At 41.6% G+C, this 55523-nt stretch carries 42 protein-coding genes and 1 riboswitch (1 of these 43 running past the window's edge); of the genes, 26 read left to right on the top strand and 16 right to left on the bottom strand.

Translation table 11 applies throughout. The features are described from left to right. Positions 1-7 precede the first annotated feature (7 nt). The 6 genes from ACHFIY_RS02375 to ACHFIY_RS02350 all read right to left on the bottom strand — a co-directional run bounded on the left by ACHFIY_RS02375 (position 8) and on the right by ACHFIY_RS02350 (position 8422). Positions 8-277: a hypothetical protein gene (locus tag ACHFIY_RS02375; protein ID WP_410844446.1), complete on the bottom strand. Its 270-nt coding sequence runs from the start codon at positions 275-277 to the stop codon at positions 8-10. A gap of 188 nt (positions 278-465) precedes the next feature. After that, the gene (locus ACHFIY_RS02370; protein ID WP_410844445.1) at positions 466-2817 is read right to left on the bottom strand and encodes a glycoside hydrolase family 31 protein; all 2352 of its coding nucleotides are present in this window, start codon (positions 2815-2817) and stop codon (positions 466-468) included. A 197-nt stretch (positions 2818-3014) separates the two neighbouring features. Next, positions 3015-4568, bottom strand: a complete 1554-nt coding sequence (locus ACHFIY_RS02365; RefSeq protein WP_410844444.1) for a DUF6770 family protein — start codon at positions 4566-4568, stop codon at positions 3015-3017. A gap of 7 nt (positions 4569-4575) precedes the next feature. Then, entirely contained in the window at positions 4576-5901 is a 1326-nt protein-coding gene (locus ACHFIY_RS02360) for a M48 family metallopeptidase (RefSeq protein WP_410844443.1), read from the bottom strand. A gap of 375 nt (positions 5902-6276) precedes the next feature. Further along, positions 6277-7923, bottom strand: coding sequence for an NAD(P)/FAD-dependent oxidoreductase (locus tag ACHFIY_RS02355; RefSeq protein WP_410844442.1), 1647 nt, complete (start codon positions 7921-7923; stop codon positions 6277-6279). Between the two features lie 115 nt (positions 7924-8038). Beyond that, on the bottom strand, positions 8039-8422 hold the full coding sequence (locus ACHFIY_RS02350; protein WP_410844441.1) for a DUF3127 domain-containing protein: 384 nt from the start codon (positions 8420-8422) through the stop codon (positions 8039-8041). 305 nt (positions 8423-8727) lie between these two features. On the opposite strand from ACHFIY_RS02350, the gene ACHFIY_RS02345 reads away from it, so the two are divergent. The 3 genes from ACHFIY_RS02345 to dnaA all read left to right on the top strand — a co-directional run bounded on the left by ACHFIY_RS02345 (position 8728) and on the right by dnaA (position 12019). Then, a complete protein-coding gene (locus ACHFIY_RS02345; protein WP_410844440.1) occupies positions 8728-9513 on the top strand; it encodes a 5'-nucleotidase C-terminal domain-containing protein in 786 nt (261 codons plus the stop codon). Then, the gene (locus ACHFIY_RS02340; protein ID WP_410844439.1) at positions 9500-10438 is read left to right on the top strand and encodes a bifunctional metallophosphatase/5'-nucleotidase; all 939 of its coding nucleotides are present in this window, start codon (positions 9500-9502) and stop codon (positions 10436-10438) included. The genes ACHFIY_RS02345 and ACHFIY_RS02340 overlap by 14 nt, the downstream gene beginning before the upstream one ends. A 141-nt stretch (positions 10439-10579) precedes the next feature. Further along, the gene (dnaA, locus tag ACHFIY_RS02335) at positions 10580-12019 is read left to right on the top strand and encodes a chromosomal replication initiator protein DnaA (RefSeq protein ID WP_410844438.1); all 1440 of its coding nucleotides are present in this window, start codon (positions 10580-10582) and stop codon (positions 12017-12019) included. A 74-nt stretch (positions 12020-12093) separates the two neighbouring features. On the opposite strand, the gene ACHFIY_RS02330 is transcribed toward dnaA, so the two are convergent. Then, positions 12094-13413 carry a cryptochrome/photolyase family protein gene (locus ACHFIY_RS02330; protein WP_410844437.1) on the bottom strand — a complete coding sequence of 440 codons (1320 nt, stop codon included), beginning with the start codon at positions 13411-13413 and terminating at the stop codon, positions 12094-12096. A 1138-nt stretch (positions 13414-14551) separates the two neighbouring features. On the opposite strand from ACHFIY_RS02330, the gene ACHFIY_RS02325 reads away from it, so the two are divergent. Together ACHFIY_RS02325 and ACHFIY_RS02320 are read left to right on the top strand one after the other, a co-directional pair. Next, complete coding sequence (locus tag ACHFIY_RS02325) at positions 14552-15322, top strand: Bax inhibitor-1/YccA family protein (protein WP_410844436.1); 771 nt, start codon at positions 14552-14554, stop codon at positions 15320-15322. 178 nt (positions 15323-15500) lie between these two features. Next, a complete protein-coding gene (locus ACHFIY_RS02320; RefSeq protein ID WP_410844435.1) occupies positions 15501-17507 on the top strand; it encodes an alpha-ketoacid dehydrogenase subunit alpha/beta in 2007 nt (668 codons plus the stop codon). 230 nt (positions 17508-17737) lie between these two features. On the opposite strand, the gene ACHFIY_RS02315 is transcribed toward ACHFIY_RS02320, so the two are convergent. After that, positions 17738-19138, bottom strand: coding sequence for an Ig-like domain-containing domain (locus ACHFIY_RS02315; protein ID WP_410844434.1), 1401 nt, complete (start codon positions 19136-19138; stop codon positions 17738-17740). 727 nt (positions 19139-19865) lie between these two features. Between ACHFIY_RS02315 and recN the strand changes: the two genes are divergently transcribed. The 3 genes from recN (at position 19866) to ACHFIY_RS02300 (ending at position 22924) form a co-directional block, all read left to right on the top strand. Beyond that, positions 19866-21521: a DNA repair protein RecN gene (gene recN / locus ACHFIY_RS02310; protein ID WP_410844433.1), complete on the top strand. Its 1656-nt coding sequence runs from the start codon at positions 19866-19868 to the stop codon at positions 21519-21521. 130 nt (positions 21522-21651) lie between these two features. Next, entirely contained in the window at positions 21652-22491 is an 840-nt protein-coding gene (locus ACHFIY_RS02305) for a polysaccharide deacetylase family protein (protein ID WP_410844432.1), read from the top strand. Between the two features lie 199 nt (positions 22492-22690). Beyond that, positions 22691-22924: a (4Fe-4S)-binding protein gene (locus ACHFIY_RS02300; protein ID WP_410844431.1), complete on the top strand. Its 234-nt coding sequence runs from the start codon at positions 22691-22693 to the stop codon at positions 22922-22924. Positions 22925-23637: 713 nt separating this feature from the next. On the opposite strand, the gene ACHFIY_RS02295 is transcribed toward ACHFIY_RS02300, so the two are convergent. Next, positions 23638-24462, bottom strand: a complete 825-nt coding sequence (locus ACHFIY_RS02295; RefSeq protein ID WP_410844430.1) for a segregation and condensation protein A — start codon at positions 24460-24462, stop codon at positions 23638-23640. Between the two features lie 367 nt (positions 24463-24829). Between ACHFIY_RS02295 and ACHFIY_RS02290 the strand changes: the two genes are divergently transcribed. Then, entirely contained in the window at positions 24830-26023 is a 1194-nt protein-coding gene (locus ACHFIY_RS02290; RefSeq protein WP_410844429.1) for a carbamoyl phosphate synthase preATP-grasp domain-containing protein, read from the top strand. A gap of 163 nt (positions 26024-26186) precedes the next feature. On the opposite strand, the gene ACHFIY_RS02285 is transcribed toward ACHFIY_RS02290, so the two are convergent. Then, complete coding sequence (locus ACHFIY_RS02285) at positions 26187-26603, bottom strand: DUF4783 domain-containing protein (protein ID WP_410844428.1); 417 nt, start codon at positions 26601-26603, stop codon at positions 26187-26189. Between the two features lie 431 nt (positions 26604-27034). Between ACHFIY_RS02285 and gpmI the strand changes: the two genes are divergently transcribed. The 11 genes from gpmI (at position 27035) to rsgA (ending at position 38224) form a co-directional block, all read left to right on the top strand. After that, positions 27035-28552 carry a 2,3-bisphosphoglycerate-independent phosphoglycerate mutase gene (gene gpmI, locus ACHFIY_RS02280; protein WP_410844427.1) on the top strand — a complete coding sequence of 506 codons (1518 nt, stop codon included), beginning with the start codon at positions 27035-27037 and terminating at the stop codon, positions 28550-28552. Positions 28553-28851: 299 nt separating this feature from the next. Continuing rightward, positions 28852-29616, top strand: coding sequence for a hypothetical protein (locus tag ACHFIY_RS02275; protein WP_410844426.1), 765 nt, complete (start codon positions 28852-28854; stop codon positions 29614-29616). A 250-nt stretch (positions 29617-29866) separates the two neighbouring features. After that, the gene (locus tag ACHFIY_RS02270; RefSeq protein ID WP_410844425.1) at positions 29867-30994 is read left to right on the top strand and encodes a hypothetical protein; all 1128 of its coding nucleotides are present in this window, start codon (positions 29867-29869) and stop codon (positions 30992-30994) included. A 196-nt stretch (positions 30995-31190) separates the two neighbouring features. Further along, positions 31191-31433 (top strand): hypothetical protein, encoded by a 243-nt coding sequence (locus ACHFIY_RS02265; RefSeq protein WP_410844424.1) that lies wholly within the window; start codon positions 31191-31193, stop codon positions 31431-31433. 115 nt (positions 31434-31548) lie between these two features. After that, entirely contained in the window at positions 31549-32598 is a 1050-nt protein-coding gene (rfaD, locus tag ACHFIY_RS02260) for an ADP-glyceromanno-heptose 6-epimerase (protein WP_410844423.1), read from the top strand. 496 nt (positions 32599-33094) lie between these two features. Continuing rightward, positions 33095-33418 (top strand): addiction module protein, encoded by a 324-nt coding sequence (locus ACHFIY_RS02255; RefSeq protein ID WP_410844422.1) that lies wholly within the window; start codon positions 33095-33097, stop codon positions 33416-33418. 59 nt (positions 33419-33477) lie between these two features. Next, a complete protein-coding gene (gene proC, locus ACHFIY_RS02250) occupies positions 33478-34278 on the top strand; it encodes a pyrroline-5-carboxylate reductase (RefSeq protein WP_410844421.1) in 801 nt (266 codons plus the stop codon). A 57-nt stretch (positions 34279-34335) separates the two neighbouring features. Beyond that, positions 34336-34782, top strand: a complete 447-nt coding sequence (gene dut, locus ACHFIY_RS02245; protein WP_410844420.1) for a dUTP diphosphatase — start codon at positions 34336-34338, stop codon at positions 34780-34782. Between the two features lie 159 nt (positions 34783-34941). Beyond that, complete coding sequence (gene lolB1 / locus ACHFIY_RS02240; RefSeq protein ID WP_410844419.1) at positions 34942-35760, top strand: lipoprotein insertase outer membrane protein LolB1; 819 nt, start codon at positions 34942-34944, stop codon at positions 35758-35760. 59 nt (positions 35761-35819) lie between these two features. Next, complete coding sequence (locus tag ACHFIY_RS02235) at positions 35820-37241, top strand: murein hydrolase activator EnvC family protein (protein ID WP_410844418.1); 1422 nt, start codon at positions 35820-35822, stop codon at positions 37239-37241. Positions 37242-37294: 53 nt separating this feature from the next. Continuing rightward, the gene (gene rsgA / locus ACHFIY_RS02230; RefSeq protein WP_410844417.1) at positions 37295-38224 is read left to right on the top strand and encodes a ribosome small subunit-dependent GTPase A; all 930 of its coding nucleotides are present in this window, start codon (positions 37295-37297) and stop codon (positions 38222-38224) included. On the opposite strand, the gene ACHFIY_RS02225 is transcribed toward rsgA, so the two are convergent. Continuing rightward, positions 38221-39396 carry a thiolase family protein gene (locus tag ACHFIY_RS02225; protein ID WP_410844416.1) on the bottom strand — a complete coding sequence of 392 codons (1176 nt, stop codon included), beginning with the start codon at positions 39394-39396 and terminating at the stop codon, positions 38221-38223. The genes rsgA and ACHFIY_RS02225 overlap by 4 nt on opposite strands. 264 nt (positions 39397-39660) lie before the next feature. Beyond that, on the bottom strand, positions 39661-40386 hold the full coding sequence (gene kdsB, locus ACHFIY_RS02220; protein WP_410844415.1) for a 3-deoxy-manno-octulosonate cytidylyltransferase: 726 nt from the start codon (positions 40384-40386) through the stop codon (positions 39661-39663). Positions 40387-40890: 504 nt separating this feature from the next. Here kdsB and ACHFIY_RS02215 point away from each other — a divergent pair. The 3 genes from ACHFIY_RS02215 (at position 40891) to metH (ending at position 45478) form a co-directional block, all read left to right on the top strand. After that, entirely contained in the window at positions 40891-41940 is a 1050-nt protein-coding gene (locus tag ACHFIY_RS02215) for a homocysteine S-methyltransferase family protein (RefSeq protein ID WP_410844414.1), read from the top strand. Positions 41941-42102: 162 nt separating this feature from the next. Then, complete coding sequence (locus tag ACHFIY_RS02210) at positions 42103-42483, top strand: GxxExxY protein (RefSeq protein WP_410844413.1); 381 nt, start codon at positions 42103-42105, stop codon at positions 42481-42483. 220 nt (positions 42484-42703) lie between these two features. Next, complete coding sequence (gene metH / locus ACHFIY_RS02205) at positions 42704-45478, top strand: methionine synthase (RefSeq protein ID WP_410844412.1); 2775 nt, start codon at positions 42704-42706, stop codon at positions 45476-45478. A gap of 198 nt (positions 45479-45676) precedes the next feature. Here the strand turns inward: metH and ACHFIY_RS02200 are convergent, their stop codons facing one another. Next, on the bottom strand, positions 45677-47200 hold the full coding sequence (locus ACHFIY_RS02200; protein WP_410844411.1) for a PSP1 domain-containing protein: 1524 nt from the start codon (positions 47198-47200) through the stop codon (positions 45677-45679). A 2062-nt stretch (positions 47201-49262) separates the two neighbouring features. Between ACHFIY_RS02200 and ACHFIY_RS02195 the strand changes: the two genes are divergently transcribed. The 3 genes from ACHFIY_RS02195 (at position 49263) to ACHFIY_RS02185 (ending at position 52051) form a co-directional block, all read left to right on the top strand. Beyond that, complete coding sequence (locus ACHFIY_RS02195; protein ID WP_410844410.1) at positions 49263-49883, top strand: TylF/MycF/NovP-related O-methyltransferase; 621 nt, start codon at positions 49263-49265, stop codon at positions 49881-49883. Positions 49884-49915: 32 nt separating this feature from the next. Beyond that, positions 49916-51124: a DNRLRE domain-containing protein gene (locus ACHFIY_RS02190; protein ID WP_410844409.1), complete on the top strand. Its 1209-nt coding sequence runs from the start codon at positions 49916-49918 to the stop codon at positions 51122-51124. A 150-nt stretch (positions 51125-51274) separates the two neighbouring features. Continuing rightward, the gene (locus ACHFIY_RS02185; RefSeq protein WP_410844408.1) at positions 51275-52051 is read left to right on the top strand and encodes an enoyl-CoA hydratase/isomerase family protein; all 777 of its coding nucleotides are present in this window, start codon (positions 51275-51277) and stop codon (positions 52049-52051) included. A gap of 218 nt (positions 52052-52269) precedes the next feature. On the opposite strand, the gene ACHFIY_RS02180 is transcribed toward ACHFIY_RS02185, so the two are convergent. The 3 genes from ACHFIY_RS02180 to ACHFIY_RS02170 all read right to left on the bottom strand — a co-directional run. Continuing rightward, on the bottom strand, positions 52270-53298 hold the full coding sequence (locus tag ACHFIY_RS02180) for a homoserine O-acetyltransferase family protein (protein WP_410844407.1): 1029 nt from the start codon (positions 53296-53298) through the stop codon (positions 52270-52272). Between the two features lie 277 nt (positions 53299-53575). Next, positions 53576-54871, bottom strand: a complete 1296-nt coding sequence (locus ACHFIY_RS02175) for an O-acetylhomoserine aminocarboxypropyltransferase/cysteine synthase family protein (protein WP_410844406.1) — start codon at positions 54869-54871, stop codon at positions 53576-53578. Between the two features lie 278 nt (positions 54872-55149). Further along, positions 55150-55267, bottom strand: a riboswitch (SAM riboswitch). Positions 55268-55473: 206 nt separating this feature from the next. Continuing rightward, on the bottom strand, positions 55474-55523 hold the end of the coding sequence (locus ACHFIY_RS02170) for a M13 family metallopeptidase (protein ID WP_410844405.1). Its footprint extends 1978 nt past the window's final position; only the last 50 of its 2028 coding nucleotides appear in the window; the start codon falls outside the window, past its right edge; its stop codon occupies positions 55474-55476.

Here is a 55523-nt window from a genome sequence, read left to right as displayed (position 1 = left end):
TCTGCAATTATCTTTTCTTCCATGCTTTATCCCTTAATGATTGCTTGGTATAATTATGTTCGCCAAATACATTAAAAAGTTTAGTTACATCTGCTTTTAAATTTGCAGCTTGATAAGGTATACCGTTTATAAGGGTTATTGTTGCTGGCCTGCTAACTTCTGAACTGGCTTCTTCCTTCTTATGTTTTGTTTCAACTGTAAACCCCATAAACTTGCCCATCTCTTTCAATAGTTTAATAGCACCTGCATTTTCATAATGTATTACCGCCGTTTCCATACTATATGTTTGTGTAAATTTAAAGAAATGTTTTAAAAAAAGATTATTACTAATCATATTGGCTATGCCTTTTTTGGCACAAAGGCGTAAAAAAGCTATGAAAGACAAGTTAAAACGCATTAATAACTAACGACTCTTCTTTTTTCCTTCGTGCTACTTTGTGCCTTTGAGTCTTTATGACAAAAAAATTACTTCCCCAAATCCATCACCATCTCTCCATCATTCAAGCCATACTCTTTGGCAGTGTTACTTTCAAAGCCATGCAGCACCAGTTTTACCTTGGCAAACTTGCTTGCATAGTTGCCTTCTTTTGCTTTTAGGGTTATGGTATTCGCAGTAGGGTTGTAGGCAATTGCACGGCGGTAATAGCTGTCAGTCTCGTATTGATAGGTTTCGCCATCGTCTTCATAATAAGTATAAGTATTGGGCTGGCTGCCTTTGTAAATATGCAGGTACAAAATACCGTCCCCTTTTTCCTTTGTGTTCTGCACCGTGCTTTGCATGGGTATAATGCTGCTGCCTTTCACAAACACTGGCGCATCTTCCAGCGGGCATTCTACAAAATAGCTACTGCCACCTGCATATAGCTTGTCGCTGCTAAGCCTGTACCAGTTTTCTTTGCTGGGTAAATACACATCTGCAACCGTTTGGGTGCTGGTTACCGGGCATACCAGCAAGCCATCGCCAAACATAAACTGGTTCTCGTACTTGGCGTTATAAACATAGTCGTCGTAAGTATAGTCTATCGGCAACATGCGGTTGATGGGCATACCGCTTTGGCTAGATTGGTAAAATGCACTATACAAATGCGGCAACAATTGGTAGCGTTTTTCCAGTATCGCCCTTATTTTTTCTGTGTTGTACTCACCAAATAGCCATGGCTCTCGGTAGTTGTAGCCATAGGCGGTATGGTTGCGGAAAAGCGGGCTGTATAGAGAAAGGCTGAGCCAGCGTAAAAACAATTCAGGCGTTGGGTTGCCCATAAAGCCGCCAATATCCATGCCTGTAAAGGGTATGCCGCTTACGCCCATGCTGTTTAGCAAGCGGAAACCTAGCAGCATGTGTTCGTCTGTGCTTACATTGTCGCCCGTCCATTGGGCGGAATACTTCTGCACGCCGGAATAGGAAGCCCTTGTTAGTACAAATGGCCGTTGACCACCTAGGCCTTTTCTGGTGCCTTCGTAAGTGGCTTTTGCCATCAGCAGCCCATAGGCATTTTTTACGCCGTAGAGTGTTTGCCTGTCTTTGCCTTCGCCAAACTCTATCAAATTAGGGAACTCCCTGCCCCATGCGGCTGGCTCGTTCATATCGTTCCAAAAGCCCCGAACCCCACGGTTTATATAGGCTTCTTTAAAATTGTTGCCCCACCATTCCCGTGTTGAGATTTTGGTAAAATCGGGGAAATGGCAACGCCCGGGCCATACATGGCCTATATAAGGCTTGCCACCCGGATACTTGGCAAAATGGTTGCCAGTCAGCCCATCCTCATACACAGTATAGCCTTTTTCTACCTTTATGCCTGGGTCTATGATGGTTACCATGTCAAAACCCATTTGCTTCATTTGCCCCAACATCCCTTTTACATCGGGGTATTTGTTGCTCCAGGTAAATACCTTGTAATCGTCCATGTAGTTGATGTCGCTTACTATCACATCGGCTGGTAGCTTCTTTTCCCTGAATGTCTTGGCAATGGTAAGCAGTTGCTCTTGGTTATCGTACCCCCAACGGCTTTGTTGGAAGCCAAGGCTCCACAATGGCGGCATAGGGGTGCGGCCAGTAAGCGTGGTGTAGTCTTTAATGATGGAGGCAACCGAGCTGCCACCAAATACATAATAGTTCATTTCGCCATCGTCTGCCCCAAAATGGAACAGCTCTTCATCGGCACCGCCGCCAAAATTGAAGTACGACTTATGGCTATTGTCGAAAAACACCCCATATACCACACGGTCATGCGTGCCGATAAAGAAAGGGATAGTGGCATACAAGGGGTCGGCATTGTTGGCATAGGCCGGGGCATCGGTGTTCCAGTTCTGGTAAAAATTGCCCCTGCGGTTGATGCCGCCTGTTTTTTCGCCCAGGCCAATAAATTTTTCATCGCTGTTCAACTGCTTGTAGCAACTTACTTGGTTGCCAAACCAGCTAATGCCCAGTGTTGACTCATCTGCACAAAGCAGTTGGTTATTGTTGTTGTATATGCTTATGCGGAAGGGGTGCGTGTGTACCCTTACCATCAGCGAATCTGTTTTATAGATATTATCGTTGCCCGCACCTTTTATGGCTTGCAAAACACCCGTAGGTTTTAAATTGTCGATAGCAAAAGAGCGGTCGTCTGTAAAAGCTGTTTTGCTTACCCTGATGCGGATGGTGGTGGCATTGTATGCCAATATGCGGGCGTAGGCATTGGATAGCTTAAACTCTACGCCTCCGTCAATGGTGGTTTCTTTTACTACGTTTCCGGCTTGCTCGCTTAGTCGGTTCATTTGGCAGGGTGCTTTTTGTATGATGAATATGGCAATGGCAAAAAAAAGGAATCGTTTCATAAAATGGCATTTAAACAATAGATTGTTCATTTGAAGATACAAATCTATTGTTTTTGGATAATAGTGTGTACAAAATACACATTAAAGTTATTTGAAGGAATTAGGAAGGGGATTCGTTTCTTTAAAAGAAACGCAATAAAAAAGCATCCTACATTAATAATAGTAGGATGCTTTTAAGTATTCTAGTATAAGGAAGGTTAGCCTATCTTTTCTAACCTTAAATCTATTTTTTTCTCTTTTTTGTAATATTCCCAGATCATCACATAGCCCGGTTTTGCAGGGAATACCTTCATTTTTGTTGCTTTTGAACTAAGCGTAATTTTGTCGTCAACAAATTTAGATCCATTGTATCGCATGATATTAAAAGTTTCTCCCTTGTAGTCATCGCTATGTTCATAATCATCATAACATATTGAAAATGTATTCACATCTTTATCAGATAGGGTAAAATCGTAATCAAAAGCCCCATATGCATTGATTACTTGAGCTAAGGCGTGCTGACTGCCAAAGTCGGCATAGTCTGTGTGGAAGTTGCTATGGTGTTTTTCTTTGATGGTTGCCCCATTTATTTTAAAGTCTGGGCCAAACTCTAAAACAACCATGTCGGTTATTTTAATTTTTGTATTGCCGCCTGCCCTTACCCTGCCACTGGCAGCCATTAGTACATTTAAACCTATCCCGAATGCGTCTGCTACTCTTTTATACCCCTCGCCCACTACATAAAAATTACCGTTGCTAGCTTGTATTATATTGTGGAAGAATAAATAACCAATATCGTCAATCTTGCCTTTATCATTTAAGGGAAGGTATTTGCTAATATCTTTTGCCCATGTATTATAGGTTTTGCTGGTTATTTTGCCATCATTTGAAAGCGTGTAAATTCCCACCCCCAAACTAAAGTCTTTTGTAATATTTGCTGTTTTGTCGTAATAAGGCCCAATAAGCATTATTTCTCCAGTCTTTTGCACTTTTGTGCAATATTCTGGTAGGAACGTATAGTTGTCCCGGCCTTCTTCTATCTCAAATACTTTCTTTTTGGTTTCAAAATTTACCCCTACTACAAAAATGGTTGCATTGGAGGATGTTAATTTCTGCCTTTTGGTAACTTCCAGTATCACAACGCTGTCTGTGCTAGATAAAAAAGTGGCATGTTCATATTTTTCTTCACCTGTTTCTGGGGTATATACCCATTGCTTCTTGGCGGCAGAGCTATTATACTCTACTTCGTATGTAGTTACTTTTCCATCTTTAACTGGCAATATCGTAATAAAACCTTTGTTATCCACGCTAAAAACTTGTTCGTTTATATTGTCTTCTGAATTGGTTTGATAAGATTTCAAAAACTCTTCCGATTTTTTATCCAGCATTTTTGTATAGGCAAACCTTAGTTTTCCATCCAACCCATAAATCCTGGTTTCCATCTCTTTCGTCTTAGGGTTGTTGAATAAAAAACTAAGCGCATCGCCATTAAAAGCAGCTTCCAAAAGTTGAATGTCTTTGGAGTCCTCCATTTGAATTTCTTTCACCTTGTTCAGGTTTTGATCCAAAATTTGAAGGGTATACTCATTTGTTTTACGATCTATTTTATCGCTTTGATAAAACAAAAAGTAACCTTTTATCTGGTTTTTTTCAATAATTGTACCCTGGTTGCGCAAAAAAGCTTTGTTTACTTTGTCGAAAGATAAGTTTTGCGCATAAGAACTTGTACCCATAAGTAGCAGCGCGGCCATGCATAAATGTTTCAATTTCATGTTGTTTTTAATTAAAATTTTGTTTACTCGTTGTCAATGTGTATTGAAAATCTTTGTCGGTAGAAAATTGTTGTTGGTATTGCTTTAAAAAATGATAGCTAATGCCAGCTATTTCGTCGGTATATAAGTTGGTAATAAACTGTAATAATGAATTATAGTCTGCACTGTACCCTGGCGATGGCATTTCTATACACTTGCCTATCTGGTGTTTTTTCTGTGATGCGTATATGGCATTTAGTATATTGCCTGTATAAGTTACCAATATATTGTTTGGATGCTGTGCTTTTAGGGTTTGTAGTGTAAAATATAAAGCTGGGGAATAATGCTTGGCACTGTAAAAGTATTCAATTGTTTCGTAAGGCATCCATCTTTGCAATTGGTGGAAAAGGGAGTCGTTTACAGGGTTCTGGGCACGAGTGCTATTGTTATTTTTAGCCACAGCACCCGCCAATGCTTTAATACGGACTTTGCAATCGGGGTGTGTTTTTAATGAGTCTTCCATTGCTTTGTCTACTTCTAGCGCAGCATGGCCACCTAACAAGCCATCTTCTTTGCTTAACCATTTTTTCTGGAAAGGATAAGCAGGACTATTAAATGTTTCCGCAAGAAACTGGGCAGTGTTGCTATTTTCACCATCAATCGTGTCTAAAATAGCCAATGCTGTGATAGCCCCGTTAACATCAAAGTTAGTATTGGCCATAAAAACCACTGCCATGGAATCTGCTTCCTGCTCATGGTCGCGGGAGTGTCGCTTATTGTCGAATGTAAAGCCTTTGGATAAATTTTCCAAGGCCTGCCTTTGTTTAAATTCCTGTTTTTGTATATTCCGCAGTTGCTTCTGTACTTCATCGGAGTATAATGTAGTTATGTAGTGGTTTATCCTTTTTTCGCCATGGTTAAAATAAATATGCGATAGCTCGTGGCAGATAACAAAAGCAACCTGGCTTTCATTATCTAATTTATAAAACAAGCCAGCGTTAAAAACAAAAACACCGTTCCCTGCACTGTAAGCATTGGGTGCTGATGATTTTGAAAAAAAACAGTCAACAGCCATATTTTGCAAGGCAGGGTTTGCCTTTACAATTTTATCAGTTAAAGAACGCAGGTAATTGCATGCTTTTGTGTTGTTAATCAATTCGCCTTTGTCAAAAAGTTCTTTTATGTTCTTGAAACCTTGGGTATAAATATCTGCAATGTATTTCCGATTAGGGCCCGTAAGCGCATCGTTTTCTTGCTCGTAACGATGCTTAATTGTAGGCAGTTTATTGCCAAGGTTTATAGTATCACCCTTTTCAAATAAATTAAATTGAGCATTCGGTTGCTGAAATGCCATTGAGCATAGGATCATTATAATAGTAGTTGTACATGTTTTATAACATGTACAACTCATGTCATTTAAAAAGTTAGCCATATTGTAAAAAGCAGTTAATGAAATTTGGTGTTTGTGCGAATATATATGATTCCTGAATTACTTGCTAAACTTGGATATTTTTTGAAGGATTGATGTTTTTTTAATCCTAAAGTCTTTACATAATAGTAGCCACGGGTGCAACTGGCGGAAACAACATCTCCTTCTACATATTATGCTGTCCCCAAAAGGATATAGTCTCCTTCTTCATGTTTAATACGTCTACAAGCCGTTAGGCCATTTGTTTTACTTAAACTTATACTATTTAAATATGTGTGTACAATAGATTTAGCGAGGAGCTTAAAACTGAGAAAAACGTTTAGCCACCATCACCGCCACCCTTTCGCCATCCATGGCGGCACTTACAATGCCGCCGGCATAGCCTGCTCCTTCGCCACAAGGGTATAGGTTTTTTATTTGTGGGTGCTGCAAGGTGTCGTTGTCCCTTGGTATGCGTACAGGTGAGGATGTGCGGCTTTCTGTAGCCACCACCACGGCATCGTTGGTATAATAGCCCTTCATTTTTTTGCCAAACGCCTTAAAGCCTTCCTGCAGGGTTTGGTGTATAAATGAGGGCAATATAGCGCCCATGTCAATAGATTTCAAGCCTGGGTGGTAGCTGCATTCGGGCAAGTTCGTGGATACTTTGCTATTGCAAAAATCTACCATCCGCTGTGCCGGGGCTTTAAAGTTGCCCCCGCCCGCTTGGAAGCACTGCTGCTCAATGGCTTGTTGGAAACGGAGCATTAGCAAGGGGTAGTTTTCGTTGACCGTTGACCGATTACCAATTACCGTTGACCGTGAACCATCAACTGTCAACGGTGAACCAAAATACTTTATAGCATCCTCCACCCCTACGCTTACCACCATGCCGCTATTTGCGTATGGGTTGTTGCGCTTGCTGGGGCTCCAGCCATTTACCACCAGTTCGTTGGGGCTAGTGGCCGCCGGGGCAATAATGCCTCCAGGGCACATGCAAAAGCTGAATACACCCCTGCCTTTCACTTGTTCTACCAAGCTATAAGCAGCAGGTGGCAAATGCTCGTCTCTTGACAAGCCTGTGGTTATGGGGCAGTTGTATTGTATGGAGTCAATCAGGGCTTGTGGGTGTTCTATCCGCACGCCCAGTGCAAAAGATTTTGCTTCTAATAATATATCATGTGCATGGAGCATTTCAAAAATATCCCTTGCCGAGTGGCCTGTGGCCAGTATCGTGGCATCTGCCCTTAGTTCCGTGCCATCATGGGTTTTTACCCCTTTGATGGTATTGTTCAAGATAATAAACCCCGTTACTTTTTGTTCAAACAAAAACTGCCCGCCGTGGCCAATAATGGCTTCCCGCATGGCGGTGATGATATGCGGCAATTTGTTAGTGCCAATATGTGGGTGCGCCTCATATAAGATTTGCTCTTCTGCACCAAACTGTACAAACAAGTTCAGGATACGATTAATGTCGCCCCGTTTATTACTGCGGGTATATAGCTTGCCATCGCTGTACGTGCCTGCCCCACCCTCGCCAAAGCAGTAATTGCTTTCGGGGTTAATGATGCCGCTTTTGTTCAGTAATGCCAAATCCCTACGCCTTGCCCTCACTTCTTTGCCACGTTCTACTATAATGGGTTTAATGCCTAGTTCTATCAATTGCAAAGCAGCAAAAAGCCCGGCAGGTCCCGCCCCTACGATAATGACGGTTTTGGTGGCATGGTTTACATCTTTGAAATGAATATGGTTAACGTTTCGTTCTGTAAATGGCTCGTCAATAAAAACCCGCAGCGTCAGGTTCACCCATATTTGCTGGCGGCTACGGGCATCGATGGATTGTTTCAGCTTGTGGAAGCCCGTAACAGATGCCTCGCTTTTGCCCATAGCCTCAGCAATACATTGCTTTATAATAGTATTGCTCGAAGCCTCGGCGGGCTTTAGCTTTAAAGTGAGTTGTTGTAGCATAAGAAAAAGGCGTAAGGCATATGGTATAAGGCATGAGTAAAAAAGGACTTAATTGCTTCTAATTTATCCATTATGCCTTCCTACTTACGCCTTATACCTTACGCCTGATAACTATTTAAAACGGTAAATCGTCCACGGCTTCTGCTGGTGGCGGCATGGTGTTATAATTGTTGTTGTCGGGCGGCATATTATTGTCTTGTTGGCCTAGTTTTACGGTTTCTATGCGCCACGCATCCAAGTTGGTAATATAATTTTCCTTGCCATCTTTCACCCACTTCGTGCCTTTAATGTTGAAGGTTACTTTCAGTTCATCGCCAAGGGCAAACCTGTCTAGCAAAGCTGTTTTGTCTTGCACGCACTGGAACTTTGCATAGTTGGTAATAATCCTTCCACCAATGTCTTCGCTTTTTTCTATTACAAATTCCCTTGTTTTAAAGGTTTCTGTCCGTTGCACGGCAGGGTACTTGGCAGTCAACTTGCCTGTTATTTCGTAGCTCATGTTTTATTTTTATTGCTGGCGGTAAAAATAGTGCTTGTATTTTTCTGTTTTAAACAAAAGTTATTATTCTCCGCTAATGTGGTAGCATCAATTCCTATAGGGCAGCGTTTGCAACGCCCTGCTATTGCACATAGTTTTTTGCATGGCAGATGGGGTTACAATATGGTTTAGTGCTTTATTTAGGTCTGTATGGTTGTTGAGGGCAAGGGGCAAGCCAAACCTTTATGGTAACTTTCTTACTGTGTGGCAATGTACTTATATATGAAATTTTTATTTTTCTGTTTTTTTAAAAAAATATTTTTACAATGTTGCAAAATATGTACCTTCCATCCTTAACTCTAAACTGCTTCATGCGTACCACTGCTCTTACCCTTTTGCTGTTAGTTTGTTTTGCCCCGCCAGTGGCAAAATCGCAAGCTATGTCGGTTGCTTATAGCGGTTACCACATACATGGCGGCACAAAAAAAGACAGTAGCATGGTAGCGATGCTGGCAAAATACAAGGACAGTGTTGGCAAGGCTATGAATACGATTGTTGGTTTTTCGGTACACGGTTTGTATAAGAAGCAACCGGAAAGCGTTCTCGGCAATTTTATGGCAGACGCCGTTAAAACAATAGGCGAGCAGGTTTTTAAGCAGCCTATCGATGCGGCATTTATAAACTACGGAGGTGTGCGTGGCTATATACCAAAAGGCGATATTACTATTGGGCAAATGTTTGAACTAATGCCATTTGACAATATACTGGTGCTGCAAAAAATAAAAGGTGATTCCTTATTATCGTTCTTGGATCATGTTGCCGATAAAAATGGTTGGCCTATAAGCGGCATAACTATGAACATACGGGAAAAGAAAGCCGTAGATATTTTGGTAGGGGGCAAGCCTTTGAGTTTAGATAGCAGCTATACAATAGCAAATGCAGATTATATAGTGAATGGAGGGGATGACACGAATATGTTGAAAATTTTCCCCAAGATAAGCAACGGTTACCTAGTAAGGGATGCGTTAATCTCGTATGTAAAGTTGTTGACCGACTTGGGAAGGCCTATTGACGCAAAAATTGAAAAAAGGATAACCTATGCCGACAATTGATAGGAGGGGGTTTTTATGGCAATCGGGAATGGCTGGAGGGGCGTTGATGGCATCCTCGCTAGTAGGCAGTGATGTATTTGCGGCCGAGGCGGCTGAAAAAACCACGCTTACCATACTGCATACAAACGATGTGCACAGCAGGCTAGAGCCCTTCCCAATGGATGGTGGTAAAAACGCAGGGATGGGCGGGGTGGCAGCAAGGGCAGCCATTATTGAACAAATAAGGGCAGAGGCGGAGCATGTGCTGCTGCTAGATGCAGGGGATATTTTTCAAGGCACGCCTTACTTTAATATATATAAAGGCGAACCTGAAATAAAGGCCATGAGCATGATGGGGTACGATGCCTGCACCATTGGCAACCACGATTTTGATGCAGGCCTAGAAAATTTTGCATTGCAACTAAAACATGCAACATTCCCCGTATTGGTTTGTAACTACGATTTTGCCAATACGCCAATGGAAAATAAATCGACACCATTTAAGATTTTTGAAAAAGGTGGCATTAAAATAGGTGTTTTTGGGGTAGGGATAGAATTAAAGGGCTTGGTTCCCGAACAATTGTATGGCAATACGGTTTATAAAGACCCCATTGCTTGCGCCAACACTACCATCGATTTTTTGAAAAGGCATGGGTGCGACTTGATTATCTGTCTTTCACATTTGGGCGACAAGTACGACGACAATAAAGTAAGCGATGAGGTACTGGCAAAAGAAACAGAGGGCATCGACTTGATTATTGGGGGGCATACCCACCGCTTTTTTCCTATGCCGCTAAAGTACACCAACAAAATTGGCGGCGATACTTTGGTAAACCAAGTAGGGTGGGCGGGGTTGCAACTGGGCAGATTGGACTATAGTTTCACGAAAAAAAATAAAAAAAATTTCCTGAAAGCCAATACTGTATTGATAGAGGGGAAAACATGAGAATAAAAAATTTTTTTTTCACCATAAACATCACATATTCGCACTCCTGTATAACTTTTTTTGCTCGGAACGGAATGATGACTATGGAAAGCCAAACGGAAGGAAAAAACATTTGTTAATAAAAAAATTAATTAATTATCTATGGCTACTACTGTTTCTAAGTTGGCAGACGATGTGTGGGGCAACTGCTTAAAAATTATAAAGGACATAGTAGAATGGCAACATTTTAAGACTTGGTTCGAGCCTATTACGCCCGTGGAGTTAAAGGGCAATGTGCTGATGATTCAAGTGCCTAGCCAATTCTTTTATGAGTATTTGGAGGAGCATTATGTAAACCTGCTTGCCAAAACCCTGAAAAGGGAACTAGGCAAAGAGGCAAGGCTAGAGTACAGGATAATGGTGGACAGCGGTAATGGCCGCAGTGGCAGCATGGATGTGCCAACTAGCGGCAACAAAACGTTTAGTCACAACGAAATGAACTTTCCGTTGGTGATAGACAACCCAGTAAAAAACCCATTTGTAATTCCCGGGTTGAAAAAAATGCAGATAGACCCGCAGCTAAACCAGAACTACACTTTCGACAGTTATGTGGAAGGCGATAGTAACCGTGTGGCACGAAGGGCAGGTAAAACCGTGGCAGAAAAGCCAGGGGGAAATTCCTTTAACCCATTGGTGGTGTATGGCAGCGTAGGCCTTGGTAAAACGCATTTGGCACAAGCTATTGGCAACGATGTAAAAAGGCTGCACCCTGGCAAAGTGGTATTGTATGTGAGCAGTGAAAAGTTCATCAACCAATTCCAAGACCATAGCCGCAATAATGCAATAAACGATTTCATCCATTTTTATCAATTGATAGATGTATTGATTATTGATGATGTGCAGTTTTTTGCCCGTGCCGAAAAAAGCCAAGATGCCTTCTTTGCCATTTTCAATCATTTACACCAAACAGGAAAGCAACTGGTACTTACCAGCGACAAATCCCCCAAGGATTTGGATGGCTTGCAAGAACGCTTGCTTAGCCGTTTCAGGTGGGGCTTGAGTGCCGATATACAACTGCCAGATTACGAGACAAGGATACAGATCCTGGAACGCAAAATGAAGAACGATGGGTTGGACATGAGCAAGGAAGTGGTGAAATATGTAGCTTACAACATCAATACAAACATAAGGGAACTGGAAGGTGCATTGATTTCTTTGCTGGCGCAATCGTCGCTGAATAGGAAAGAGATAGACTTGGAATTGGCCAAGAAAGTATTGCGCAACTTTGTGAAAACAAGCAGTAAGGAAATAACCATCGATGCCATACAAAAAATGGTGTGCGAATACTTTGGCGTGAACTACGATAAACTATTACAAAAAACCCGCAAGCGCGAAATAGTACAGGCAAGGCAAATAACCATGTACTTGGCAAAAGCGTTTACCAAAAACTCTTTAAAAACCATTGGCGAGCATTTTGGCGGCAGGGACCACACCACGGTGATACACTCCTGCCAAACAGTAAAAGACTTGATGGATACCGACTCTGTTTTCCGTGAAAACGTGATGGAAATAACGCAGAAGGTACAACTGGCTTCTATGTAAATGATAATAAAACAATACTGCTAAAAAACTATTTATTATAAAAGGCTGCCTCAAAAGGGCAGCCTTTTTTGTGCCTACCCTGCTGTCCCTCCCTTCAACGCTTTGCCATATACCTCCAATGCCCTTTTACGGGCAAACTCGTGTGGCACAATAGGCTGAGGATAATCGAAGCTATCTAGTTCTGGCACCCATTTGCGGATGTATTGCAGACTTTTGTCAAACTTTTCAGTTTGCAACGTAGGGTTAAACACCCGGAAATAAGGAGCCGCATCGCAGCCGCAGCCTGCTGCCCATTGCCACCCACCATTGTTGGCGGCAAAATCAAAGTCCAGCAGCTTTTGTGCAAAATATTGCTCACCCCACCGCCAGTCTGTAAGCAAGTGCTTGGTAAGGAATGATGCCACCACCATGCGCACACGGTTGTGCATATAGCCCGTTGCATTTAGTTCCCTCATGCCTGCATCTACGATGGGGTAGCCTGTTTTGCCCTCGCACCATTTGTAAAAATGTGCTTCGTTGTTTACCCATTCAATCGCTTCGTATTCTTTTTTGAATGCATGACCCGCCCGCACATGTGGGAAATGCCACAGGATAGCATGGTAAAAATCACGCCAGATAAGCTCGTTTAAAAAAGTTTCACTAAGGCCTTTCCCTTGGTTGGCCAAAGCCCTGATGCTGATGGTGCCAAACCGCAAGTGTATGCCCAAATGCGATGTGCCATTGACAGCAGGAAAATTCCGCTGCTCCTGATACTTCGTAGTCATTTGGGTATTTAATTCCTTGCCAGGGAACGGCTTGCCCACGGCAAGAAAGCCCATGCTTTCCAAAGATGGCAAAGGCTGGGCTGCTTGCTTGTAAAAGTTGCCAAAATAGTTTTCGGTAGGGTATGCTTTTAGGTGGAATGGCTGCAAAGCTGTTTTCCACTTACGGCTATAAGGAGTGAAAACGGTATAGGGCTTGCCATCATCTTTTACTACCTCCTCTTTGTCGAAAATAACGGTGTCCTTATAAGTATGCAGGCTTGCCCCATGTTCTTGCAGCAAATGGCTTATTTGCGCATCCCTGTCAATGGCGTATTGTTCGTAATCGTGGTTGGTAAATACCTTTTCAATACTGTATTTTGCCAGAAGCACTTGGAATGCCTCCAATGGCGTAGCATAATATACTTCAAAGCTACTGCCCAGGTTTACCAATTGTTGCTGCATGTCTGCCAGTGCAATATGTATAAATTCTACACGCCTGTCCGCTTTGTCTTCCAGTCTATCTAGGATATTTGTGTCGAATATAAAAATAGGTACTACAGGCAGGCTGCTTTTTAGGGCATGGTACAGGGCTGCATTGTCTTGCAGTCTTAAATCCCTCCTGAACCATATAATATTTACCGTGGGTTTCATATTGCTTTTGTTGCTGGGTAATGATTAACAGATTTTGAGGGGGATTGTTTGCACAAGAACTATTAGTACTACTCATTACATTAGCTATGCTTTTCAGTCACGCAGGCACAAAAACACGGAGAAGCACCATGGAAAAGTAGTTTAAAGCATATTTAGATAAAGTAAAGCAGTTTCTTTGGGTACATAAAACTTTTTCGCTTTGTTTTGAAACTAGGGTAAAAGCATCAAAATTCTTTTTGCTCGAATCTTCGAGTTTGACACCAGTCTTGCCATAAGCCACCTTATTTTATCCGGTTTTGGCCTAGCCAAAATTGAAAAAAATGCGTAGCATATTTTTTTCAAAGGATAAAATAGAGTGGCGTTGCCAAGACGAAGCCCGCCGGCTATGAGGCAAAAGGAGTAAAAAGAAGCATTTTAGGATAAAAAAGGTAATTAGTCATGGAATAAATTTTTGATGCGTTTGCCTGGTCTTGATACCCCCAATCTATAAAATACTTATCTTTATGCTAGAAATACACTTGACTCAAACTGCTTACCAAACTAGTGTCTTCGAATAGTAATTGTAGTTCTTTTTTTATTAATATTAAGATAGTTGTAGTTCCAAAATTTAGTCTTGTATTTATGGCTGTAAAATGAGCATAAATCAAGCATAAAATGAGCATAAATCAAGCACAAAATATGCACAAATTACTCAAAAAATAAGCACAAAATAAGCACAAAAATTTGACGATATTGTTGATAATCAATGGCTTACAAGTTCGGCAACGATTTTTGAAAAAAAGAAACAGCGTAAAAATCCTGCAAAAATGGCAAAACTGAAACTATTTTAATAAAACACTAGGAAATATCGATATTATTAAAAATATGCAAATATTGCCTCCTTGCCCTGTTCTTGTTACCTTTTCCTTTGGGTAACTTGTCCTGGTCTTTCGGGTGTGGTAAGGTTGGGCTAGGTTCATTGTTTAATAAAAAAAGTGAAAAACTTTTATACACCCATTTCTTTTTCATTTCTTTTTCTTCTCTTAAAACTTTGTGCCTCTTTGAGTCTTCGTGCCTTCGTGGCAATAAAACAGCGTAAAATTTAACGCTTATTTCAAATCCCCCTTTGTAATTTTGACATGGAATAAAATTATTAATTATGGAACTATTCAAATCAAGCAACCCAACGCTAACACAGAAAATATTCGATGCAAGCGCAAACAACGAAGCATTGCTGCAAGGCACGATGACTGTTCGCGGCACGATGAACAAATTTGGGTTTTTAATGCTGATGGTGCTGGGCGGTGCTACCTACACTTGGCATCTGTTTGAAAACCACAACCAGCAAATGATGGCTACACTTATGGGAGTTGGCATTTTTGGTGGGCTTATTTGCGCCATAGCCACTGTTTTCAAGCCGCATTGGGCACAATACGTTGCCCCGGCTTATGGCATACTGGAAGGTTTTGCACTGGGTGGCATTTCTGCCATTATGAACCAGGCGTTTAAAACCACTTACCCAGGCTTAGTGATGCAGGCAGTAGGGCTAACATTTGGCGTAGCTTTTTCAATGTTCTTGCTGTATAATTTCAGGATTATCAACGCAACCGAGAAGTTTAAAAGCATGGTTATTTCTGCAACCATGGGCATTGCTATTTTTTATGGAATAAGCATGTTGGTGCGGATGTTTGGCGTGGATATGCCCTTTATGTACAACAGTAGCTGGCTGGGCATTGGTATCAGTTTATTTGTAGTAGCTATTGCAGCATTAAACCTCATCATCGACTTTGACATGATAGAACAAGGGGCTAACCAAAATGCGCCTAAGTACATGGAGTGGTATGGCGCATTCGGCTTGCTGGTAACCATTGTGTGGCTGTACTTGGAAATACTTAAATTATTAAGCCGTATAGCTGGTAGAAGGGATTAACAAACTGATTAACTAAAAGAAGTTTGTTTTAATCATTAAAATCAAGCAAATCATTTAATCAGTGGTCTAAAAAAAGTTTAAAAAGCCGAATTATATATATAATTCGGCTTTTTTTATCTATAGATATCCTTTTGTTCAAAAATTACAATTAATTTGGTGGCAATTAAAAAACACTGCCATGTACTTCAATCGTTTAGGGTTCTACAATCAGGAGTTAATAGACATTTACAAGCACCTGCTGCTGCCCCGGATGATTGAAGACAAGATGCTGGTGCTTTTCCGTCAAGGCAAAGTAAGCAAGTGGTTTAGCGGCGTAGGCCAGGAAGCTATTAGCGTTGGGGCTACGCTAGCATTGGAAAAAGATGATTGGATAATGCCGCTGCACCGCAATCTAGGCGTTTTTACAACCCGCCACATGCCGCTCCACAAACTATTTATACAATGGCAGGGCGGCAAAAATGGCTATACAAAAGGCCGTGAACGTAGCTTTCATTTTGGCAGCAAGGAACATTTTATTTGCGGTATGATCTCGCACCTTGGTGCGCAATTGTCGCTTGCAGATGGCGTGGCACTTGCTTACAAATTAAAAAAACAAGACAAAGTATCCATGGCTTTCACTGGCGATGGCGGCACCAGCGAAGGCGATTTCCATGAGGCACTGAACGTGGCGGCCGTTTGGGGCTTGCCCGTCATTTTTATTATAGAAAACAATGGCTATGGGCTAAGCACCCCCACAACCGAGCAATATAAGTGCGAAGAACTGGTGGACAGGGCAAAAGGCTATGGAATGAAAGGTGCCAGCGTAGACGGCAACAATATTTTGCAGGTGTACGATGCCATCAAGGGCGTGAGGGCGGCCTGCCTAAAAGACCAAATGCCTTATTATGTAGAGTTAAGAACATTCAGGATGGGAGGACACGAGGAAGCCAGCACCAACAAATATGTGCCCAAAGAACTGCTGGAAGAGTGGGCACTAAAGGACCCAATTAACAACTATGAGCAATTTTTGATAAAAGAAGATGCGCTTACCCAACGGCAAATAGACGAAATAAGGAGCGAGTGCAAGGCCCATATAGACAGCGAATGGGCTATTGCTGAAAAGCAAACCCAGTTTACGGCCAATGTATCGGAAGAACTGGGGGACATATACGCCAGTCGCCCACTAAGCGACGGCAACTGGCCTATAGCCATTACCCAAAGCCAGTTGGCCAGCCTGCCACAGGCGCAACTGCGTTTTTTAGACGCTATAAAAGAAGGGCTGCACCAATCGCTCACAAAATACCCCAACCTAGTGCTGATGGGGCAGGATATTGCCGAATATGGCGGGGTATTTAAAATGACAGATGGTTTTGTAGCCGAGTTTGGCAAAGAAAGGATAAGGAACACTCCCTTGTGCGAAAGTGCCATAGTAGGCACAGCTTTGGGGCTAAGCCTAGAGGGCTACAAAAGCGTGGTGGAAATGCAGTTTGCCGATTTTGCCACCAACGGCTTCACCCAGATAGTAAACAACTTGGCCAAGATACACTACCGCTGGGGGCAAAATGCCGATGTGGTTATCCGTATGCCCACAGGTGCGGGGCTTGGCGCAGGCCCCTTCCACAGCCAAAGCAACGAAGCATGGTTTACGCATGTGCCAGGCCTGAAAGTGGTGTACCCTTCCAGCTCTTTCGATGCTAAGGGATTGATAATAGCAGCCATCAACGATCCTAACCCTGTATTGTTTTTTGAACACAAAGCCCTGTACAGAAAAATTAGCGGCAACGTGCCTACCGAATACTACGAGGTAGAAATAGGCAAAGCTAATTTGGTAAACAAAGGGGACGACATCACCATCATTACCTACGGTGCAGGCGTGCATTGGGCATTGGAACACCAAAAGCAATACCCAGAAACCTCATTGCATATATTGGATTTAAGGACACTGCTGCCTTTAGACTACAACAGCATTGCATACGCTGTACAGCAAACAGGCCGGGTCTTGATACTGCATGAGGACACCCTCACTGGTGGTATTGGTGGCGAAATTGCCGCATGGATAGGCGAAAATTGCTTTGCAATGCTGGATGCGCCCGTGCTTCGCTGTGCTAGCTTAGACACACCCGTGCCGTTTAACACCGAGTTGGAAAAACAATTTTTGGCCAAAAGCAGGCTACATGAAAGCGTTGTGAAACTGATGGGCTTTTAGGGGGAAGAGAGAGCCATAAAGTCACAGAAACACGAATATGTCGTGCCTACGCTACTCTATCTACGTTTTTGTTATATTTCTACCAATAAGCCATGCCTACGGCATTGATGAATCGACGCTAAATAATTTTTGTTCCTGCCATGAAAAGAAAGCCCTTTTCTTCTTCTTTTCTTCGTGCATCTTCGAGCCTTTGAGTCTTTGTGGCAATTTACTTGCGTGGCAAAAACAACCTACAAACTTATATCCATTTCATTGTCCCAGTTGGCTTTCACATTTAGCTTCCATGTTTTTTCAAGCACTCTTTCTGGCTGCAACCTTTTGCTAAAGTTGCCTGTGTCCCACACGCCATTTTGGTTTTCGTCCAGTAATATTCGTAGCATATAGTCGCCGGGCTTAAATAATTTCCTTTTAAAAATTGCATCTTTCAGCGGCACGCTTTCTTGTATTTTGTCGTTCGATACAATCTGCAACACAGGGTGCTTTTTCAAGTCAATATTTTTAAACCGTACTTTTATACTTCCATAGTCGGCTTCGTTGCGGGTAGTAAATTTTAGCGTGTCGCCTTTTGGCAGGTAAGCGCCATTCGTGTCCTTGGCAGCTTGTTTTTCTATCACTAGTCTAAAATCTGTTGCTGCTTTCCATGGGTAGCTTAGGGTGGCTATCAGGCTAGTAGTGTCCAACTGAATGCCCATGTCTGGCAAAGGGTTGTAAAAAGTGTCGCAAAGGGTTATCTTAGAAGAATCCAGCAGTTTTAGTTTCCTGTTGAAAGTAATTGTAAGGGGAGTCAATAAATCTTGTTGGTTACTTTCTAGGCTGGTCATATATTTCAGCCTTTTGTCTTCTTTCGGGGCATCTTTTCCCTTATTGTTATTGGAGGCAGGTGCTTTTTCTTTTCGTTTCACTTCCTCGTAGGCATAAAAAGTAGCTGGGGGCGTTGTATTGCTAATGGTAATAGTGCTATCCAAAAAAGCAAATAGCTTGGTGCTGTCGTCGTATTTTTTTGAATAATCATTTGGGAGTACAAAGGCATTGTATTTGCCCGGGGCTATGTTTTTAAAGGCAAATAGCCCTTGCCCTGTTACCTTGGCCAAATACCTTGGGCTTTTTTTATAGATAGCGGTATCGTGTAGTGTGTTGTGCAGCACCACTATCAAGGTGCTGTCATATTTCCCAGTCTCGGCAAGCACTACCTTGCCCGAGAAAGTGCCATCGGCCAGTGTTGCCCCTGTGGAAAAAGTATAGGTAAACTCTTTGAAAACATTACCCTCGTTAATATCTTTAATGGCATTGCCAAAATTGATGCTATAAGTAGTGTTCGGCTCTAGGCTATCGCGCAGCTTAATCGTAATTGTTTTCAATTTATAATCCACCAGCGGGCTTTTTACTGGGTTGGGCGATACCAATACGTTTTGCTGGAAATCTTTCAGCTCTACAAATTCGTCAAACGAGAGTACTATCTTTTGGCTTTTTACATAAGTGGCACTATCCTTTGGAAAGGCAACTAGCAGCTTGGGCGGAATGGTATCTCTAGGCCCCCCACTTGGCGGTATAATACCTGCGCAACCAGCAAGTATCAGCATTTTTGCAGTTATTACAAGCATTAAACCAAAAAATAGTACCCCTTTCTTCATGTATCAAAATTAGCTATTGCAAACTTATAAGGAATGGGATAAGTGGAAATCATAAATATTGCCATAAATCCCCAAAGGATTATTTGTAGCCGCGAAGGCACAAAAACACGAAGCAACACAAAGACGCAGTTATTTTAAACCCAGATTATGCAGTTGACTTCGTTATGAAAGGCTCAAATTCAATAAATACAAGTATTTAAGCCGAATTTTTGGTAGAAAACATAGTGTACTATGGCAAGGCCAAAAAATCAAGCAAATGCTTGTGTTTGAAGTAGTTGAGTCTTGCAATAGATTTCAACTGCAAAATCCGGGTTAAAAGTATCCTTAACATAAATCTGCTTCTTTTTTATTTTCCTTTTCTTGATTTTCTTTGTGTTCCTTTAAGTCTTTGTATCTATGATGATAAGAATCATGGGTTTTTTAGTGCAAAATTCAACTACGCTACGCATAAATCCATTTACTGTTTACTAGTACAGCTTCACCGTTCTTTGTGTTTTCTTTGCCCCCTTCAGGGGATTAGGGGCAAGCGAAACGTTTTACCTAAAAGAGGATATTCTTTGTGTTTCTTTGCGAAAAAACTTTGCGTGCTTTGTGGTTAAAAGTCCTCTTTATGTTTTCCTGCCTTAGTGGCTAATTGAATTCACCGCATTAGTAGCCTTTTGCTTTATACCGCTTATTTTTGCCAATTGTTTGTTCCCATTTTCTTCAAATCAACTATTTCATACAGGTGCTTAAGAAATTACATATTCAGAATTACGCTATAATAGATGAAATTGACATACAATTTTCTGAAAGCCTCAATATCATCACGGGTGAAACGGGGGCAGGCAAGAGTATTTTAATTGGTGCCCTTAGCTTAATCTTAGGCGAAAGGGCTGATAGTAGCGTTTTGCTCAAGAATGACAAAAAATGTTTTATCGAAGGCAGTTTCTTAGTAACAGAAAAAGAAGCCGTGAAAGCCTTTTTAAGTACCCATGATTTGGATATAGAAGAAGAACTAACCATCCGCAGGGAAATAGCCGCCAATGGCAAGTCTAGGGCTTTTATAAACGATACGCCTGCCACGCTTGCACAATTAAAAGAACTAGCCAGTTGCTTGGTTGATTTGCATCAGCAATTTGATACTTTAGAAATAGGCGATACCCTTTTTCAAAGGGAGGTAATAGATGCCCTGGCGGGCAACCAACCATTGCTGCAAACTTATGTTGATGCGTACAAGCAATGGATGGCCGCCAGTAAAGACTTGCAATTATTAGAACTCCAAAAATCTTCCTTTAATAAAGAACTAGATTATTTCCAGTTCCAATACGATGAACTGGAAGAAACAGGGTTGAAAGCCAATGAATTAGAGGAGTTGGATACCGAGCTGCAATTGCTAAGCAATAGCGAAGGCATAAAAACCGCCTTGGTAAAAACCTATTTTGATATCACAGGCAGCGAGCTGCCCATTACCAGTTCAGTAAAGCAACTGGCCAACCAATTGAACGGCTATTCGGCTTTTCATACTAGCCTGCCTTTGCTAGTAGAAAGGCTACAATCTGTACATATAGAATTACAAGACATTGCCAACGAGGCAGAACAAATAAGCGAAACAATAGGTTTTGATGAAAAACGTGTTGACGAAATAAACGCCCGCTTATCTATAGGCTACAAGCTGCTTAAAAAACATGGGGTGCTTACCACGGGTGAATTATTAAAGATAAAGGATGGGCTGGAAAAGAAATTACAAGCAGTGCTAGATATAGATGGGGCTATTGCTGCAAAAGAAAAAGAAGCGGCTGCTTTGTTTAAGCAAGCAAATGCCGCTGCCGCTGGGCTTGCCACAAAAAGAAAGAAGCAAGCCAGCCCTTTGGAAAAAGATGTAAACACCTTATTGGCACAAATTGGCATGCCCAATGCACGGCTGAAAGTAGATATTAAAGAGGTGCCGCTGAACCAATTTGGCAGCAACGAAATAGAATTTTTGTTTGATGCCAACAAAAGCAACCGTTTTGAACCCATACGCAAAGTGGCCAGCGGCGGCGAGCTTAGCAGGCTGATGCTTTGCATTAAGTCTTTAGTAGCAAAAAGCATTGACCTACCCACAATGATTTTTGACGAGATAGACACAGGCATTAGCGGCGAAGCCGCCAAGCAGGTAGGAATTATTATGAAAAGCCTAGCTGCCAACCGCCAGATTATTTGCATAACCCACCAACCACAAATAGCCGGGAAAGCCAATGCCCATTACTTCGTGTACAAGGAAAACAAAGGAAATACGATTAAAACCAATATCCGTTTACTAACGGATCAAGAACGCATCAATGCCATTGCCCAAATGCTTAGTGGGGAAAAGCCCACAGCAGCGGCGTTGGAGAATGCAAGGGAGATGGTAAGGGGATGAATGTATAAGGCAGAACCAAGCCAATAATGTGCATATATCCACAAAGCAAAATAGTTTTCAACCATCGCTTTATTTTAATGGAAAAGCTTTAGCAATAGCTTATATTTGGTATATCATCAATTTACCAACTATGAAATTATTATCAATTTCCATTGGCTTGCTGGCTTTGATAGTGGCAGCAGGTTGCAAAAGCGAACCCAAGAAAGAAGAAGAAAAAAAGGTAGAAGCCCCGAAGCCCAAACCTGGCGACCCTATAAAATTTGACAGCAGCAAAAGGTACATTTACCTTACTTGGGACGATTCGCCACAACCCCCAGGAACAGTGGTTTGTAAAGATATTTTTCATAAAGAAGGGGTAAAAGCTACTTTTTTTGCCGTGGGCATGCATGGTTTCGATCTGAGAAGGCGCAGGTTGGTAGATGAAATACGCAATAGCTACCCGGAATTTTTGTTGGCAAACCATAGCTACTCGCATGGGTTCAACAATAAATACAAGGATTTTTACACCCATCCTGATAGTGCCGTGAAAGATTTTGAGAGGGTAGAAACAGAATATAAAATACCCGTAAAAATTATCAGGCTACCAGGCAATAATTCTTGGGTATTGGATGGTGAAAAGAAAGGGCCTAAATCTACATCGGCTGTTTATGATAAGCTAGATGCACTTGGCTATAGCGTTATAGGCTGGGATGTGGAGTGGCGATTTATAAAAGGAAGCACGCCAGTACAAGGCGCAGAGGAAATGGTAAAAGAGGTGAACGGCATGTTTGAAGATGCGCTGACGGTTGCGCCCAATGCCATTGTAATATTGGCACATGACAGGATGTTTGCCAAGCCACAATATGCCGATTCGCTGACTAAGTTTATCAATATTTTGAAAAGCGACCCGAGGAATGTGTTTGAAACCATAGACCACTACCCATTGATTAAATACGCTACAAAAGACACGCTGAACAAGAAAACAAAATAGTGCAAGTGCTTAAAGTTGCCACAAAGGCAGTAAGACTCAAAGTGGCAGGAAGGAAAACAAACTTAAAGGGTATTGATAATATTAATTTTCTTCTTTTTCCTTTCTTATTCTTCCTTTAAAACTTTGTGCATCTTCGTGTCTTTGTGCCTTCGTGGCAGATTAACCAAACTTGCACCTGAGTAATAAAAAAAGTAATTGCATGAAAGACATTACTAAAAAATATACCAATGGGGAGATAACGATAGTATGGAAGCCTGCCATGTGCATACACAGCACCATCTGCTGGAAACACGCAACTGGTTTGCCCAAAGTATTTAACCCCATGATAAAGCCATGGATAAACCCAGAGGCTGCCACCACAGAGGAGATAATAACCCAGATAAGCAAATGCCCAAGTGGTGCATTGAGTTTTTATAAGGGAGACGCAAAATGAGGCAAAGAGGATTCGTGTCGATTAAAAGCTACCAAGTTACGAAATCATCTAGTTCAGCAGTTTCTTTGTTACTGTTGGGAGCATTTCAAAATTTCGTTTTTTGTTGTTTTCAATAGATTTTAACTGCAAAATCTAGGTATAAAAAGCATCCTATATGGGGGAAATTTTGGATGCTTATGGGGGCATATTTCCCCCATATAGGATTTTTATTTTGGGCTATATATTTAATCATGCCAATTTTACATTAATAGGGGAACTAGGGCCATCTTGGCCTTGCCTCCCGAATCGGATGTTAGTTGGCTTAGGAAAATGATAATCCACTATCAAAATCTTATCAGTTTCTTATCAATAAACTATCATTTTACTATAATAAAACTATCATTCCATTATCAATAAATTATCATAAAATTCACTTAAATTATCATAAAAAATGAGACTAAAAAAACATAACCAGATGAATATCAATGAGTTAAATGCAAAAAGATAAACACGAAAAAAAATAAATCACTGAAAAAGAAGAAAAAAATCCATTTCAAATGTTCGCTTAGTTCTTTCTTATTCCCTCGTTTGTTCTTGCTCCATCTCCTTTTGGAGAGGGTTGGGGTGAAATCGGGAATTAAGGTACGCCTATCACCAATCAATTATATATCTTTCTGATAAATAAAAAAGGCAATAAAAAGCGAAGATTTGAAATGCACCCAAATCCTTTTTGCCTATTGCCTCTCTGCCTCTACACCATCATTTTCAAATACCATTTCGTTTATATCAGGGCTGGCGGCTATTTCCTCGTCCCTGTTATCGTTCCATTCTACTATAAAGTTGTTCCGCCCTTCGCCTATTAGCAAAGTCATGTACCGCTGCTGCGAAAGTTCTAGCAAAGAAAGGAAAAGAAAAAGGGCATGTACCCTATCTTGGCACAATTGGAATATTTGTTCAAAAGCCACTTTTTTGTCTTTTTGCAGCAATGCCATCATGTGTTCCCTGCTGCCCTCCATGGTATAGTTGTAGCGGGTTACGGTATGCACGGGTTTGTTTTGGCGGTCGTGTACCCGTTGCATCACTTTTTCAAAAGCCTTCATCAGCTTAAACATGGTGATGGCTTGTATCTCCGTGCCCTCGCCGCTTTCCTCGCCAATGGCAGACAGCTCTCTGTATAGGTTGCCCCTTTTTACCATGGCCATCCGCAAGGTTTCCAGTTGGGCCATTTGCTCCGATGCTTCTTTAAACCGCTTGTATTCCAGTATTTTATCTACCAGTTCCTGCCTTGGGTCTATTTCGTTGCCATCTGGGTCTATCTCCTTGCGTGGCAGCAGCAGGCGGGCTTTGATACGCATAAGGGTAGAAACAAACAAGATAAACTCGCTGCTAAGCTCTATGTTCAGTTTTTCCTGCGTATGGATAAACCCTAGGAAGTCATCCATTATTTTGGTAATAGGGATATTGTAAATATCCAACTCGTCCCTTTCTATAAAGAAAAGCAACAGGTCGAACGGGCCTTCAAAATGCTCCAGTTTTATTTGATAATTCGTTGTGTTCACGCTTGTGTTGTTGTTTCTTCCTGAATAGCTGATACGCTATTAAGTACAACAAATATAAAAGAAGGGGTTATTACCAAGGTATTATTTTGCCACAAAGCCACCAAGCCTCGAAGACGCACTAAGAAAAAATGAAAAACAACTAGTCCCTTTTTGTTTCTTTTTTATCCCTTAAAACTTTGTATGTCTTGGTGTCTTCGTGCCTTCGCGGCAGATTAACCAAACTTGAACATGAGTAGTAGTCATTTGGGGAAAGTTATTTCGGAAACGTTACTAATTGATCATAATTCAATATTAAATATTCCCTTTTGCAAATATTTAGCTGCTGCATTAACTACTTGTGCCATTACATTTGCACAATTTTAAAAAAATGAGCAATACATTGAACTTTAACGAATCTATCCCCTCGGCTAAGAAGAAAATAATTGTTTTAGGCAGTGGCCCCAACCGGATTGGGCAAGGCATTGAATTTGATTATTGCTGTGTGCATGGCCTGTTGGCTATAAAAGAATGTGGCTACGAGGCCATCATGGTAAACTGCAACCCAGAGACAGTCTCCACCGATTTTGACATGGCTGACAAGCTATACTTCGAACCTGTTTTTTGGGAACACCTGTGGGAAATAATAGAACTGGAAAAACCCGAAGGCGTTATTGTTCAACTGGGTGGGCAAACGGCCTTGAAACTCGCCAAAAGGCTGCACCAAAAAGGGATTAAAATTATAGGCACCAGCTTCGATAGCATGGACATTGCCGAGGATCGTGGCCGCTTTAGCGATTTGTTGAAAGAATTAGAAATACCTTACCCCGAATATGGCACTGCCTATACTGCCGAGGAAGCGGTGGAGGTAGCCAACATAGTAGGTTACCCTGTATTGGTTCGCCCTAGCTATGTATTAGGCGGGCAGCGTATGCGTATCGTGATTAATGACGAAGAGGTAGAAAGTGCTGTTATCAGCTTGCTGAAGCATATACCAGACAATAAAATTTTGATTGACCATTTCCTAGACCGCTGCCAAGAAGCAGAAGTAGATGCCATTTTTGATGGCGAGAACTTTCATGTGATGGGCGTGATGGAACATATAGAACCAGCAGGCATACATAGTGGCGACAGTAATGCCGTTTTGCCAGCTTTCAATCTTACCCCGTTGGTTATTACTACCATGGAGTTTTACAGCGAAAAAATAGCCCGTTCATTAAACATCAAAGGATTGATAAACATACAATTTGCCATTAAAAACGACAAGGTATATGTCATTGAGGCCAATCCCCGTGCTTCCCGTACCACACCTTTTATAGCAAAAGCATACGGCATACCTTATTTGAATATTGCCACCAAGGTAATGCTAGGCGATGCAAAGCTTACAGGCTTTACCATTGAGAAAAAGCTGGATGGGTATGCCATTAAAGAACCTGTTTTTAGCTTTGACAAATTCCCAGGCGTAAACAAGGAGCTGGGCCCAGAAATGAAAAGCACAGGCGAGGCTATCCGTTTTATCAAAGACCTTAGGGATCCTTATTTCAGGACTTTGTACAAGGAAAGAAGCATGAATTTGAGCAGGTAATGTTAGCATATTTATTGCCACGAAGGCACAAAGACTCAAAGTAGCACTAAGAAGAAAGGGTTAAGGAAAAAAAGAAAAAGGTTGGATACCTTGTCTTTCTTTTTTACTTTAACCCTTTGTGCTTTTTTGTATTTTAGTGCCTTTGTGGCAAATAAATTTCGTTTTAATTAATCCGCAGGGTTATCACCTGTTGATTGGCATCTTTTGTTTTTAGCAAAATGGTAATACTATAACCTTTCCCTCCATTTTGCAGCTTGCCAGCAAGGTACATGGTACCGTTCATATCCCGCTGGCTTGTAAGATCAAAACCTTTAATCCCATTGTCTTTAAAAAAACTTTCGAAGGCAATGCCAGCCTGATTTTTTCCTATGTTTTTTATTTCGTCTTTTTCAGGCAATTTTAAGTCTATAAAATTATCAAAGTACTTGCTTACCTCTCCCGCATTGCCTACTTTAAGGGCATTGATAATAGCCGTAGCATTGTCCACATGGCTAAACGAGGAGAAAATTACCCCCAAACCTATAAAAAGCATTAAATTTTTCATTATTTCCCTTTGCATAAATAATTGAGCTAAAAACATGCCAATAAATTTAATTTTACTTCTATGTAAACAATTTGGGTTACTACTGGGGGGATTTGCCACAAAGCCACGCAGTCTCAAAGAAGCACTAAGAAAGGAAAGAAAGATTAAATGCTTTGTATTTCTTCTTTGTAATACTTTTAAAATTACTTTCCCCATTTCCGAATAAGGCTTTTTTCATTTTATAAGTCTATTTGACCTGTTCTTTGTGTTCTTAAAGTGAAACGTTTTACCTTAAAAAGAGCTCTCTTTGTGCTTCTTTGCGCAAAATCTTTGTGTTCTTAGTGGTTAAATATTCTTTTAGAAATTAACTAAATGGGAAAAGTTATTTCGGAAACGTTACTTTCCTTAAAACTTAGTACTTCTTTGAGTCTTTGAGCCTTTGTGGCAATTTATGCGTTGAGTAAAAACAAAATTTGTAATTTTATCGCATGAGCAAGAAAGCAATATTAATCATCATGGACGGATGGGGGCTTGGCCATAGCAAAAAGGCAGACGCCATTCAAAACGCAAACGTGCCTTTCGTTTCGTCGTTATATGAAAAATACCCCAATAGCACTTTAGTAACCTGCGGCGAGGCAGTAGGCCTGCCCGATGGGCAAATGGGCAACAGCGAAGTGGGTCACCTAAACCTAGGTGCAGGAAGGGTGGTGTACCAGGAGCTGCAAAGGATAAATGTAGCCATTCGCACGGGCGAAATGGCTAGCAACGAAAAACTGCTGGCTGCCATTCAATATGCGAAAGACAATAACAAACCCTTGCACCTGCTGGGCTTGGTGAGCGATGGCGGCGTACACTCGCACACATCGCATGTAAAAGCAATTGTTGACGTGGCCGAGCAGCAAGGCCTATCCGAAGTTTATATCCACGCATTTACTGATGGACGTGACTGCGACCCTAAAAGCGGGCTAGGCTTTATCAAAAACCTGCAAGAACACCTAGATACTACTGTTGGCAAGATAGCCACCGTAACAGGCAGGTACTATGCCATGGACAGGGACAAACGCTGGGAGCGTGTGAAACTGGCCTATGATGCACTGGTAAACGGCGTAGGCGAAGCAACGGACGATATTGCTGGGGCAATAAAAGCATCTTACGCCAATGGTGTAACCGATGAATTTATCAAGCCAATTATCAACGCCACTATCAAGGAAAACTGGAAGATAAAAGCGGGCGATGCCGCTATTTGTTTCAATTTCCGCACAGACCGCTGTCGGGAAATTACGCATGTACTTACGCAAGAAGACCATGCTGATTTAGGAATGTACAAACTGGATTTGTATTATACCACCATGACGGATTATGACAAAACGTTCAAGAACGTGAACGTGATGTTTGAAAACGACAACCTCAACAATACGCTTGGCGAAGTATTGGCAGCCAATGGCAAAAAACAAATACGCATAGCCGAAACAGAAAAATACCCGCATGTTACCTTCTTCTTTAGCGGAGGCAGGGAAAAAGAATTCGAAGGTGAAAGTAGGATAATGGCAGCAAGCCCAAAAGTAGCTACCTACGACTTGCAGCCCGAAATGAGTGCTAATGAGCTGGTAGAAAAATTGGTTCCTGAAATAGAAAAGGAAAGTGCCGATTTTATTTGCCTCAACTTTGCCAATGCCGACATGGTAGGTCACACCGGTGTTTTTAGCGCAGTAATAAAAGCGGTGGAAACGGTAGATGCCTGCGTGCAAAAGATAGCAACTGCCGCCTTGGAGCATGGTTATACTGTTTTCCTGACGGCCGACCACGGCAACGCAGACTACATGGTAAACGATGACGGCAGCCCCAATACGCAGCACTCACTGAACCTAGTGCCTCTATTTGTATTGGACAAAGAATGGCACGGCACTGTAAAAGCGGGCAAACTGGGCGATATAGCCCCGTCTATACTAAAAGTAATGGGCTTGCCTATACCTAAAGAAATGACAGGAGATATATTGGTGGATTAGGAAGCGTTGTTCTTAGTAAGATATTAATTTGCCACTAAAGCACGAAGACACAAAGGAGCACAAAGTTTTAAAGGAAGTAGAAAAAGAAAGATATTCATCCTTTTTTGCTTCTTTTTTTCTTAGTGTTTGTTTGAGACTTTGTGCCTTAGTGGCAAATTGCTTAAAATTGCACCCGAGCGGTATAATCAATCAAGTTATATTCATCAGAAAAGGGTTTGCGAAGATGATTTTAATAAAACGCTTTAAACTCAAGGGCTTCCATCATTAAAATCATGCAAATCATTTAATCAGTGGTATAAATGGCAGAAAAAAAATATACAGTTGAGCCGTTCTCGGTTGAAAAAACAATGGCTGCCGATGGGGCTTTGTTCAACAAGCATGTGAAACTAATGCATGGCTTGTTTGAGATAGATATTTCTGGCATAAGGGAACAGGTGAAAACAGCCAAGAAACAACAGAAGGAGCCTGTTTCAGTACTAGCCTGCCTGTTTTATTGCTATGCCCGCACGCTAGACAAATACAGGGAAGCCTTTGCCTTGCGTGGCCGTGGCAACAAGCTATATCGCTTTGAGGAGGCCGATGCTTTTTTCCCGTTTGAAATAACCCAGGGCAATAAAAAAATGCTATGGCACAAAGTAGTAAGGGGCATCAACAAAAAAACCGTGTACGAGCTGGAAGCGGCTTTAAAAAGCCTTACATTGATAAAAAAGGAAATTTCGCCAGCAGAAAAATTCTTTTTCAAGTTGCCTCAGTTTGTCCGCAACTGGTTTTATAATTATATGATGCGCCGCCCACTGCTAAGGAAAGACTATGGGGGGAATGTGTATTTTAGTTCTACTATCCACAGTGGTAACACTCGGGTACTCTCTTTTGGCGTACCTAGCCATTTTCATACCACAGGCATGTTTATAGGCACTTTTAAAGAAGCCCCAAACAATGCAGGCAACCCTAATGGCAGCATGGTAGGCATTACGCTTTCGCTGGATCATATTATCAGCGACGGGCCTATGCTGGCAAGGCTAATCCGTGAGTTTACTTTTCAGGTAGAGCATTTTGTGCTTTAAGTGGCTCTGCTTAGGTATAAATATACCATTTAAGCATATAGTAAAAAATGCTCGCCGTTTATTCTTAACCAACAAAAAATACCTTGGAATTTGTAGGTATAACCAACTATTTGATAGTTGAAATAGCAAGGTTTGAGTAAAAAATACTTGAAAATTTATAATTGGCGTATTGTATTGTGCAATATGAGTTAAGATTATAGCCAAATTGGAATACAATAAGTAAATATTCTATAATACATACTAAAGAAAAATGCCACAAAGTATATTGCAGATAAAGGCTGCAAAAAAGTTAAGCAAAGAACAGGAAAGTTTCAACAAACTGGTGAAACTGATAGAAAAGCGTACCGCTGAAATAGAATACCTAGAAAGTGGGCTAAAAACGTTTGTAACAAAAATGCAAGCTGCCATTGGTGGTTTGAGCGAGAAAAAATGTAAGGTAAAGCTCCAATATGCAACCATGCTGGACAGAATGTTTGAACAGGAAAAGTTTACCAAAAAAGAAAAAGAAAAGCTAAGCCAGATAATCATAAATTTAAGTACCATTTCGGGCGATGAAGACCACGGGGAGCTTACCAACCAGCTTTTAGCCATTTTTGAGAAGCACCATAAACTGCAAATGAAAAATATGTCGCCTCAAGAAATGGCCATGGGCAAGATGATGATGAAATCGATGCTAGCCGAATTTGGGATTGACATTGATATTGACAGCATGGAAGACTTCAATTATAAAGAGGTGCAGGAGAAAATACTGGAGAAGATGAAGGGGGATATGCATGGGGCAAAAACAGGATTTGAAGAAGAAGCCAATTTTAGGCGGAAAAACAAACACGCCAGCGGCATATCGGAAAAGGCAAAGGCTGCCGCGGAAAAGCTGAACAAGTCCTGGAAGCAAATTTATTTGTCGCTCGTAAAAACCCTGCATCCCGACACAGAAGCAAACGAACAATTGAAACAGGAAAAGGAATCGGCGTTAAAAGATGTAACAAGCGCCTATGATGAAAACAATTTTTATAAGCTGTTGCAACTACAAATAAAATATTCAGCAAACTTAGGCTTTCTGGAAAATGCAGACAATGCCGTATTAAAACAATACATAGGCATATTAAAGCAACAGTCAACCGAACTGGGCGACAAGCTAAAAGTCATAAAGCACGAAATAAGCAGCCAGCAAGCACATTTCCTGTTCGATAGGAATGGCTGGGATTACATGGAAATACGGATAGGCGGAGAAAGATTGGCAATAGAAAAAGACATAGAAAGATTAAAACATGAGGCAGAAGTATTTGCTGATGTAGCATTTTTAAAAAAGGAAATGAAAAAGATAAAAATGAATGATTTAATGCCACCCGTAGATTTTGAGGATGATTTGTTCTTTTAACCAATAAAAATAGATACAATATGGGCTTATTTATGCTGAAATAGAATTGATTAATGCCGAAGATATTGGCTTGGCTAGCCGTTACCACATGGGCGAAGAAGAAATAAGGCGTGTTACTGTAAATGCACTAGTAGATACAGGTGCATATATGCTTTGCATCAAATAAAGTTTACAAGAACAACTACAATTGCCCGTTTTGGAAATGCGAAGGGGCGAAAATGCAGATGGGGAAACAAAAGATTATAAAGTTGTAGGCCCTATTGAATTGAAATTCAAGAACCGACCTACCCTTTGCGAGGCAATGGTGCTTGCTGGCGACAATGAAATATTGCTTGGGGCAATAACAATGGAAGGAATGGATGTATTGCTACACCCATTAAGGCTGGAATTAATCGTGAACCCAGACCATCCTTATTATACACAGATGTCTTTGAAATAACCGTAGGGGCGGTGCTTTATGCCTGCCCTTTAGCACTCGACCAAATTATATTTCTTTGGGTGGCAATTAAAAGAGTTCGAGCGTTAAATAGCCCCTTTACAAATACAATATATTTATGGCAGATAATAATACAGCCGCTGTTAATTGTGGTTACATCATTGTTACAGGAGCAGCAGGTTTCATAGGCTCCTGCATGGCACAATACTTAAATGAGCAAGGGCATACCAATTTGATTCTAGTAGATGATTTTGGCGTGGAAGCCAAACGTGTTAATTGGGAAAGAAAACAGTTTGAACATATTGTGGAGCGGCAAGGCTTGTTTGAATGGCTGGAAAGGGAGAACCCCACAATTGATTGTTTTATACATTTGGGTGCAAGGACAGACACAACAGAATTTGACTATGCCGTGCATGAAGCACTAAACGTAGTCTACTCTCAGGATGTTTGGCATTACTGCACAGCTAACCAAGTACCGCTGATTTATGCTTCTTCTGCCGCTACTTATGGCAGCGGGCAGCTTGGCTATGACGACAGCCATGAATTACCCGAAAAATTACAGCCCCTGAACCCTTATGGCATCAGCAAAAATGAATTTGACAAATGGGCATTAAAACAAACGGAAACCCCTCCTTTTTGGGCAGGTTTAAAGTTTTTTAACGTGTATGGCCCTAACGAATACCACAAGGGAAGGATGGCAAGCGTTATTTGGCATTCATTCAACCAGATAAAAAAAGATGGGCTGGTAAAACTATTCAAAAGCCACCGCCACGATTTTAAAGACGGCGAGCAACTTAGAGATTTTGTGTATGTGAAAGATTTGGTGAAGGTGATTGATTGGTTATTAGTCGTAAGTCAAAACCAAAGTGTAAATGACTTACGACTTACGACTGACCACTTACGACTAAGCTCAGGTCTCTACAACCTAGGTACCGGCACAGCTCGTAGTTTTTACGACTTAGCTGCTGCTACTTTCCGAGGTATGGATAAAGAGCCCAACATAGCTTTTGTGGATATGCCCATAGACATCAGGGACAAGTACCAGTATTTTACAGAGGCAAATATGCAAAAGCTACGCAATGCAGGCTATACGGATGAATTTTATACCTTGGAAGCAGGCGTGGGCGACTATGTAAGAAATTACCTTGTTGCCGGGAAAATTTATTAAATTTGGGTATTAAATGTAATGTTATGAGTGCATAGGAGCTGAAAAAACAAGAAGTAGCCAAGCTGGTTGATGCAACCAGCAATGAAAAAGTATTGCAAGAAGTGCTGGATATATTAAAAAAAGAAAAGCCCGTGCTTTCTGCAGAGGAAATGTATGAAATGATAAAAAGTCAATATGGGAATGCTTTAAGGCGGTTAGCACAATCGTGATTTGCAATTTAGATATAGCACTAACTTTATGATTCCATACATATCATTAATTAATTAATGAGCGCAATAGAAATAAAAAAACAAGAGGTAATCACAAGGATTTCAAAAATTGAAGACGAAGATTTGATGAAAAATCAATGAATTAATCAATAACTATGAAACAGAAAATAGCATTGATATTGAAGGGATTTATGAAAAATTCAAAGCTCAATTTGGTAACACTTTGCAAAGGCTTGCCCAATGATTACAATAAATACGAGACTCTTGGAACTATAAAATAAAACTTTATGGACACTACCAATAAAAAGAAAGAATTACATTTCTTGATTGGCCAAGCAGATGACCATCTTACCGATTTGCTAATAGAAACTGCCGTTGCATACGGCACACAAAAAGCAGACGGCTTTGTAGTGCCAGACGAATGGATAGAAGAAGCCGAGGAGAGAAGCAGGAGGTTAGAGACTGGGGAAGATAAGGGTATGACTTTAGAAGAAACAAAGGCATTGGCACATAACTATTTGCAAGAAAGAAGAAAGAAAGAATGGATAGAAGAAACAGAGGAGGCAAGCAGGAAATTAAATAGCGGTGAAAGCAAAGGGTTTGCTTGGTAAAAGATATGAGTCCAAAACCAACTAAAAATTTTTATTAATCGTTGCTTTATATTTTTTAAATGGATAAAAAAATTGCCATTATCGGTGGCGGGAATTTGGGTTCGGCCATTGCAGAAGGCTTGGTGAATAGTGGGTTTATACAGCCTCACAACCTGTTGGTTACCAAAAGGAATATTGCCACCCTTTCAGTCCTGGAATCAAGGGGCGTAGCCATCAGCAGCAACAATTTAGATGCTGCTGAGTTTGCCGGTTATATCATATTGGCCGTAAAGCCTTTTCAGATAAAGGATGTGCTGGCATTGCTATTGCCTGTTTTAAACCCTGAAAAGCATGTATTGGTAAGCGTGGTAACAGGTATTTGGGTAAAAGACATCGAAGAAGTGTTGGGCAAAGCCTTTGCTATTTTCCGTGCCATGCCCAACACAGCTATTGCCATACAAGAAAGTATGACCTGCATTAGCGAGAGCAATGCCACCAAAGAACAAAAAGATTTTGTAGGCGATTTGTTCAACCAATTGGGCAAATCGGTATTCATAGAGGAAAAATTGATGGATGCAGCTACTGTACTAGGTGCCTGCGGCACTGCCTTTGCCATGCGCTATATCCGTGCCAATATACAAGGTGGCATTGAGATTGGGTTTAGCGCAGCCACCGCTTCATTGATAGCCGCACAAACTGTAAAAGGGGCTGCCGAGCTTTTGCTGAAGAAGAATACCCACCCGGAGCAAGAAATAGACAAAGTAACCACGCCTAAAGGCTGCACCATTGCAGGGTTGAACGAAATGGAGCACCAGGGTTTTAGTTCTTCGCTGATAAAAGGCATTGTAACCAGTTATAAGAAGATATTGAGCGACATGTAGCTACTCCCTCCTACGATTTTTCCTTACGACTTATGACTTACCACTTATGACTATATTATGCAAGAAAAAATAACCATCCCTATTATCAATACCTCGCCACATCCACTGCCTACCTATGCCACTGTCGGTTCTTCGGGCATGGACATGAGGGCTTTTTTATACGAGCCAGTTTCTTTAAACCCGTTGGAAAGGCAATTGATACCTACTGGCATTTTTATAGAACTGCCCTTAGGCTATGAAGCCCAAGTAAGGCCACGCAGTGGGTTGGCTATCAAGCAGGGCATCACTTGCTTGAATACGCCTGGTACAATAGATGCAGATTATAGGGGGGAAATAAAAGTAATATTGATTAATTTATCCAATGAAGTGCAAATTATTTCCAATGGCGACCGCATTGCACAATTGGTAATACAGCCCGTTACTTTAGCAGAATGGCTGCCTACAGATAGCCTAAAAGAAACTACAAGAGGGGCAGGTGGCTTTGGGCATACGGGAAAACTGTAACTTCGCAGCGTAATTTTCTGGCACAAAGGCACTAAAACACAAAGAAGCACAAAGTTTATAAGAGTTTAAGACAGTTTAAACCTTTTGCAACGATTAGTGGCCTCCATTATTTGCCGCAAAAAATATAAACACCAATCAGCCTACATGCTATTATTAATAATGAAGAAATTTTACTGTTTATTATTGCTTTCTATCCTTGTTTTTTCGTGTAAACCCGTTAAAAAAGTACAAACGCTAAACAATGCCATTAGCAAAAAAGATACAGTGCAAACGGTTATCATAAAAGAAGCACCTAAAGTAGATACCTTGGCATTGATTAATGACATGCTTGACAAGGTGAACAAGCGCAAAATTGACTTTACAACTTTTAATGCTAAAATAAAAGTTGATTACCAAGGCCAGGAAACCAGTCAAGGTGCTACTGCTTATGTGAAAATGAAGAAAGACAGTATTATACTGATACAAGTAGTAGGGCCGTTGGGCATTGTGGGCCTACAAGCCAAAATAACCATTGATAGTGTAATAGTAGTAAACAAAATAGACAAATATGTTCAACGCAGGAGCATAAGCTATATAAACGAAGTAACGCAGATACCTTTTGACTTTTATACGCTACAAGATTTATTAATTGGCAACCCCATATTTGTTACAACCAATGTAGTATCGTACAAGCCATCTAATGACCATTTATTGGTACTGATGATTGGTACTTTCTTTAAAAATTTATTGACGCTTGATAATACAGACTACAAACTATTGCATTCTAAAATGGATGATGTGGACATTCAGCGCAACCGTACCTGTGATATTACGTACAGCAATTATGAGGCAAAAGGCAATTTGCAGTTTGCAACTTACCGAAGCGTGTCTGTGGCAGAAAAATACAAATTGGACATTAACCTCGATTTTAAGCAGTATTCTTTTAACGAACCGTTAAATTATACCTTTAATATACCAAAAAATTACAAAGCCAGATAATTTAAGCTCAATTTTATCGTTATAGTAATGGGATAAATAAAACCAATAATAAAATACTGATGATTAATAAGCTGCTGATACTTTGTTTTTGTTTTGCCTTGGGCTTGCAGCCCCTAGTGGCGCAGCCGCCAAGCAGGGAAGACTTGCAAAAACAGCAGCAGCAACTATTGAAAGAACTGGCCGACTTGAACAATGACTTGCAATCCATAAAAAAAAACAAGGAAACAGCCTTGGGCGAGTACGCCATGGTAAAACGTAAAATTGCAGCACGGGAAGCTTTGATTAACAACATTAATAAAGACATCCATTTACTTACAGAAACCATTTACCAAAATCAAATACAAATTTATCGCTTAAAAAAAGAACTGGATACCCTAAAGCTACAGTATGGGCAGAGCCTTGTGTTTGCGTATAAAAACAGGGGCAGCTACGATTATTTAAACTTTTTGTTTTCGGCACAAAGCTTCAATGATGCTTTAAAAAGGATGACGTACCTGAAAAGCTATCGCCAGTACAGGGAAACACAAGCAGAGACAATTAACAAAACACAGGTTTTGCTGCAATCGACCATGAGCACGCTGAACAGCAACCGCAACGAAAAAAGTGCTGTTTTGGAAAACCAGGGTAGCCAGCTAAAGGTATTGGAAGACGACAAAAAAGAAAAAGACCAAGTAGTAAAACAACTGAAAAGCCAAGAAAAAGATATTGCTGCGCAAATAAAACAACGAGAAAAAGATAAGCTACGGTTACGGGCTGCTATTGATGCAGCTATTAAGAGGGCAATAGCAGAAGCTGCCGAAAAAGAAAGGCTGGCAAGGATAGCACGCCAGAAAGCAGCGGAAGAAGAAAGAAAAAGGCAGGCACAACTGCAAAGAGAAGCAAGGGACAGGGAAATAGCAGCAGCTAAAAACAATAATGCTGCGCCAAATAACCCAACGATACCTTCAAGGCCTGCAAAGCCCGTTGACGATTCGCAAGACAGCAAAAGCACTGACGTTGCTACTACGGCAGTACCCAAAAACAATCGTGCATACAGCTCTTTTGAATCAACGCCAGAGGGGCTAACTGAGTCTTTGAATTTCGAGAAAAACAGGGGTCGCTTGCCTTGGCCATTAGATGGGGGAAGGATTTATGGGCAATTTGGCCGCCAGCAGATAGAAGGCACCAAACTAATAGCCGACAATGATGGCATTTTTATTAAAACAACCGTGGGTGCATCCGTTAAATGCGTGGCAGAAGGCGAAGTAACGGCGGTGATGGACCTTGACCAGTTCCAAGCAGTTATGGTAAAACACGGTAAATATTTTACCACCTACAACATGTTATCGTCTGTAAACGTAAAAGTAGGGGATCAAGTAAAATCTGGAACTATACTGGGCAAAGTAGCTGCTGACTTTGATGGTGATGGCCAATTTGAGTTCCAAGTATTGAACGACAGGAAGCAGTTCCAAAACCCAGAGAATTGGCTAAAGAGACGCTAAACTGTTTTGTAGCGATACATTTTTTCAATTGCTAGGCATATCTTCGCTACTACATGAAGGCATTAGTTTATAAATCTACCGGTAGTTGGTATGTGGTAAAAACCCACGAAGACAAAACTTATAATGCCCGTATAAAAGGGATTTTTAAGATAGACGGCATTACCACTACCAACCCCCTTGCCGTAGGTGATGAGGTAGATATAGAAATAGAGAACGAACTGGAAGATACTGCCACCATCACGCATATTTATCCACGCCACAACTATGTGGCCCGTGCTAGCCCAAGGCACAAGCACCAGCGGCATATCATTGCTTCTAACCTGGACCAAGCACTTATTTTTGCAACGCTAAAAGACCCTAAGACAAGCACGGGGTTTATAGACCGTTTTTTGGTTGCTTGCGAAATGTACCACCTGCCTGCCATCATCGTTTTTAACAAGAGCGACCTTTACCGCAAAAAAGAAATGGATAAGTTTCTGGAAATTAAAGGTGTTTACGAAGCCATTGGCTACCCTGTATTATTGGCCAGCGTAATGAAAAACACAGGCATTGGCGAAGTAAAAGCATTGCTTCAACACAAAACCACCCTGCTCAGTGGGCATAGCGGCGTGGGGAAATCAACCTTAATCAATGCCATTTTTCCTGAACTAAGCTTAAAAACACAAGAAGTAAGCGGCTGGAGCGGCAAGGGGCTGCACACCACCACTTTTGCCGAGATGTTTGACCTGCCTACTGGCGGCAAGGTTATAGATACCCCAGGCATCAGGGAACTTGGATTAGCCGATATTGAAAGGCACGAGGTAAGTGGTTACTTCCCCGAAATGAAACGATTGGTTAATGATTGCCAGTTCAACAACTGTATGCACTTCAACGAGCAAGACTGTGCGGTAAAAGATGCCGTGAACGCTGGCAGTATATCTACCGAAAGGTATGTTAGCTACCTAAACATTGTAGATAGCCTGAAAGAAAACAAATGGGGCTAGAAACTTTCAATAATACCAGCAATACCTTGCCCGCCGCCTACACAGGCGGTAACCATGCCATATTTATGGTTCAGGCGTTTCATGTCGTTAAGTATTTGTATGGTTAGCTTTGCACCTGTGCATCCCAAGGGGTGGCCTAGGGCTATTGCACCGCCATTAATGTTTACTTTCTGGACATCCAAGCCCAATGCTCTTATCACGGCAAGGCTTTGGCTGGCAAATGCTTCGTTCAGTTCTATTAAATCAATATCAGCTAGGTTCATATTGGCTTGCTTTAGCACTTTTGGCACAGCAGCCACAGGACCAATACCCATAATGCGTGGATGCACGCCTGCACTGGCACAGTTAACCAAGCGGCCAATGGGTTTTATGCGTAGCTCGTTCACCATCCGCTCGCTCATTACTATTACAAAAGCGGCTCCATCGCTGGTTTGGCTGCTGTTGCCAGCGCTTACGGTACCATCCATGGCAAAAGCAGGTTTTAGCTTAGCCAATGCTTCCACCGTAGTATCAGCGCGCAGGCCTTCGTCTGTGTCAACCACATAACTGCGGGTGGCTTTTTTGCCTTTTTCGTCCAAATAAACTTGTTCCACGGTTATGGGTAATATGCCCCTTTTAAAATAGCCGTTTTCAATGGCTGTTTTTGCTTTTTGGTGCGAATGGAAAGCAAATTCGTCCTGATCGTGGCGGCTAATATGGTATTCTTTGCTTACTGCCTCGGCGGTAAGCCCCATGCTCAGGTAATAGTCCGGCTCGTCTTTGGCAATGGCATAGCTAGGAACGGTTTTCCAGCCGGCAGCGGGCACCAAGCTCATGCTTTCTGTACCGCCTGCAATAATACATTCTGCCATGCCGCTGCGTATTTTGGCAGTAGCCATCGCAATACTTTCCAGCCCGCTGGCACAATAACGGTTGATGGTAATGCCCGGCACTTCTATGCCCAAGGCTCGTGCAGAAATAATGCGGCCAAACTGCAGGCCTTGTTCTGCTTCCGGTACGGCATTGCCTACGATAACATCGTCTATCCTATGGTATTCCAATTCGGGGAGGGATGCCGTAAGGCCTTTGATTACTTCAACAGCCAAATCGTCTGGGCGGAAAAAACGGAATGCGCCTTTCTTGCTTTTACACACGGCGGTACGGTAGCCGGCTACTATATAGGCTTCTTGCATGGCAAACACAATTAGGTATCAAATGTAGCGAAGGTTTTGCTCCTTTGATGCACTATATTGGTGTTAAAATTATTTATGGTCACGAAGGCTCAAAGCAGCACGAAGAAAAAGAAGTTTGGAAGCTAGCTATATTACAAAGGCACAAAAAGCAAAGAATCTTAAAGGTTATTGATAGTTTTTCCTGTAACGTTACTAAAGCAATTTTTTTTAATCGTCTTCTTCCTTTTTTCCTTATTGCCACTTTGAGTCTTCGTGCCTTCGTGGCTAAAGCAGCAAACTTGCTTTGGCCAAATCTTCAGGGGTGTCTATTTCTACGCCCATGTAGTCGGTAACCACCATTTTCATTTGCACACCGTTTTCCAAGTAGCGGAGGCATTCTATTTTTTCTGCTGTCTCCAAGGGCGTCATGCTCCAGTTGGTAAATTTTATCAATGCCAGTTTCCTAAATGCGTACACGCCAATATGCTCGTAATAAGTAGGTGTTATTTTGCCATCCCGGTTATAGGGTATTACAGAGCGGCTAAACATAAGGGCGTTCATGTTCCTGTCCACCGCTACTTTTACATAGTTTGGGTCAGCAATCGATGCTTGGTTGGTTAGCACCTGCATTAGCGAAGCCACTTGTGTTTCATTGCCAAAATCATTTTCAAATACCTGGATCAGTTTTTCAAGCGGTTCTCTTTTTACAAAAGGCTCGTCGCCCTGCACGTTTACTATTATGTCCACATCCATTGCAAGCGCAGCTTCTGCTATCCTGTCGCTGCCACTTTCGTGCTGCTTCATGCTCATTACAGCCTTGCCGCCATGATGGGTTATTTCATTAAATATGATTTCGCTATCAGTAACTACAAATACATCATCAAAAAGATTGGTAGCAACTGTATTGTCGTAGGTATGCCTTATAACGGTCTTGCTGCCCAGTACCTGCATCAGCTTTGCCGGGAAACGAGTAGCCGCATAGCGGGCTGGTATCATTGCTACAATTTTCATTTTTTGCAGTTGCCATTATTTAGGGCAAAGATGCAGCAGATGCTTTAGATGCGGCATACATTTTTTTAATCCACCTAGCTTTTAAAGCGGCTTGGCGTTGTGCAGCAAACAATTGCAACATTATCCTTAAAACAGCCATAGTACTTTTAGAAAGGGACAAAGGAAATAAAATATCAGTAAAGCACAAGAGCTTCAAAGCAGCTTATGATATTGGATTATAGGAAAATGATTATGAAAATTTAATGCGATTAGCCTGCTCATTGCCTTATAGATTTGGTAAATCCCCATCCGCCTGTTACTTTTGCAGTAGCAGGCGGATTTGTTTATTGTTCAACCCTGCATAAAAATTTTGAACTAATAAACGATTCTCATCTCCACGCTATCACACCGGATTTGTTGCTTTCGTTCCCCTTCAAAGTTTGCCCCTATCCCCTAAAGGGGAACAATAAACGTTTTTTTATTACTTACCCCTTCAGGGATTTGACGGGGTTAAAATTGTATTGTATGCACAAGATAGAAGAAGAATTAGCAAAAAGAATATTGGTAATAGACGGGGCAATGGGTACTATGATTCAACGCCACAAACTAGAGGAAGAGGATTACCGTGGCGAACGTTTTAAAGACTGGCATTGTGATGTAAAAGGCAATAATGACTTGCTGAGTATTACCAAGCCAGAGGTAATTATTGGCATCCACTTGCAATATTTGGAAGCAGGGGCAGATATTATTGAAACCAATACGTTCAGCAGTACGGTTATTGCACAGGCTGATTATGACATGCAAGCGATAGCTTATGAAATGAATGTGGCTTCTGCACAATGTGCGAGAAAGGCGATTGAAAAATATTACCAGTTGCACCCCGAAGATACCAAGCCCAAGTTTGTGGCGGGAGCCATTGGCCCGCTGAACAAAACGCTAAGTTTATCGCCAGATGTAAATAATCCCGGTTTCCGTGCCGTTACTTTTGATGAAGTAGTGGCTGCCTATACTGAACAAATTAAAGGTTTGATAGAAGGTGGGGCAGATACTTTATTGATAGAAACCATCTTTGATACCTTAAATGCTAAAGCGGCTATTTATGCTATTAAGCAATATTACCGCAATAATCCTTCTAACCCCCCTTTAGGGGATGAGGGTGGGCAAGAAGGCTTACCGATTATGATTAGCGGAACCATTACAGATGCCAGTGGGCGTACATTGAGTGGGCAAACTCTGGAGGCTTTTTATATCTCGGTAAAACATGCCAACCCTATTAGTATTGGGCTTAACTGTGCTTTAGGTGCGCAGGAAATGAGAGGACATATTGAGGAGTTGAGCAGTATTGCAGCTTGTTATACCTCATCATATCCTAATGCTGGTTTACCAAATGCAATGGGTGAATACGATGAACAACCGCACGAAACCGCACATTTTATTGAAGAATGGGCCAACAATGGCTGGGTAAACATAGTAGGCGGCTGCTGTGGCACAACGCCAGACCATATAAAACATATTGCACACGGAGTAAGAAAAATACAACCTAGGCCGCTACCAGTGTTAGAAGCGGTTTTGTAGCGATTTTTTTTACCACAAGGTTCACAAGGATTTTTCACAAAGAACACAAGGGAAGAAAGGACACTAAGCGAAGAACACAAGGGAAGGAAATAAAGGGTCACTAAGTATTATTGCCGAAAGAAGGTATAACTACGGATAAATAAGTTATAAAGACTATAACGTATGACTGAAAATGAACTGGCTAAATTGGTTTTTGATGCAGGGCTTAAAATCCACAAAGCATTGGGACCTGGTTTATTAGAAAGTGCTTATGAGGAGTGTTTGTATTTTGAATTGGTGAACCTAGATTTAAGAGTTGAAAAACAAAAAGCTTTGCCTTTAATTTATGATAAGATTCAATTAGATATTGGTTATCGGGTAGATTTATTACTTGAAGATAAATTGATAATAGAAATAAAAGCGGTTGATACTTTAAGCGACCTTCATTTGGCGCAAGTACTAACGTATTTAAAATTGTCAGATTGTAAACTTGGTTTATTGATTAATTTCAATACCCTATTATTTAAAAATGGAATCCGCAGAGTTATCAACGGGTCTTTATAATCTTTTGCTTTTTTCTTGCGCCCCTTTAAAAAACCTTTGTGCGCTTTGCGAAAAAAAACTTGTGAACCTTGTGGTAAAAATTAAAGCGGCTCTTTGTGTCCTTATTTTCTTTTCCTTATGAACCTTGTGGTAAAATGGCTCTTTGTATCCTTTTTTCTTTTTCTTTTCTTTGTGCCCCTTGTGAAAAAACTTTGTGCCCTTTGTGGTAAAAAAAATAAATATGAGTACTACGATAAAACCTTTTTTGCGGTTGAGTGGGTTGGAGCCGCTAATTGTTAGGCCGGAAACAAATTTTGTGAATGTTGGGGAACGCACAAACGTAACCGGAAGCAAGAAGTTTGCCCGCTTAATTTTGAATAACCAATACGAGGAAGCACTTTCCGTTGCCCGCCAACAGGTAGAAAACGGTGCACAGATACTGGATGTGAACATGGATGATGCCTTGCTGGATGGTGTAAAAGCCATGACCACTTATATCAACCTGCTGCAAAGCGAACCGGATATTGCCAAGATACCCATCATGGTGGATAGCTCTAAGTTTGAAATTATTGAAGCTGGGTTGAAATGTATCCAAGGGCGTTGTATTGTAAACTCTATCTCCATGAAAGAAGGGGAGAAGAAGTTTATAGAGCAGGCCTATATATGTAAGGCATTTGGCGCAGCGGTGGTAGTAATGGCATTTGACGAGCAAGGTCAGGCCGATACGCTGGAACGCAAAGTAGAAATTTCAGAAAGGGCCTATACTATATTGACTGAACAGGTAGGCTTTGACCCACAGGATATTATTTTCGACATCAATGTGTTTGCCATTGCTACAGGGTTGGAAGAACACAATAACTATGGTGTTGATTTTATAGAAGCTACCCGCATTATTAAACAACGCCACCCGCTTGTGAAAATTAGTGGAGGGGTCAGTAATCTTTCCTTTTCTTTCCGGGGCAATGAACATGTAAGGGAAACCATGCACTCAGTGTTCCTTTTCCATGCCATTAAGGCGGGGATGGATATGGGTATTGTGAATGCGGGTCAATTGGTGGTGTACGATGAAATAGAACCCAACTTGCGTGATTTGTGCGAGGATGTAATCCTTAATCGTAATAACGATAATAACGAAGCCACTGAAAAACTGATTGCCTTTGCGGAAACGGTAAAAGCTAAAGGTAAAGTGCAGGAAAAGGATGAAAAATGGCGTGATAATTCGGTGGAAGAAAGGCTGAAACATGCTTTGGTAAACGGTATTACAGAATATATAGAAACTGATACAGAAGAAGCCCGTCAAAAATACGCTAAGCCATTGGATGTAATTGAAGGGCCATTAATGGATGGGATGAACTTTGTAGGCGACTTGTTTGGTGCAGGAAAAATGTTCCTGCCACAGGTAGTAAAAAGCGCAAGGGTAATGAAAAAGAGCGTGGCTGTACTTACCCCATATATTGAACAAGAAAAAGAAGACCGCCGCTTGGCGCATATTGCCGCAGGCACTATCAACGAAGAGGGTGCTGGGGCAGCCAAAATATTATTGGCTACCGTGAAAGGTGATGTGCATGATATTGGCAAAAACATCGTGGGTGTGGTTTTGGGATGTAATGGATATGATATTATTGACTTGGGGGTAATGGTGCCTACCGATAAAATATTGGATGCTGCCATCAAGCACAATGTAGATATTATAGGCCTTAGCGGGCTGATTACGCCCTCATTGGATGAAATGGTACACGTTGCCCGGGAAATGACCCGCAGGGGAATGAAACAACCCCTTTTGATAGGTGGTGCTACTACCAGCCGCATGCACACCGCTGTAAAAATTGCCCCACAATATGGCAATGGCGTGGTGCATGTGTTGGATGCCAGCCGCAGCGTTACCGTTGCGGGAAGCCTTTTAAACAATGACACCAAACCCGCTTTCTTAGGTGGCATAACGGATGAATATGTGAAACTGAAATACAGTTTCGATAATAAAAAATCTGTCAAGAGTTACCTCTCTTATGAAAAAGCATTGAAGAATAAGGTAAATATTGACTGGGCTAGTTTTCAACCTGTTAAGCCTCAATTTATAGGTACGAAAGTGTTTGCAGATTTTGATTTGGCGGAACTAAGGCAATACATTGACTGGAAACCTTTCTTCATTGCTTGGGAAATGCACGGTAACTTCCCTGCTATTTTGACTGATGAGATTGTAGGTGTGGAAGCAACTAAACTGTACAATGATGCCAATGCATTATTGGATAAAATAATTGCAGAAAAATGGTTGACCGCTAAGGGTGTTATCGGCTTCTGGGAAGCAGGCAGTGAGGGGGATACGGTAGTCGTGAATCGTGAACCGTTGACCGTTGACCGTGAACCGACAGTCACCCGCTTAGAATTTTTGCGGCAGCAGATACAAAAAGCACCGGGGCAGCCCAATATTTCTTTGGCAGACTTTATTAAGCCGCTTAAAACTTCCGATAACTCTCGGTCTAATACTTACGACTTACCACTTACGACTTATGACTACTTAGGTGCTTTTGCTGTGACTATCGATGGCATTGAGCCACATATAAAAGCATTTGAAGCCAATTTAGATGATTATAATAAAATCATGCTGCAAGCGTTGGCTGACAGGTTTGCGGAAGCTTTTGCAGAGTGCCTGCACTTGAAAACAAGGAAGGAGTACTGGGGGTATGCAACAGACGAGCATTTGACAAATGATGAATTGATACATGAAAAATATCTAGGCATCCGTCCTGCTCCAGGTTATCCTGCCTGCCCGGACCATACGGAGAAATACAAGTTGTTCGATATGCTAAAGGTTACCGAAAGTATTGGCATCACGCTTACAGAAAGCCTTGCCATGTACCCTGCTTCTTCTGTTTGTGGCTGGTACTTTGCGAATCCACAAAGCCAGTATTATGGCGTAGGCAAAATTCAGCCCGACCAAATGGAGGATTATGCCAAAAGGAAAGACATGCCGCTGGAAGAAATAGAAAGGTGGTTGAGGCAGAATATGGAAGGGTAAAATTGTTTTGAGTTTTGTGTTTTAAGTTTTGAGTGGGGCAGCTACACATTTTGTTACTACACCCCGGTTTTATTGCTACAAAGGCACGAAGATTCAAAATAGCATTCAGAAAAAGGGAAGAAAGATTATAAATCATTATAATCTTTCTTCCCTTAATTCTTTGTGCCTCTTAGTGTTTTCGTGCCTTAGTGGCTACTTTTAAGACGCTGGTGTATCGCCACTACCTCCATCGCCACCTCCACCTTGTTGTGGAGGCCTGTTGTTGTTGCGTGGCGGCCTCCTGTTTTGCGGTGGCCTTTGTGCATTTCCTCCACCTGTGCTATTGTCTCTTGGTGGCTGCTGCGGCCTGTTTTGTGGTGGGCGTTGCTGCTGCCCACCATTATTTTCCCTAGGTGGGTGCGACGGCCTGTTGGCACGTTGCTGCGGATTGTTATTGTTGTTATTCTCCCTTGGCGGCCTATTGTTTTGCGGCGGCCTGTTTGGCTGGCCTCCTGCATTGTTATTATTATTTTCCCTTGCTGGTGGTGGGTTTGCAGGGTCACGTTGCTGTTGGGGCTGGCTAGGCCTTTCGCCCCGGCTTTCTATCTGCCTTGGCCTGTTATTGCTGCGTTGCTCGTCCCTTTTCTTCCGGTCGCTTTTTTCAAGTGTTTTCAGGCTTATCTGGCCTACCACGTCGGCATATTCTGGCTCTACGTCTATTTCTTTGCCCGTAGTTAGGTCTATTGGTTCTAGGTCATCTGGCTTCACACCTTGCCCATTCAAGCGTTTTATCTCCCTTACCCTTGTTATAGACAAGGGGTAGTGGCGGCTGCTGCCTTGCAGTATGTACCACATCAGGTTTTTGAAAATATCTTTCTTTATCAAAAAAGCATTGCCCTTGCTGGTTTCCAGCGTGTCTGCATTCTCAGGAAATTGCTGCAAGGCATCCAAATAAGTGTCTAGTTCAAAGTTCAGGCAGCATTTCAAGCGGCCGCACTGCCCACTAAGCTTTGTTTGGTTGATAGACAGGTTCTGGTACCGGGCTGCTGTGGTGTTCACGCTTTTAAAATCGGTAAGCCAAGTGCTGCAGCAAAGTTCCCTGCCGCAACTGCCAATGCCGCCCATTTTAGCCGCTTCCTGCCTTATGCCTATTTGCCGCATCTCTACCTTTAGCTTAAACTCGGCGGCAAACATTTTTATCATTTCCCTGAAATCTACCCGGTCGTCGGCCGTGTAAAAAAAGGTTGCTTTTTTGCCGTCGGCCTGTATTTCTATTTCAGACAGCTTCATTTGCAGTTTCAAGCCTATGGCTATCTCACGGCTGCGGGCAAGGGTCTTGGCTTCCCTGCCCTTGCTTATATGAAAGGTTTCCAAGTCCCTTTCCATGCTGGGGCGTAGTATCCTTTTCATCTCGGGGCTAAATTCGTCAACCCCTCTTTTTTTCAGTTGCATCCGCACCAGCTCGCCGCTCAAGCTCACTTCGCCCACGTCGAACCCGCCAATGCCTTCCACAGTTACATAGTCGCCTTTTTCAAAATATTGGAGCGTGGTGTTCCTGAAAAATTCTTTGCGGCTGCCTTGTTTAAAACTCACCTCTATTACTTTGCAAGTGCTTTCCACATCGGAAAAAGGAAGGTTCACCAGCCAATCGTGTACATTCATCCGGTTGCAACCGCCCGTGCTGCACCCGCCATTGCTTTTGCAGCCATTAGGCTTGCCCGTTCCACAAGATCCACAACCCATATCATCATTAATTTACAATGTTATTAACTAAATTCCCAGCCATGCAAATGCCTGTTGCTACCCATGTATTGTTTCGCCACAAAGACACAAAGGCTCTAAGTAGCACAAAGGAAATAAAGAAGAAGAAAAAAATAAGAAGGCAAATAGGTATTGATAACATGATTTTTTCTTTTTTTCTTCTTCCCCTTAAAACTTTGTGCCTCTTTGAGTCTTCGTGCCTTAGTGGCAGATTAAACAAACTTGCACCTGAGCAGCAAACAATGCTTTTGAGCCGCTTTTAAAAGCGGCAGGGCATATTGTTACTTAAATTAGAGGGGCAGGTAAACCCTGGAATGACAGGCCTAATGGAGCCAAGCACATATTTGCAAACAAGGCTATGCCTATTGTTTTAAAAACAGGCAATACGATAGTATAGGTGATGGGCAAAAAACTTGCCCTTTTATATTTTATAAAGCTAAAGCCTATAAATGCAACTACTTTTTCTATCAGCAAACACTAAACTGCCATTCCTATGCCCTTGCAACCCCTCAATTTGCCCAAAAATAGCGAAATAACAAACAGTTTAGCAAATTGAGAATATACGCAATGCGTAAAAGGTTTTGGGGATGCAAAAAAGTTTTTCGCTTAACTGCTTGTTTTTTGACTTGGCAACTTTCCAAAAGTTACCAAATCTCACTGGTAGGCTGTATAGGATCGGGGGTGCATTTCAAAGCTTAGCTAATTGTGTTATCCAAAAATAGCTGCACCTACTGTACCCCCTCCGCAGCGCTACTGTGCGGACACCTTTTTTTTGGGGCGGAGCCCCCGCTTTTGGCAGTGTATTTTGTTCTTAATTTTAAATATCAGGCCCTCTTTGGTTATAACTCATTGAAATACAGTGTTTTTTTGTTTTTTAAGATGAGTGATTTGTGAGTGAAACGTGAGTGATTTTTGAGTGATTTGTGGGTGATTTGTGAGTGAAAAGTGAGTGATTTGTGAGTGCTTTTTGCGTGTTTTTAAGGCGGAAATGAACATATAATAATTTTTATTTGCATATTAAATTTAGTGCCGCAAGTCTAAGAACCGGGACTAGGACAACCGAGGCGGCTTGCTTAGCGGGAACAAAGGGGCTACATACTGTAAAATTGGGAATAATTCACGGACTATTGAAAAGGACAATCCTATATGGGGGAAATTTTGGATGCTCATGGGGGAATATTTCCCCCATATAGGATTTTAATTTTGGGCTATATACTTATCCATGCCAATTTTACATTGAAAAAGGAACTAGCCATCTTCGCTTTAGCTCTTGCACAAGGTGTTAATTGGCTTAGGAAAATAATAATTCACTATCAAAATCATATCAGTTTATTATCAATAAATGATCAGTTTCTTATAATAAAACTATCATTCCATTATCAATACATTATCATAAAATTCGCTTAAATTATCATAAAAAATGAGGCTTAAAAACATAAAAAACTGAATATCAATTAGTTATAGGCCAAAAAGGAAAATAGGAAAAAAATAAACGACTAAAAAACAGACAATAACCCATTTCAAATATTCGCTTTGTTCTTCATATTCCCTCCTTTGTTCTTGGCCCTCTCTCCCTTGTAGAGGGCTGGGTTGATGTCAGGATGTATGGTGGGGCTTTCACAATCACTTAGTAAAGCTTCTTCTAAATAAAAAGGTCAATAAAAAGCGAAGATTTAAAATGAACCCGTTGAACTGATTATTTAAACAATAAAATTTTTAAATACATAAGTTTAGTATGGGTATTTTCAACCACTGCAGGGGTTGTTTCCACCTTAAATGCCTACCACAGGTTGCACCCATGGCTACTATTGTTTAACCCTTTTAGGGTTTTTAGAAAATATACAAGCACCTCAAAAAAAGAAATAGTCAAAAAATGTCCTGTTTGAAGGGCTATTTAATTTTATTTTTTACAAAAAATTATTTGCGTAAATGAAATTCTTATTATTGCAACATGAGGTTGTTTTTTATTCGTTATACAAAAATTTTATTTATCCAGCTTAGGCTGCATCTTGTTTTTGGATTTTTTCTTGGATTTTTTGAAAACATGGCTTATTTAACACGTTTTTCAAAATGGGTGTCTGAAAATAAAGGGATTACCTATAATGATTTTCCAAGTAACTGGGATTATTTTAAACGCAATAATTTCTACAAGCATGTTTTTGAAACGGAGAAATTGGATGGGGAAATTAATTATGTAGAATTTGGCGTTGCAGACGGCTATTCATTTAAAGTTTGGGTGGAACAAAACAAACACCCCGATAGCCGTTTTTATGGCTTTGATACTTTTGATGGCTTGCCAGAAGATTGGGGCGGATATAAGAAAGGGTATTTCTCAACCGATTTTAGTGTACCGGTAATTAATGATGCACGCGGCAAATTTTATACTGGTCTGTTCCAGCAAACTTTGCCAGGGTTTTTAAAAGAGTTCAACCCCAATAAAAGAAATGTATTGATGATGGATGCAGACTTGTATTCCTCAACATTGTTTGCATTGACGTCCTTTGCTCCTTTCCTTAAAAAAGGCGATATTATTTTCTTTGATGAGTTTGTAGTTCCAACACATGAATTTAAAGCCTATTTAGATTTTATTCAATCATATTATATAAAACTTGACCTAATTGCGGCAGCAAATAATTATTATTTTACTGCTTTTAAAGTCGCTTAATTATCATAATTTTAATCAAAAAAACCTAGGCTATGAAACATTTTTTAATCGCAATTTCTTTTTTCTCCTTCGTGGCTTTTGCCAATGCACAAACATGTGGACAAAGTTTAACTTTAAAAGCAAGCTCTACGAGCGGGCTTTTTAAGGTAGCTATCGTAAACAATAATTTTGCTAAAAACAATTCTTCAGGAAATTTTGGCACTTCTGAAATTGAATCTTTAGGATGGACAAGCAATGCCAATGGTTACCCCATTTGGACACAGCGTACACTCTTCCAATATGATGTTAGCACCATTCCTAAAAACGCGACAATCTCAAGTGCTAAACTATACTTGTATGCAAAAACGGTTGGCTTGGCTAATGGTAACAGAATAGACCCAACCTTTGGCACTGCGAATACTTCTTTGTTACAAAGGGCTTTAGGTCCATGGGATATGAATAATGTTGGATGGGCATCACAACCCACTGTAACACAGCAAAACCAAAAAGTATTGGCTCAAAGTACTTCCTTGCATCAGAATTATGTGTTAGACATGCAAGATTTTGTACAGCTTTGGGTAAACAGGCCTGATAGCAATTATGGCGTACTGCTTAGGCTGCAAACTGAAGCTACCTATAATAGCATGATTTTTTATTCATTTAACGACCCCGATTCTGTAAAAGCCCGACTTGAAATTTGCTACACAATTCCGCTTCCAGTACATAAACTTTCTTTTTCAGGCAATGTAAATAATGGCATTGCCAGCCTAAATTGGTACAATAGCGATGGGGATGCGGCAGCCACCATCGTGGAAAAAAGCGTGGATGGGGTTAATTTCCAAGCGGTCGGCAGCTTAGCTGCGGCACAAGCCAGTACATATCAATACCATTTCACCAATACCATTAGCAGTGCTTCACTTTCGGTTTATTACAGGTTAAAGATAGTAGGCAAAACTGGCAGCATCACCTATTCCGAGTCTATTGTGCTTGCCACAACTAAAATGTCAGGTACCATAAAGCTGTTCCCCAACCCTACAAGTGGCTACTTGCAATTGTCTGTAGCTGCCAGCAAAGACCAGGCTGTAACCATAAAAATCACCGATTTGCTCGGCAGGGCAATTGTTTCGGAAGCCAGGTATTTGCAAAAGGGCAACAACACCATAACCCTAAACAACCTTACTGCCCTAAGCCGTGGCAACTACAACCTTTCGCTGCTGGTAGATGGCAACATGCAGGTAAGCAAGTTGGTTATTCAGAAATAATTTTGGTGTTTACCAATAAGCACATAGCACAAAGAAAAAGGAAAGAAAAAGGGAGTGAGTAAAGCCCTTTTTCTTTCCTTTTTCTTTGTGCTACTTTGTGTTTTGCGCCTTTGTGGCTATATAAAGGCAATATATCCATACCTTTATTCCATGTATAAAACATTGCTTGCTACGCTAGAAAACGGCATATTTACCATCACCATCAACCGCCCAGATAAGCTGAACGCCTTGAACAAAGACGTTCTGGCAGAGCTAAACCTAGCTCTTGATGAAATGGGCACCAACCCAGCCATACAGTCTGCAATTATCACAGGCAGCGGCCAAAAAGCATTCGTGGCCGGGGCCGATATTTCGGAGTTTAACGATTACGCTGCTACTGAAGGCAAAAAGCTGGCAAATGCCGGGCAGGACACTTTTTTTAAAATAGAAAACAGCCGCAAGCCCATCATTGCCTGCGTAAATGGTTTTGCACTAGGGGGCGGATGCGAGTTGGCCATGAGCTGCCATATACGCATAGCATCTGCCAATGCAAAGTTTGGCCAGCCCGAGGTAAATCTTGGCCTCATACCCGGCTATGGCGGCACACAGCGTTTGGTGCAGCATATTGGCAAAGGCCGAGCATTGGAAATGATGCTAAGCGGCAATATGGTAGATGCTGCCACGGCATACCAATATGGGCTGGTAAACCATGTGGTGGAGCCAGAAGCATTGCTGCCCACTGCCATTGCGCTGCTGCAAACCATCAATAGCAAAGCACCGCTGGCAGTAGCTGCCTGCATAGAAGCAGCGAATGCAGCGCACAACCCTGCGTTAAATGGCTATGAAGTAGAACTGGATGCCTTTAGCCGTTGCTTTGCAACAGCCGACAAGCAGGAAGGGGTGGAGGCATTTTTAGGTAAACGAAAAGCGATGTTTAGGGGTGGGTAAATTTTAAAAACAGATAATCATGGGATACATACAAAGAACCAGAGGGGATTGATTTTGTAATTAAAGGCAAACCGCTTACAGACAAGTAAAAACAAGGGCTTAGTGCATTTATTAAAGCTGATAAAGAACGTTTGGCAAGCCTAGAAAATGACAGGGTAAAAAGCAAAAGCCGCCAACATGAAATAGCAAAAAGCGAGGCTTAATGATTTTTTAGTGTATTATCCAATAAAATCCCTTATCACTTTTTCTATCTGCTCAAATTCCAACAAAAAGCCATCATGGCCGTATAATGACTGTATCACAGCAAGCTTCCCCTGTGGTATATTTTCTGCTAAAAATGCCTGCTCCTGCACGGGGAACAACAAATCGGTAGAAATGCCTATAACGAGTGCCTTTGCTTTGATGGTTTGCAAAGCGGCTACTGCACCGCCACGTGCCCTGCCCACATTGTGGCTGTCCATGGCACGGCTAAGGGCATAATAGCTAAACGCATTGAAACGCTTGGCCAACTTTTCGCCTTGGTAGCGTTGGTAGGTTTCGGCCCTGAATATTTGTTTGTCCACTGGGTGGGTTATGGTATCAGGCGTAATACCCGTTTGCCTGCTGTCGTAGGTATCGTGGTTGCGGTAGCTAAGCAATGCTATGCTCCTTGCGGCCTTCATGCCATTGATGCCAGCATCTTTCCTTTCCGATAACCAAGTATGGTCATTTTCTATGCAAAGCCGCTGCGAGGCATTGAAAGCGATGCCCCATGCCGAATGGAATGCGTTTGTGGCAATGGGTATGATGTATTCAAATAAATCCGGTTCCTCAATAGCCCATTCCAGCAGTTGTTGCCCGCCCATGCTGCCGCCAATGCCAATTTTGATGTGGGTGATGCCCAATACTTCTCTCAATGCTTGGTAGCTCCGTATCATGTCCCTCGTGGTAAACCAAGGGAAGCTGTGGTAGTAAGGTTTCCCTATAGTGGGGTTGATGCTTATGGCATTGGTGCTGCCATAGCAACTGCCGGGCATGTTTACACAAACAATAAAATATTGCTCAGGGCAAAGCAAAAAGCCTTCGCCCACTAGCCCCGGCCACCATTCTGCTGGGTCCGAGTTTGCAGTAAGGGCATGGAAAACCCATACAACATTGTCTTTTGCAGCATTTAGTTGCCCATAAGTGGTATAAGCCAATGCTAGGTTTTCTATGCGTTTGCCGCATTCTAATTCAAATGATTCGTGGTGGTTAAAAATCTTTGACATATTTATATGTAATGGGCAAGAGGCATTAACCCCTAAAACCCTGGAAAAGCCCCGCTGCTGGAAACAGCATAGCGGGTATTGTTTTTTAATTAAAAAAGTTGTCTGAACCGTGATTTTGTGGATTATTGTGAATAAAGGGATAAGCGAAGGTATTAAATCCTTTTAATCACCTAAATCCTAAAAATCCTAATTCAGACAAATAAAAAATGAGTAACCTTTTTCTTTACTTAAGCCTTTCGTGCTGCTTAGAGCCTTTGAGCCTTTGTGGCAAAAATATTTATGCCAACGCCTGTTCTATATCGGCTTTAATATCTTCAATATGCTCTATGCCAACGCTTATACGCACCAAGTTTGGTGCAACGCCAGCAGCTATTTGTTCTTCCTCGCTAAGCTGCTCGTGCGTGGTAGATGCAGGGTGGATGGCCAGTGTTTTGGCATCGCCCACATTGGCTAGGTGGCTGATTAATTTCAGGCTATTGATAAATTGCTCTGCCTTTTCCCTGCCCCCTTTTATGGCCACTTGCAGCACGCCACCAAAACCATTTTTCAGGTATTTTTTGGCCAGCTCGTGATAAGCATTGCTTTCTAAGCCGGGATACAATACATATTCCACGGCTTCCTGTGCTTCTAGCCATTTGGCCAATGCCAATGCGTTTTGTACATGGCGTTCTACCCGCAGGCTCAATGTTTCCAAGCCCTGTATCAGCAGGAAAGAATTGAATGGGCTTTGGGATGACCCAAAATCACGCAGGCCTTCTACCCTTGCCCTGATGGCAAACGCAATATTGGGCAGACCCAATGGGTTGTTCACGCCAAAAATATCTGCAAATACCAACCCGTGGTAACCTTCGCTAGGCTCGGTAAACTGTGGGAACTTGCCATTGCCCCAGTTGTAATTACCACCGTCTATTATCACGCCGCCAATGCTGGTGCCGTGGCCGCCAATCCATTTGGTGGCACTTTCCACTACTATATGCGCACCATGCTCCAATGGCTTGAACAAAAATCCGCCTGCGCCAAAGGTGTTGTCCACAATCAGTGGCAAATCATGTTTTTTGGCTAATGCGGCAAACTGCTCAAAATTGGGGATGTTTAGGCGTGGGTTACCTATGGTTTCTAAGTAAATGGCTTTTGTTTTACCGTCTATCAGCGGCTCAAAGCTAGCGGCATCGTCGCCATTGCCAAAACGTACATCAATACCTAGCCTTTTAAAAGCTACCTTAAACTGGTTGTAAGTGCCGCCATATAAAAAAGAAGTGGAAACGAAATTGTCGCCAGCCTGTAAGATGTTATTCAGGGCAATAAACTGTGCCGATTGGCCACTAGCCGTGGCTAATGCTGCCACGCCACCCTCCAATGCCGCAATGCGTTGTTCAAACACATCAGTCGTGGGGTTCATGATACGAGTATAGATATTGCCAAAAGCCTTTAACCCAAACAGGTTAGCCGCATGGGCAGTATCGTTGAACACATACGATGTGGTTTGGTAAATAGGTACTGCCCTTGCGTTGGTGGCAGAATCGGCCTGCTGGCCTGCATGTAACTGTAATGTTTCAAAATGTAAATTGCTCATGGTAAATTTGTTTTTAGCTACTTGCAAACAATTTATAGACCTCCACCATTGGCTGCAAGCAGAGGCATTAAAAAATATAAATTATAGCCAATAACAATTAGCAAGAGGAGATAGAGGCAGTTGCAAGGTTAGTTATTACAAGGTACAAGCACTAGCAACTCATAATTTATAATCCATAACTCGTAACCAAATAAAAAAGCCCGTCAGAAATAATCCAGACGGGCTTTTAATATTGATACAGGTTAATGTATTCAAAACTAAGTATGTAAACCAACGCTGTCTTATCTCTTCCCCTTTTGGGGGATGGAGTTGGCACCTTCTAAACAAGTGGTGGTTTACTTGTTTGGGTTGCCAAGGCTTCACAGGGCCAATTCCCTCTGCCTTTCTTGATAAGTATGTTAAAGAACTGGTGCAAATGTAAAGGGAGATTGTTGAAACTTCCAAAAGGAATTTGTTGTCACGCAGTAATTTTTTTTCGCCACAAAGACACAAAGGCTCAAAGTGGCACAAAGAAAAAAAGAAGAAGCAAAGGAAAAAGGACTTGCTTTGTTTTTTTTAACTCCTTTTAAACTTCATTCTATGTGGTGAAGAATTTTTATTGCTTACCAAATCTTTATCCTGTCTGCCTCTGGTTTGTACATTTTGTCGCCGG

The sequence above is a fragment of the Parasediminibacterium schistidii genome (assembly GCF_046546515.1).
Lineage (GTDB): Bacteria > Bacteroidota > Bacteroidia > Chitinophagales > Chitinophagaceae > Parasediminibacterium.
Note: the sequence above shows the minus strand (reverse complement) of the source record. Positions and strands in the feature narration are given on the sequence as shown.

Bases quoted from the DNA above. Each gene is read 5' to 3' on its own strand.
- ACHFIY_RS02375 (WP_410844446.1), bottom strand. From the start codon at position 277: ATGGAAACGGCGGTAATACATTATGAAAATGCAGGTGCTATTAAACTA.
- ACHFIY_RS02370 (WP_410844445.1), bottom strand. From the start codon at position 2,817: ATGAAACGATTCCTTTTTTTTGCCATTGCCATATTCATCATACAAAAA.
- ACHFIY_RS02365 (WP_410844444.1), bottom strand. From the start codon at position 4,568: ATGAAATTGAAACATTTATGCATGGCCGCGCTGCTACTTATGGGTACA.
- ACHFIY_RS02360 (WP_410844443.1), bottom strand. From the start codon at position 5,901: ATGGCATTTCAGCAACCGAATGCTCAATTTAATTTATTTGAAAAGGGT.
- ACHFIY_RS02355 (WP_410844442.1), bottom strand. From the start codon at position 7,923: ATGCTACAACAACTCACTTTAAAGCTAAAGCCCGCCGAGGCTTCGAGC.
- ACHFIY_RS02350 (WP_410844441.1), bottom strand. From the start codon at position 8,422: ATGAGCTACGAAATAACAGGCAAGTTGACTGCCAAGTACCCTGCCGTG.
- ACHFIY_RS02345 (WP_410844440.1), top strand. From the start codon at position 8,728: ATGTTGCAAAATATGTACCTTCCATCCTTAACTCTAAACTGCTTCATG.
- ACHFIY_RS02340 (WP_410844439.1), top strand. From the start codon at position 9,500: ATGCCGACAATTGATAGGAGGGGGTTTTTATGGCAATCGGGAATGGCT.
- dnaA (WP_410844438.1), top strand. From the start codon at position 10,580: ATGGCTACTACTGTTTCTAAGTTGGCAGACGATGTGTGGGGCAACTGC.
- ACHFIY_RS02330 (WP_410844437.1), bottom strand. From the start codon at position 13,413: ATGAAACCCACGGTAAATATTATATGGTTCAGGAGGGATTTAAGACTG.
- ACHFIY_RS02325 (WP_410844436.1), top strand. From the start codon at position 14,552: ATGGAACTATTCAAATCAAGCAACCCAACGCTAACACAGAAAATATTC.
- ACHFIY_RS02320 (WP_410844435.1), top strand. From the start codon at position 15,501: ATGTACTTCAATCGTTTAGGGTTCTACAATCAGGAGTTAATAGACATT.
- ACHFIY_RS02315 (WP_410844434.1), bottom strand. From the start codon at position 19,138: ATGAAGAAAGGGGTACTATTTTTTGGTTTAATGCTTGTAATAACTGCA.
- ACHFIY_RS02305 (WP_410844432.1), top strand. From the start codon at position 21,652: ATGAAATTATTATCAATTTCCATTGGCTTGCTGGCTTTGATAGTGGCA.
- ACHFIY_RS02300 (WP_410844431.1), top strand. From the start codon at position 22,691: ATGAAAGACATTACTAAAAAATATACCAATGGGGAGATAACGATAGTA.
- ACHFIY_RS02290 (WP_410844429.1), top strand. From the start codon at position 24,830: ATGAGCAATACATTGAACTTTAACGAATCTATCCCCTCGGCTAAGAAG.
- ACHFIY_RS02285 (WP_410844428.1), bottom strand. From the start codon at position 26,603: ATGTTTTTAGCTCAATTATTTATGCAAAGGGAAATAATGAAAAATTTA.
- gpmI (WP_410844427.1), top strand. From the start codon at position 27,035: ATGAGCAAGAAAGCAATATTAATCATCATGGACGGATGGGGGCTTGGC.
- ACHFIY_RS02275 (WP_410844426.1), top strand. From the start codon at position 28,852: ATGGCAGAAAAAAAATATACAGTTGAGCCGTTCTCGGTTGAAAAAACA.
- ACHFIY_RS02270 (WP_410844425.1), top strand. From the start codon at position 29,867: ATGCCACAAAGTATATTGCAGATAAAGGCTGCAAAAAAGTTAAGCAAA.
- rfaD (WP_410844423.1), top strand. From the start codon at position 31,549: ATGGCAGATAATAATACAGCCGCTGTTAATTGTGGTTACATCATTGTT.
- ACHFIY_RS02255 (WP_410844422.1), top strand. From the start codon at position 33,095: ATGGACACTACCAATAAAAAGAAAGAATTACATTTCTTGATTGGCCAA.
- proC (WP_410844421.1), top strand. From the start codon at position 33,478: ATGGATAAAAAAATTGCCATTATCGGTGGCGGGAATTTGGGTTCGGCC.
- dut (WP_410844420.1), top strand. From the start codon at position 34,336: ATGCAAGAAAAAATAACCATCCCTATTATCAATACCTCGCCACATCCA.
- lolB1 (WP_410844419.1), top strand. From the start codon at position 34,942: ATGAAGAAATTTTACTGTTTATTATTGCTTTCTATCCTTGTTTTTTCG.
- ACHFIY_RS02235 (WP_410844418.1), top strand. From the start codon at position 35,820: ATGATTAATAAGCTGCTGATACTTTGTTTTTGTTTTGCCTTGGGCTTG.
- rsgA (WP_410844417.1), top strand. From the start codon at position 37,295: ATGAAGGCATTAGTTTATAAATCTACCGGTAGTTGGTATGTGGTAAAA.
- ACHFIY_RS02225 (WP_410844416.1), bottom strand. From the start codon at position 39,396: ATGCAAGAAGCCTATATAGTAGCCGGCTACCGTACCGCCGTGTGTAAA.
- kdsB (WP_410844415.1), bottom strand. From the start codon at position 40,386: ATGAAAATTGTAGCAATGATACCAGCCCGCTATGCGGCTACTCGTTTC.
- ACHFIY_RS02215 (WP_410844414.1), top strand. From the start codon at position 40,891: ATGCACAAGATAGAAGAAGAATTAGCAAAAAGAATATTGGTAATAGAC.
- ACHFIY_RS02210 (WP_410844413.1), top strand. From the start codon at position 42,103: ATGACTGAAAATGAACTGGCTAAATTGGTTTTTGATGCAGGGCTTAAA.
- metH (WP_410844412.1), top strand. From the start codon at position 42,704: ATGAGTACTACGATAAAACCTTTTTTGCGGTTGAGTGGGTTGGAGCCG.
- ACHFIY_RS02200 (WP_410844411.1), bottom strand. From the start codon at position 47,200: ATGGGTTGTGGATCTTGTGGAACGGGCAAGCCTAATGGCTGCAAAAGC.
- ACHFIY_RS02195 (WP_410844410.1), top strand. From the start codon at position 49,263: ATGGCTTATTTAACACGTTTTTCAAAATGGGTGTCTGAAAATAAAGGG.
- ACHFIY_RS02190 (WP_410844409.1), top strand. From the start codon at position 49,916: ATGAAACATTTTTTAATCGCAATTTCTTTTTTCTCCTTCGTGGCTTTT.
- ACHFIY_RS02185 (WP_410844408.1), top strand. From the start codon at position 51,275: ATGTATAAAACATTGCTTGCTACGCTAGAAAACGGCATATTTACCATC.
- ACHFIY_RS02180 (WP_410844407.1), bottom strand. From the start codon at position 53,298: ATGTCAAAGATTTTTAACCACCACGAATCATTTGAATTAGAATGCGGC.
- ACHFIY_RS02175 (WP_410844406.1), bottom strand. From the start codon at position 54,871: ATGAGCAATTTACATTTTGAAACATTACAGTTACATGCAGGCCAGCAG.